Consider the following 56349-nt stretch of genomic DNA (forward strand, 5'->3'; position numbering starts at 1 on the left):
CGGCCTTCCCTGCGCCCTCTTGGTCTTGAGGGTGAGACATGAAGCAAAGCTCGGGCGAATTGCGCCGCGAGGCTGCGATGGCGTGTCTGCAACTTGAAATATGAGTTGAAGAATGACGATGTGGAGCGGCGAGCTTCAATCCATCCCCGTCACCCCCGCGCAACGGCAGAGCCGTTGTCGCTGGAGGTGCTCGCTTCTTCGACGAGCCTCGAAGGATCGACCACTAGCCCTTGCGCTGATTCAGATACCGAAGCGCCAGCTTGACGAAATTGTGCACCACCATCGACGTCTCGTCCGCTCTGAACACCAGAAACACGTCGGCCGTGGGCGGTGAGGGCCTGATCGGACGGAATACGATGTCGGCTGTCGTGAAACGCGTAATCGACTGCGGCACGAGCGCCACGCCAAAACCGGCGGCAATCAAGCTCGGGATCGACTGGGCGTCGACGACCTGTTGGGACACTTTCGGCAGGAAGCCGGCATCGACACAGCAGGTCTGCACGTACCGTGCGAAGTCGGAGCTGTTGGGATCGAGGACGACGTGATCCTCGGATGCAAGATCACCGAGGGCGATGCGCCTGCGGCGCGCCAACCGATGAGTGTGCGGCATTGCGAGAACGACCTCTTCTCGCCATGCAAGCTGGCTGGTCAGGTCGCGCTCGGCGGGAATGCCGCGAATGAGACAGATGTTGGTGGTGCGGCCGAGAAGTGCCGCGATCTGCAGAGCAGGTGCCTGCTCATGCACCGTCATCTTGACCTGTGGAGCGACCTCCCGGTACGCCGCGAGCAGCTCAGCGAGGCGGCCGCGCAGAATGGAGCCGGTCGCTCCGACATCGAGCGTTCCGATCAGGCCGGCCCCAATCGAGCGAACCTCGTCTTCCGCGACCTTGACCTGCTGCAGGATGGCGCGTCCTCGCGTGAGCATGGCTTCACCGGCCTGGGTCAACTCGACCCTGCGGCTGGTCCTGTAGAGCAGTTGGGTCCCGAGCTCTGCCTCCAGGGTCTGGATATGCTGACTGAGCGGCGGCTGCGAGATGTTCAGCCGCCGGGCGGCGAGTGTGAAGCTGCGCTCTTCGGCAACCGCGATGAAGTACCGGAGCTGGCGGAGATCCATAGCGAAAACCTATCAATCGTGTCGTTCTATATATTGGACTTGATGTCGCACCTGGTCAACGAATGGCCGATGGAGCATGCCGGCGTCCTGCCGCGACCAAAGGCTCCGTACGCGGCGACCTCGCCGCCAACAAGAATGGCGAAGGCTGCGGCCGACCAAGCCAGATGGAAGCCCGGCGAGCGAGGAAAGCCATGCCCAGGATATTCAAGTCACTCTTCTTCCAGGTCGTCCTCGCGCTCGCTGCCGGCATCGCGCTCGGCGTCGCCTATCCGGACGTCGCGTTGCAGATGAAGCCGCTGGGTGACGGCTTCATCAAGCTCATCAAGATGCTGGTGCCCGTGATCGTGTTCTGCGTCGTCGTGCACGGAATTGCAGCGGCCGGTGACCTCACGAAGGTCGGAAGGGTCGGAATTCGTTCGCTCGTCTATTTCGAGATCATCACCACCATCGCCTTGGTGTTCGGCATCGCGCTCGCCTACTATTTCCAGCCCGGTGCCGGGATGAACATCGACCCGAGCACATTGGACGCCAAGGCGATCGGCGGGTTCAGCCAGACGGCGGCTCAGGTCTCCGGCGGAGGCGTCTCCGAATTCCTGATGAAACTCATTCCCACGACGCTCGTCGGAGCTTTCAGCTCCGGCGACGTCCTGCAGGTCCTCATCGTCTCGATCATGTTCGGGTGCGCCGTTTCATTGTGCGGCGAGCGCGCGAGGCCAGTCGTCGATTTCATCGAGCGGATGAACGAGATCATCTTCAAGATGATGAACTTCGTCGTCCGGCTCGCACCGATCGGCGTATTCGGTGCGATCGCTTTCACCGTCGGGAAGTACGGCATCGGTTCGCTCAAGCAGCTCGGGGGCCTGGTTGCCCTGTTCTATATGGCGGTGATTCTGTTCGTGGTCGTCGTGCTCGGCGCGATCATGCGGCTTTCCGGCTTCAGCCTGTTCAAGTTGCTGGCCTATCTGCGCGAAGAGCTGTTGATCGTTCTCGGGACGGCCGCGGGCGATAGCGTGCTTCCTCAAACCATGCGGAAGCTCGAGCAGCTTGGGATCAAGCGATCGACCGTCGGTCTGGTGATCCCCACCGGGTACTCGTTCAATCTGGACGCGTTCTCCATCTACCTGACCCTGGCGGCCGTCTTCATTGCGCAGGCGACGAATACGCCGCTTGCCACGGGCGATCTCCTGGCTATTCTCGGCGTCGCATTATTGACCTCGAAAGGTGCTCATGGCGTGCCGGGTTCGGCCATCGTCGTCCTCGCCGCGACACTGGCGGCCATTCCGGCCATCCCGGCGATCGGACTGGTGCTCATCTTGTCGGTGGACTGGTTCATCGGCATCGCCCGCGCGCTCGGCAACTATGTTGGTAACTGCGTTGCTGCGGTCGTCGTCGCCTCCTGGGAGGGAGACCTCGATCACGCCAAGGCGCACCGCATCCTGAATGGCGAGATCAATCCTTCGGGAGAAGATCTGCGGGCCGACCCAGTCGGTGCGGACGCTCCCGTCGCGAGTCTGCAGACCCCTTGAACGTGGAGGCATTTGGACTTGGCGATGGTGACACTCTCGATCGAACCTTTGACGAAGCGGGCGTTCGCGCCGTTCGGAGACGTCGTCGAAACGGAAGGGATGACGCCCCTGTCGATCAACCAGGGATATGCCGAGCGCTACAACGGGCTCGCCAATATCGATATCGCTGCGGAAGGCGGACGGATCAATATCAGCTGGTTTGTCGCCTCAGTACGGCCCGCGCCGATCGCCATCCGCCTGATGGAGCGCCATCCGCTCGGAAGCCAGATGTTCATGCCCTTGAACGGAGCGAGCTGGCTGGCCGTCGTTTGCGCGGACCCGCTCGTGGTCTCGAGCTATCGGGTGTTCGTTGCAAATGGACGCCAGGGGGTTAACTATGCCCGGAACTGCTGGCACCATCCGCTGCTGGTTCTCGAGGACGCGAGCTCGTTCCTCGTTGTCGACCGGGCGGGGGGCGGCGATAATCTCGAAGAATACTGGCTGAGCCAGGAGATGCAGCTCGATCTCGGGTCGATCGCGTCGCACCGGTAAATTTCACGAGGCTTGATGATGTCGTCGCAAACCTATCACATCCCGCAGGGCGGCCTGCCGCCGCAGACGGACCTTCTGAGCGGTCGGGCGGTCTTTACCAACGCATATGCCGTCATCCCCAGCGGCGTGCAACGCGATATCGTCGTCAGCCATCTGCCGCACTGGGACAACACGCGCGTCTGGGTCCTGGCGCGACCGCTGTCCGGCTTTGCCGAGACGTTCTCCCATTATCTTATGGAGATCGCGCCGGCCGGCGGAAGCGAAAAGCCCGAGCCGGAGAAGGATGCCCAGGGCGCGTTGTTCGTCGTGGGCGGCAAGCTGATTCTCAATTTGCCGAACGGAGAACATGAGCTGAGGCCCGGCAGCTTCGCCTATGTGCCCGCCGGCTGCGCCTGGACCATTCGCAACCGCGGCGAGGCTCCTGCGCAGGTTCACTGGATCCGCAAACTGTACCAGCGCGTGCCTGGGTTGGCCGTGCCCGAGGCGTTCGTGACCAACGAGGACGCGATCGACCGCGTCGCGATGCCCGGCACGCAAGGAAGATGGGCAACCACACGCTTCATCGATCCAGCCGACATGCGCCACGACATGCACCTCAATATCGTGACGTTCGAGCCGGGCGCCACGATTCCCTTTGCCGAGACGCATGTCATGGAACACGGGTTGTACGTCCTCGAGGGCAAGGCGGTTTATCGCCTCAATCGGGACTGGGTGGAGGTCGAGGCCGGAGACTACATGTGGCTACGCGCGTTCTGCCCGCAGGCGTGCTATGCGGGAGGCCCCGGCCGGTTCCGCTACCTCCTTTACAAGGACGTAAACCGGCACATGAATTTGCGACAGGGACCTCCGCTGATTTAACCTCGAGCGTTGAGGCTACTCCGTCTGCTCGACCGCGGCCGGCATCTTCGCCACCGACATCAGCGATCGGGCAATCTGATTGAGGAGCTGATCCGAGTTTTCCTCTTCGGCGAGCGACTTCGATAGCAGGCTGACCACGGCGCTGTGGCGAAGCTGCTGGGCGAGATTGCGCGCCGTCGTGTAGGCGGCGATCTCGTAATGCTCGACACGTTGCGCCGCTCCAATGAGGGCGAGGTCGGCGGCCGCATCCTCCTTGTCCTCGCCTTCCGCCATGATCTCCTGACCCTCCTCGACGAGACCCATCATTCCCTTGCAGGGCTTGGCGCGTGCGGACTTGCCGAGCATCTCGAAGCACTCGTTGATGCGCTCGACCTGGGCCTCGGTCTCTGCCAGATGCTGCTCGAACAGCTCGCGCAATTGATCGAAGCGGGCAGCTTCCGCCATTTTGGGCAGCGCCTTGGTCAGTTGCTTTTCCGCATGCAGGATGTCGCGGAGCTCATCGATCAGCAGATCGCCGAGACCGGCTTCGTCCATTGGCGGCGAACTCTCGGTAACGATGGCGGTGGCGGGGCCGGGCTCGCCGGCCTGGATCGCGGGCGAGTCCGTGAAGACCCAGTCGCCTCCCTCGTTCCAGGGCCCGCGTGTATCGATCTCGCCGTGATCACCGCTGCCGGTCGAATCGTTGAAGAACTGGTCGACCAGGCCTGGAGTCGGCGCGATACGGCCGATGCTGAGCGACGGCTTGCCCATGCTCTCGAGCGCCAGCCCGAACGCCTTCATGTGCGTGATCTCGCGGGTCATCAGGAATTGCAGCGCGTCCTTGGTGCCGGCGTCGTCGCAGAAATTGATGAGCCGCTCATAGACGATCTTCGCCCGCGCCTCCGCCGCGATATTGCTGCGCAGGTCCACGTCGAGCTCGCCGGTGATCTTCAGATAGTCCGCGGTCCAGGCATTGCCCTGCGAGTTGAAGAGGTTGACCCCGCCGCCGCCCGCGATCGCGATCAGGGGATCCGCCTCGGCGGCCTGACGATCGAACTTCGACGGCTTGAGGTGCATCCGCGCGAGCGTGCCGACGACTTCCAGATGGCTGAGCTCTTCGGTGCCGATGTCCATCAGGAGGTCCTTGCGGTCGGGATCCTCGCAGTTCAGGCCTTGTATCGAATATTGCATCGCGGCTGCGAGTTCGCCGTTGGCGCCTCCGAATTGCTCCAGAAGCATGTTGCCAAAACGGGGGTCCGGCTCATCGACGCGAACGGTGAACATCAGTTTCTTGACGTGGTGATACATGGGGGCTCTCGGTGTTCGGAGGACAGTAGAAGATGTGTCCCCAATAGGCGGTGCATTCGTTTGTTCCTATCGCGGAGCCGGTGCGATCGTTGCCGTCCGTCGGTGACGTCCGACGCGCCTTCGTCGGTACGCCGCGCTGCAGGAAGGCATCGGCGGCGACCCGGCGGTCATGTGAGCTGATTGAGTTTCTTCAGCGGATTGAGCTCACTCGGCCTGTCCTGCTTGGCCTGCTCGTCCTGTTCCTGGCGGTCGCGCTGCGCTTGCGCCTTGCCGTCATCGTGCAGATCCTGGTCGCCGATGATTTCGCCGATGGCTTGTCTGGTCTTGCCGGCGATCCGCCTCTGAAGATGCTTCGTCTTGCCCATGATCTGTCTCCGCACTCATGCCGTAAGTGCCGGTGAGACTCTCGTACGGGCGGATAGTTCCTGCGGCCGTCACCGGGCCTCGAGTTCAATGATCACGCCTTCGTTGCCTCGCAGCAGGATCGATGCTTCCGGCCATGTTTCCGAGGGCCGGTCGAGATGCGTCGACGTCAGCAGGCGACCGCGACCGAGCCATTGCCATTTCCGCGGCTCGCCGGCGATATTGAGCGCGACCAGAATTTGGCTCCGGCCGTCGGTCCGCCTGTAGGCGAGAACATCGTTCTGCGATCGCAACGGTTCATGGCCACCTTCGCGCAGGCAGGCATGTTCCCGCCGCAGCCTGATCAATGCGCGGAACAGCGCAAGCACCGACCGTTCGTTGCGTTGTTGCTCGGCGACGTTGGGCGTGCCGCCGGCCTCGAGCGGCAGCCACGGATCGCCACTGGTAAATCCTCCGCCGGCGCTGGCGTCCCAGCGCATCGGCGCGCGTTCGGGATCGCGGCAAAGGCCAAATCCCGGCACGAGCTTTTCGAAGGGATCGTGGACGCGGTCGGACGGAATGGGAACGCGTTTGCGGCCAATCTCGTCGCCCATGAAGAAGAACGGCGTTCCCCGTAGCGTCATCAGCAGCATCGCCAGCACGCGCATCTGCGCCTCGCCGATCTTGCTCGCGATCCGCTGCTTGTCGTGGCCGCCGACCACCCAGACCGGCCAGGCATGTTTAGGGATGGCGTTGAAATAGGCGTCGATCGTTCCCTGCAGCGACAGGGCGTCCCACTGCGAATCGTGCAGGGCAAAATTGAGCGGCAGATGCAGCCGTGGCCGGTCGTTACCGTAGAAGTGGCCGATGCGGTCGGTCTTGCCCTGGACCTCACCGCAGAGCATTCGCCCCGGATATTCGTCGATCACCTCCCGGATGAACTCGATGCACTCCATCGTCTCCGGCCGGTCGTCGGTGAACACGGGCGTCTGACGCTGCGGCGGCGGCTTGCCCCTGGCATCGGGATTGGCAGGATTGTCGCGCAAGAGCACGTCCTTGATCAGGACCGCGCTGGCATCGACGCGGAAGCCGTCGACGCCGCGGTCGAGCCAGAAACGCATGGCGTCGGCGATCGCGGCCCTCACGTCCGGATTGCGCCAGTTGAGGTCGGGCTGCTCGACCAGGAAGGAATGATAGTAATATTGCCGCCGCGCCGCGCACCATTCCCAGCCGCTGCCGCCGAAGCGGCTCAGCCAATTGTTGGGTGGGCCGCCATTATGGGCAGGATCAGCCCAGATGTACCAATCGGCCTTGGCGCTGTTGCGCGAGCTGGAACTCTCGACGAACCACGCATGATTGTCCGCGGTGTGATTGGGGACGAGGTCGAGGACCAGATGGATATCCGAGGCGTGCAGCGCTTCGAGCAGTTGGTCGAACTCCTCCAGGCTGCCGAAGGCGGGATCGATGGAGCAATAGTCGGAGATGTCGTAGCCGAGGTCGCGGAACGGACTCTTGTAGATCGGCGTCAGCCACACGGCGTCGACGCCGAGCCATTTCAGGTAGTCGATGCGCGACATCAGGCCGGCGAGGTCGCCCCTGCCGTCGCCGTTCGAGTCCTGGAAGGAGATCAGTGCGATCTCGTAGATGACGGCGGATCGCCACCACGCAGCTTCATCACTGAACCCGCCCATTGCCGTGCTTCACCTCGCTATGCCTTGGCGTGTGCCGTGATCTGCCTTGCTGCTTTCCGGACGCTCTCGATGCCCTTGGGAAAGCCGCTGCGGTTGGGATACAGCTTGCGGCGTGCATCGCGCGGCGGGCGTCGTGGCTTGGTGTCCTGCGCGGCTCGGTAGTCGAGCATGGCTATGCCGCCGACCATCAATAGCGCCAATGCGATATTGCCCTTCTTGGGATTGTCCGACGTCAGTCCCGAGAGCAGCGCGGCGGCGTCGAGGCCGTCGCCGCCCACGCGGGCCCACAGGCCGGCGTTCTTCTCGACCGACAGCGTCATGACCCCGGCCGCGATCTCGCGGACGCCGAAGGCGCGGACCATGGTCTCGTGGCCTTCCATGCCGAGCGTTTTCGTGACGCGGCGGGGCGCGAACAACTCGACGACGCCGAGACCGATGCCGAACCAGCCGAGCGCGCGGGCGAGCTGATCCACCGGGCGCTTCAGGCTCGGGCCGCCCTCGACGATCTTCGGATCGCCCTCGGTGCGGACGATGTTGGAGAAATGAAACATGGCTTGCTCCTTCAGGGCCTGAGTACGACCTTGACGCAGGAGTCCCGCTTGTCGCGAAACACCTGGTACATCTCCGGTCCCTGCTCGAGCGGGACGGTGTGGGTGATGACGAAGGACGGGTCGATTTCGCCCTCTTCGATGCGGCGGAGCAGGTCGTCAGTCCAGCGATTGACGTGAGTCTGGCCGGTTCGCATCGTCAGGCCCTTGTTCATGAAGGCGCCCATGGGCAGCATGTCGGAGAGGCCGCTATAGACGCCCGGCACGGAGATCACGCCGCCGGGTCGGCAGACATAGATCATCTCGCGCAGCACGTGGGGCCGGTCGCTCTCCGCCATCACCATCTGCTTGGCGCGGTCGAGCAGCGTGTCGGGCAGGGAAGCCATCACGTGCGATTCCATGCCGACGCAATCGATGCACTTTTCAGGGCCCCTGCCGTCGGTGAGCTCCTTGAGCCGTTCGAGGACGCTCTCGGTCTCGAAATTGATCGTGGTGGCGCCGCCGGCTTCCGCCATGCTGAGGCGCTCGGGCAGGCAGTCGATCGCGATCACCTGGTTGGCGCCGAGCAGGATGGCGCTGCGGATCGCCATCTGTCCCACGGGACCACAGCCCCAGATCGCGACCGTGTCGGTCGGCTCGATGTCGCATTGCACGGCAGCCTGCCAGCCGGTCGGGAAGATGTCGCTGAGGAACAGCAACTGCTCGTCGGGGATGCCGGCGGGTACCTTGATGTGGGTGGCGTCGGCATAGGGCACGCGGAGGTATTCGGCCTGCCCGCCGGGATAGCCGCCGGTCAGATGGGTGTAGCCGAACAGGCCGGCGGTCGTGTGTCCGAAAGCCTTGTCCGCGAGATGGCGCTTGCGGTTGGTTGTTTCGCACACGGAAAAATTGCCGCGCTTGCACTGGTCGCATTCGCCGCAAATGATCGTGAAGGGCACGACGATGCGGTCGCCCTTCTTCAGCTTGCCGTCGACGCCCGAGCCGACCTCCACCACTTCACCCATGGTCTCGTGGCCCATGATGTCGCCGGGCATCATACCCGGGATGAAGTTGTGGAACAGGTGCAGGTCGGATCCGCAAATGGCACAGCTCGTGACCTTGATGATGGCGTCGCGCGAGTCCTGGATCTCCGGATCGGTGACGGTGTCGCACCTGATATCCTCCTTGCCGTGCCAAACCAGCGCCTTCATCATCCGTCCTCCGGGCTGAACCAGTTGGCATTCAAGTCCAGCAAGGAACGATGGTTGCTATCGTCGCGCGCAAATCTTCGCGCCGTACCGGCGCGCGCAATTTGGAACGAGAGTGCGGGGCAGCGATTGGACGTGATCGACAGTCAAGCGAGGACACGCTCATGCCCGCCAATCAACTCGCCGTCGTTACCGGCGCCTCCACCGGTATCGGCCTGGAACTCGCCAGGTGCTGTGCCCAGGCCGGTTTCAATCTCGTCATCGCGGCAGACGAGCCCGAGATCGAGAGAGTGGCGGTGGATCTGCGCAGGCTCGGCGGCAGCGTGGAGCCGGTCGAGGCCGATCTGGCCACGACCGAAGGCGTCGACAGTCTCTGCGCCGCGATCGGCGATCGGCCGATCGACGCGCTGCTTGCCAATGCCGGCGTCGGACTGGGAAAGGCCTTCCTCGATCAGGATTTTGCCAGGGTGAGGCACCTCGTCGACACCAACATCACCGGCACGCTCTATCTGATCCATCGTGTCGGCAATGAGATGCTCCGGCGCAATGCCGGGCGCATCCTGATCACGGGCTCGATCGCCGGCTTCACGCCGGGCAGCTTTCAGGCGGCCTACAATGCTTCGAAGGCCTTCCTCGATTCATTCTCGTTCGCGCTGCGCGAGGAGCTGCGTGACAGCGGCGTCACCGTCACCTGCCTGATGCCCGGCGCCACCGACACCGAGTTCTTCCGCCGCGCCGGGATGATGGACACCAAGGTCGGTAGCGAGAAGAAGGACGGCGCCTACGATGTCGCCAAGGCGGGCTTCGATGCGATGCTGCGCGGGGACTCCGATATCGTCACCGGGCTGAAGAACAAGATCCAGGCCACGGTTGCCAACGTCACCCCGAACGAGCTGCTGGCAAAGCAGCATCGCAAGATGGCGGAGCCAGGCACGGCAAAATCGTAGCGCTGGCCGCAGGCGCGATGGGCCTCAGCCCGCGAGAAACCCTCCGTCCACCGCGACGACTGTTCCGGTCGCGTATCGCGAGGCCGGCATGCAGAGGAAAGCAACCGCGCCGGCGATATCCTCCGGCTGTCCCCAACGCTTGAACGCGGTGCGGTCGGCAATGCGCTGATAGTGGGCGCGATCGGTGCGGCCCGCGGCGTTGATCGCCGTCTCGATGTAGCCGGGCGCAACGGCGTTGACGCGGATATCGTCCTCGGCCCACTTCAGGGCCAGTGCCTTGGTCAGCATCACGACGCCGCCCTTGCTGGCGCAATAGGCGGGAATTCGCGGCAATGCCAGCGTGGCATTCATCGAGGCGATGTTGACGATCGAACCCCTCGTCTGCGCGAGCAGCGGATGAAATGCCATGCAGGTGCGGAACGTGCCGGTGAGGTTGACGTCGAGGACTTTCATGAAGGTCTCGATCTCGAACTCCTTGTCGCGCGCGAGAATTCCGGCGCAATTGACAAGGGCGTCGACGCGCCTGTGTTGCCGGGCGAAGGCCGCGACGGCGTCGTCGTCGGTGACGTCAAGCGTCGCGAGCGTGAGCCCGGCGCGTGGCTTCAGCAGGGTGCGGGCCAGATCGGCGTCGTTCGCGCCTGTTGCGGTGACCGTCGCGCCGAGATCGCAAAACTGATTGCTGATTGCGGCGCCAATGTCCCCGGCGCCGCCGATCACGACAGCATGAAAGCCGGGTGCAAGGGAAAACTTCGAGTTCATTGGATGTCTCATTTCAGGGACTTCGGAGGCGGAGCCGTCGATTCGCGGACCACCAGTGAGAAATCGATCTCGCGATGCATGATGGTTTGCTCGCCGGCAAGGCTCCGCACCAGATATTCGCCGGCGCGCTGCCAGGTCTCACCGGTGGGAACGTGGATCGTGGTGAGGCTCGGGCGCAAATGGCGGCTCCAGTCGAGGTCGTCGAAGCCGACCACCGACAGATCGCGCGGCACGGAGAACCCGTCGCGTTCCGCCTCGAGCAACACGCCGTAGGCAATGACGTCGTTGCCGCACACGACGGCCGTTGGCCGGTCCTTGAGGTTGAGGAGATAGCGCGCCGCCTCGCGCGCATCGTCCAGCGTATAGGGCACCTCGACGTGCCATTGCGGCGGAAGCTCGAGGCCGTTCTCGGCAAGCGCGCGGCGAAATCCGGCGACGCGGGCGCTGGCGCGGTCGTTGTTGCGCTGGAGCGCCGAGACGATTCCGATGCGGCGGTGACCGAGCTCGATGACGTGGGCGGCGGCGCGGTGGGCTGCGGCTTCGTTATCCGTTCCGACGCAAGGGTAGGGCCTGTCGGGCTGGTAAATCCCGACGTTGATGAACGGCACTTCGTTGTCGGCAAGCAGCTTGCGCAATCCGTCGTGATGGCAATCTCCGCGCAGCACGAGGCCGTCGACGCCGCGGCTGATCAGATTGCGCGCCTGCTGCAATTCGACGTCGAGATCATATCCGCTCGTGGTGAGGAACAGCATGTATCCGACTGACGATAGATATTGCTGGAGCGAGGCGATGCCGCGCGCGAACATCGTGTTGTCAATCGTTGGCACGATCGCGCCGAGCGTGCGCGAACGACGCGACGACAGGATGCGTGCGGGCGCGTGCGGGATGTAGCCGAGCGCGTCGATGGCTTGTTCGATCCGCGCGCGCAGGGAAGGGCTCACCGCGTCCGGATTGTTGAGGGCGCGCGAGACCGAGGCGGTTGAAACGCCGGCGCGAGCCGCAACGGCGCGGATGCCCTGTTTGACGGAGTTGGCGTTGGTCAATCTCATTAATGTAACGTTACATCCTGCGGGCCGCGCCGCGTGGTTGTGACAATAGCTCCAAACTGCAGCAGATTGCACGATGTGTCCACCGACTTGACACGGCTGATCGGAGGTCTATTTTGTAACCGTTTTCAAGCTGTGCTCGAAAATGTTCAAAATGGTCCGCCGGCTTAAGGCGGCCAGCCGGGAGGAGAGTTCGATGAAGGCCAGGATGCTCGCGACCCACGTCGCGTTGCCGGTTCTCGCGATTGCCGCTGCCGGCGCGCAGGCGCATGCCGCCGATTTCGACTGGATGAAGTTCAAGGGCAAGACCGTCACCTTTCTCGCCAACAATAATCCGGTCGCGCAGGCGCTGCTGACCTACAAGGCCGATTTCGAGAAGCTGACCGGCATGACCCTGAAGGTCGACGGCTATCAGGAACAGCAGATGCGCCAGCGTCTGGTCACCGTCATGAATGCGAACAGCGACGAGGTCGACGTGTTCATGACGCTGCCATCGCGCGAGGGCGAGCAGTTCGCCGCCGCCGGCTGGTACGGCGACCTCACCGCGATGGCCAAGAACGAGGTCGCCAAAGAGTACGATCCGGCGGGGCTAAGTCAGGCGCTGCTGAAGGCCGCGACTTTCGGCGGCAAGCTCACCAGCATGCCGATGAACATCGAGGGTCCGATCTTCTATTACCGCACCGACATCTTCAAGAAGTGCGGTATCGAGGCGCCGAAGACCATCAAGGAGGTCGAGGCCGCCGCCGCCAAGATCAAGACCTGCGACAGCGCGGTGACGCCGTTCGTGTCTCGCGGCCTCAAGCCCGCGATCGCCTACACCTTCAGCAACATGCTGCACAATATCGGTGGGACGTATATCGCGAGCGGCAAGTCGAACCTTTGCTCGGCCAAGGGCAAGGAAGCGCTCGACACCTATAGCCGGTTGCTGCGCGATTTCGGTCCGCCCGGCGTCGTCAATTACAGCTTCCAGCAGATTTCCGCGCTGTACCGCAGCGGCCGCGCGGCAATGGCATTCGAATCCTCGAATGAGCTGCGCACGGTGATGGAAGGCGGCGCCCGGCTGAAGGACACCGGCCTGCTGCCGTTCCCGGCAGGCGAGGCCGGCCAGGTGCCGACCACGATCGGGTGGGGCATGGCGGTATCCTCGCACAGCAAGCAGCCGGAGGCGGCCTGGTATTTCGTGCAATGGGCGACCAGCCCCGAGGTCCAGAAGAGGATGGCACTGCAGGGCATTGCCCCGCCGCGTCCGTCCGTCGCCAAAGACCCCGAATATCGCAAGTGGATCGACGAAGAGCCGGTCCGCAAGGAATGGCAGGCCGCGCTCGACGTGCTCGCCACCAAGGGCTCGTCCGAGGTCGGCTATCCCATCGTTGCCAATCCGGAATCGCGCGAGTTCATCGGCCAGGCGGTGCAGGATTTGATCCTGAAGCAGAAGCCGATCGAGCAGGCCTGCGCGGATGCCGACAAGGCGCTTGATGCGCTGATCGCACAGAAGTAACGCCTCGAGGCCGGCAGGCTTGCTGCCTGCCGGCACCTCCTCACTCCTCAAGGAAACGCACGCATGTCTGATGCGGCTGCGACACTCGCGCAGGACCGGCAGAAGCTGGAAATGTCGGCGCTCTCCGCGCCGGCCGTGATCTTCACGGTCGCGATGATCGCGTTTCCCGTCGTCTATACGATCTGGCTCGGCTTCCAGAACTTCTCCTCGACCGGCAAGCAGTCCTTCGCCGGCCTCGCCAACTATTCGAAGCTGGTCTCCGACTACGAGTTCTGGCACGGGCTGTGGGTGACGATAGCCCTCTATGTGTTGTCGCTGGTGCTGCAGCTCGTCTTCGGCGTTTGGCTCGCGCTGGTGCTGTTTCATGCCAAGCGCCTGCCGGGGATCGTGCGCTCGCTGTTCATCTCGCCCTTCATGATGCCGCCGGTGGTGGCAGGCATGATGTGGCTGGTGATTCTCGATCCCTCGCTGGGGGCGGCCAACTACGTCCTGCAAGCGTTCGGCCTGCCGCCATCGGATTGGCTGGCGTCGCCGACATGGGTCATTCCAACGTTTGCTCTGATCGACAGCTGGCAGTGGACGCCCTACGTCGCCTTGATCGTGCTGGGCGGGTTGCAATCGCTGCCGCCGAGCGTCTACGAGGCTGCGCAGATCGACGGGGCGTCCCCGTTCAAGACGTTCCAGCGCATCACGCTGCCGCTGCTGCTGCCGACCATCGTCACCGCGGCCATTCTGCGCAGCGTCGACCTCCTGCGCTTCTTCGACATCATCTACATCACCACTCAGGGCGGTCCCGGCAACGCCTCGAACACGCTCAACATCTACGGCTTTCGGGTCGGCTTCGAGTTCTTCAACATCGGCTATGCCAGCGCCCTGATGCTGACGCTGACGGCGATCGTGTTCGGCGCGGTGCTCGCCTTCAACCGCCTGCGCGGCGCGGTGGTCTGGTGAAGCCATGACAGATGCCGCCAACACCGACCGCTGGATCCGCTGGCTCAATACGGTGCAGCTCGTGCTGGCCGGGATCATCATCATGGCGCCGACGGTCTGGATGGTGCTGTCCTCGTTCAAGCCGTCTTTCGAGGTCACCGCCTATCCGCCGACGCTGATCTTCACGCCGACATTGGAAAATTATGTCGAGTTGACCAAGACCACGCCGTTCCTGAGCTACGCGCTCAACAGCCTCATCGTCACCGTCGGCTCGACCGCGCTCGGTCTGCTATTTGGGATCCCCGCCGCCTTTGCCGTTTCCTGGACCCGGATTTCGTGGCCGGCAATTCTGACGCTGGCGGCGCGCATGGCGCCGGGCACGCTATTCCTGCTGCCATGGTACGTCATGTTCCGGCAGGTGGGCATGATCGGCTCCTACACCGCGCTGATCCTCAGTCATGCCGTGATCACGTTGCCGATCGTGATCTGGGTGCTGTTGCCGTCCTTCGACGGCATTCCGCGCAGCGTGTTCGAGGCGGCGCAGGTGGATGGATGCAGTGTTACGCGCATCCTCTGGCGCATCGCGCTGCCGCTGGTGGCATCCGGCGTCGCGGTGTCGGCGATTCTCGCCTTCGTGTTCTCGTGGAACTACTTCCTGTTTGCGCTGGTGCTCTCCAATGGCGACACCAAGACGCTGATCGCGGCGGCCTTCAACTTCATCGGCGAAGGCTCGACGCAATGGGGCGCCCTGATGGCCGCGGCGACGCTGATCGCCTTGCCGCCGCTGGTGCTGGCGGCCCTGGTTCAGCGTTGGCTCGTCTCCGGACTGACGCTCGGCGCGGTGAAAGGCTAGTTATCTGATGAATGTATCACCCCGTCCCAATTCGATCATGCAGGCCGCGGTCTTCCACGGCAATGACCGCATCACCATCGAGCGTGTGGCGATGCCCGACCTCGGCACCGGCGAGGTGCTCGTGCGGGTCTCGCGCACCGCATTGTGCGGCTCGGACTTCAAGCTCTGGCACAAGGGCGCCGAGTTCACCGCGGGCCATGAGATCTTCGGCGTGGTCGAGCAGCCCGGTCATCGCCTGCACGGCAGCCGCTGCGCGGTCTACATCCCCCTGCACTGCGACCGCTGCGCGGCCTGCAAGCGCGGCGACACCCAGATGTGCCTGGAAGTCTCCAGCCTGATCGGCTGGAACAGGCCGGGCGGCTATGCCGAATACGTCCCCGTTCCGGAAAACTGCCTGCTGCCGGTGCCTGACGATATCGAGGACAGCCTCGCGCCGTTGCTGCTCGACACCATCGGCACGTCGGGCCACGCGGTGCGCTTCGTCAGCCGCGTCGTGCCGCCGGGCGAGGCCGGTCCGGTGCTGGTCATGGGGGCAGGGCCTGTCGGCCTCGGCGTCGTGCTGGCGCTCCGCGCGCTCGGCTACGATGACGTCCACGTCGCCGATCCCAACGCCGCGCGCCTCGGGATCGCGCAATCCTTCGGTGCGAAGGCGCACCCCGTCGGCGATACGTCGAAGCGCTTCGCCCTGATCATGGAATGCTCCGGCGCGCATGCGGCCCGCAATCTCGGCATCGAGCTGGTCCTGCCGCGCGGCGCCCTGGTGCTGGTCGGGGAGAACGCCGCACCCTGGACCATCGAGGAAGGCAAGGTGTTCCGCCGCAAGGATTTCTACATGATCCGGACCTTTTACTTCCCGGTTTCCGATTTCGAGCCGAATGTCGAGCTGCTGCGCAAGTACAAGGACGAATACCGCGTCCTCGTCGACGGAGAATTCGGCCTGTCGGCGCTGCCCGAAAATTTCGCCCGCTTCGCCAAGGGCGAACTGATCAAGCCCGTGCTGGCGCTGGACTGAGCGATCATGGCCTCGATCTCGATCCGCAACCTCGTCAAGCGCTATGGCAATTTCACCGTGATCCCGGATCTCAATCTTGAGATCGCGGACCATGAATTCGTCGTCTTCGTCGGCCCGTCCGGCTGCGGCAAATCCACCTTGCTGCGCATCATCGCCGGCCTCGAGCCGATTTCTTCCGGAGAGCTCTATATCGGCGACAAGCGCGTCAACGGTGTGCAGGCCGCGCAGCGCGATATTGCAATGGTGTTCCAGGACTACGCGCTCTATCCGCACATGAAGGTCTACGACAACATGTCCTTTGCGCTGGAGCTGCGCGGCGTGTCGAAGGCCGAGATCGACGCGCGCGTGAAGCGCGCCGCGGCGCTTCTGCACATCGAGCCCTACCTCGACCGCAAGCCGAAGGAGCTGTCAGGCGGACAGCGCCAGCGGGTCGCCATGGGGCGCGCCATCGTACGCAATCCCAAGGCGTTCCTGTTCGACGAGCCGCTGTCCAATCTTGACGCAAAGCTGCGCGGGCAGGTGCGGGCCGAGATCAAGGCGCTGTCGCAGGAGCTGAAGACCACCATGGTCTTCGTCACCCACGATCAGATCGAGGCCATGACCATGGCCGACAGGATCGTCGTGCTCCAGAGCGGCACGATCCAGCAATACGACACGCCGGAGACGGTCTACGAGCGCCCGGCCAACCAGTTCGTTGCCGGCTTCATCGGCTCGCCTGCGATGAATTTCTTTCCGGTCGAATGGCGCGATGGGCGTGCGGTCCTCTCGCAGGGCGGAACGGTGGTGCCGCTGGATGGCGAGATCACAGCCCGCCTGGGCAAGGCCGGCAATGCCGTGCTGGGCATTCGTCCGGAGCATTTCGCCGTCGCCGCGGATGGAGCCGATGGCATCGCCATTAATGTCAAGCTGGTCGAGCCGCTCGGCTCGGATACGCTGATCCATTTCGATCTCGCCGGCGTCTCCGCGATCGCGCGGGTCGATCCGTCGCTGCGGCCGAAGGTCGGTGATCGCATCGGCTTGCGTCCGCAGCCGGGCAAGACGCATCTGTTCGATGCGGCCGACGGGCAGGTCTTACGATGAGCGCGCCGGCAAACATCGGCGATTTGTCGGCGCTGGCGGGCGTGGCGTCCAAAACCAGGCCCGTGCACGTGATCTGCCTGGGGCTATCCGCGCTCGACCAGGTCTGGCGCGTCGATCGTCTGTTCGCAGGGCGAAGCGAGAAGATCAAGGCGGCCGGCTACGGCACGCTTGGCGGCGGCATGGCCGCCAATGCGAGCGTCGCGATCGCAAAGCTCGGCGCGTCCGTGGCGTTCTGGGGGCGGGCAGGGAACGATGCCGCCGGCCATGAGATGAAATCGGCCTTCGCTGCCGAAGGCGTCGATGTCGAAAATTTCCGCCTGTTTCCCGATGGCCGCTCGTCCGTCTCCGGGATCATCGTCGACGGTTCCGGCGAGCGGCAGATCGTCAACTTCCGCGGACTCTATCCGGAAGCCGCGGATTGGCTGCCGCTCGAAGCCGTCGCCCGTGCATGCTCGGTGCTGGCCGATCCGCGCTGGGTCGAGGGCGCAGCGACACTGTTCCGCGAAGCGCGCGCGCGCGGCATTGCGACGGTGCTCGACGGCGACATGGCCGAGCCTGATGTCTTCGAGCGGCTGCTGCCGCTGACGGATCATGCGATCTTCTCCGAACCTGCGCTCACCGCCTTTGCCGGATCGGCCAAAGATGAATCTCTCGCAGCGCTCGCGCGTTTCGGCTGCCGTGTCATCGCCGTCACGCGCGGCGAGGGCGGCGTAAGCTGGTACGAGAACGGCGAGCTGCACCGGCAGTCGGCCTATGCCGTCGAGGTCGTCGACACCACGGGCGCCGGCGACGTCTTCCACGGCGCCTATGCGCTTGCGATCGGCGTCGGCCTCGATGTGCGCGCAGCCATGGCGTTTTCGGCGGCCACGGCTGCCATGAAATGTCGCCACCCCGGTGGCCGCAACGGAATCCCCGATATCAACGAGTGTCTAGCATTCATGAGGACGACGCCATGAGAACGATTGGAAAGAACCGCGGCCTGGCACGGCTTGCTGACGCGGATGGCCACTTTCGCATGGTCGCGCTGGACCAGCGGCCGCCGCTGTTCGACGCCATCGCGAAGGCAAAAGGCATCACGCGGGAGCAGGTCGAGTATTCCGACGTCACGGCGGCCAAGCGCCTTCTCGTCGAGAACCTCGCGCCGCATTGCAGCTCGATGCTGTTCGATCCGAATTTCGCGGTGCCGGCTGCGATCGATCTGTTGCCGCCGCGTTGCGGCCTGATCATGACTCTGGAGGAGCACCGCGTCGAGGAAACCGCGGGTGGCCGCAAGTCGCGCGCGATCACCAATTGGAGCGTGGAGAAGATCCGCGCGATGGGCGGCGACGCCGTCAAGGTGCTGGCCTGGTACCGGCCGGATGCAGATGCCGCGGTAAATGAGCATCAGAAGCGTTTCGTCCGCGAGATCGGCGAGGACTGCGCCCGCCATGATATTCCCTATGTGCTCGAGCTGCTGGTCTATCCGTTCCTCGGCAGTGCCAACCACACCGCGGACTATGTGGAATCGCCGGGCAAGCTGCCGAGCCTCGTCATCGACAGCGTGCGCGAGTTTGCCAAGCCGGAATATTGCGTCGACCTCCTCAAGCTGGAGAGCCCGCTTGCGGCGGGCGGCCTGCCGGCCCGCGACGGCAGCGCGGAGGCGAAGGCTGCGCAGAAGGAGTTCGATGCGATCGGCGACATCTGTCGCGAACGGAGCATCCCCTGGGTGCTGCTGTCGGGCGGCGCTGTCCCTGAGAAGTTCGAGCGCGTTCTCGACTACTCCTATGCCGCGGGGGCGAGCGGCTTCCTCGCTGGCCGCACCATCTGGCTCGACGCCGTTCTGAAGAACTTCCCGGACCGTGCGGCGGTGTCCGCGAGCCTGCGCAAGGACGGTCTCGGCGTGCTGGAACGGCTCAACAAGCTCACCACCGCCAAGGGCACGCCGTGGAAGGCGCGTTTCCCGGCATTCGCTGATATCAAGCAGGAAGGTGACTTCGCGCGCGCCTACTGAGATAGTGGCTCTGCGTGTTCATCCCATCGCAGGCTCGGCAACATGACTGACGGCTTCACTATCCGATCGATCGAGGCGTTCTGCTATCGCTATCCGCTGGCGACGCCGGTGGTGACATCGTTCGGCAAGATGCTCAACCGTCCCGCCGTCTTCGTTCGCGCCGTCGATGAAGACGGCGTCGAGGGATGGGGCGAAGCCTGGTCGAACTTTCCGGCGCCAGGCGCGGAGCATCGCGCCCGGCTCGTCAACGAGGTGCTGGCGCCGGGTCTTGTCGGGCGCAAGTTCGACGGTCCTGTCCAGGCCTTCGAGGTGCTGACGGGGGGAACCGAGGTGCTGGCGCTGCAGTGTGGCGAGCCCGGCCCGTTCGCGCAGGCGATTTCAGGCATCGACCTTGCGCTGTGGGATCTCGCAGCACGCCGTCAGAAGTTGCCGCTGTGGCAGCTCCTGGGCGGCCAATCGAACAAGATCAAGGTCTATGCCAGCGGCATCAATCCCGGCGGCGCCGCGCAGACGGCGGAAGCTGCGCTCAGGCGCGGCCATCGCGCGCTGAAGCTGAAGGTCGGCTTTGGCGCCGAGATCGATCTCGCCAACCTGGCCGCGCTGCGCGGCATCGTCGGCGCCGGCATGCTTGCGAGCGATGCCAATCAGGGCTGGTCGGTCGAGCAGGCCATGGAGATGCTGCCGCGGCTTGCCGAATTCGATCTGCGCTGGCTCGAGGAGCCGATCCGCGCCGATCGCCCGCGCGAGGAATGGCGCAGGCTGCACGCCCTGGCGAAGATGCCGATTGCAGCAGGCGAAAACATTTCGAACCTCGACGCATTCAACGAGGTTCTGGCCGACGACGTGCTCGGCGTGGTTCAACCCGACATCGCGAAATGGGGCGGCCTCAGCGTCTGTGCCGGGCTGGCTCGCGACATCCTGAAGGTGGGCAAGACGTTTTGCCCGCACTATCTCGGCGGCGGCATCGGTCTACTCGCGTCCGCGCACCTCCTTGCCGGCGTCGGAGGCGATGGCTGGCTGGAAGTCGATGCCAACGACAATCCGTTGCGCGATCTGCTTTGCGGCCCCATCCTCAATGTCAGGGACGGCGCGGTCGAATTGAACCACGAGCCGGGGCTCGGCATCGCGCCTGATCTGTCCAGTATCGAGCGCTATCGCGGCATCTAGCGCTGTGGAAGGCCTGTCAGCGACCGAAGATGCTGACGGCCGCAAGACGCAGAACACGCAGCTCGGTGCGATCGTCGCGCAAGCGCGGGCGGGGCGGTCGACAGCCCGGCGGTTGCTGCCTTCCTAGGCTGGATGCCGAGATGAAATGCAGAGCGCAGAACCATTAGTCGCGCTTATGTCGCGAATTTTTACTTCCAATTTTACATCGCAAGATCCCAGCCATAGCCTCACGCGCAACTGATCATATGTCGCGATCGATCAATGGCGATCGGAGCGAGCGTTCATTGTAGCCAACGAGGGTTGCCATGCTTGACAGGGACGAGGGGAAATCCACTGCCGGTCCGGCGGGGACGAGCGACAAATCGGCGAAAAAACTAAGCCGGCGCACGCTGTTGAAGGGGGCGGCCGCAATCGCGGGCGCGGCCGCAGGGTCGGACGCCATACGCGGATTTCCGACCATCTGGGCGCAGGAGATCAAGGACATCGAGCTGCGCCATGTCGGCGTGTCCTACTCGGTGGTGAAGGCGATCGGCGACCAGGCCGCCAAGGATCTCGGATTCAAGGTGACGATGCAGAACCTCGACACCTCCGCCGCGATCAACCGCTTCATAAGCCAGCCTAATACGGTCGACATCGCCGATCTCGAGGGCTGGCAGGCCAAGCTCGCCGCCAAGCGCAGCGTGATCCAGGGCATCGAAGTCAAGAAGATCAAGGAGTTCGACAACATCCTGCCGATCTTCACCAAGGGCGAGATCGACGGCCACAAGATCCCGCGCCAGGGCATCTCGCCCTATGAGGCCATGTACATCGCCAAGCCCGACTCGACCGACCTGAACGACGGCGTCACCGAATGGGCGACCTTCCTGCCGCAGGTCTACAACGCCGACTCCATCGGCTACAGGCCCGACCTCGTCGGCCATGAAGTGACCGAGTGGAAGGATCTGATCGACCCCAAGTTCAAGGGCAAGGCCGCAATCCTCGACGTGCCCGCGATCGGCATCATGGACGCTGCGCTCTGCTTCGAAAGCGCCGGGCTGATCAAGTACGGCAACAAGGGCAACATGACCAAGGAGGAGATCGACTTCACCTGCAACAAGCTGATCGAGCTGAAGAAGCAGGGCCAGTTCCGCGCGACCTGGACCACCTTCGATCAGTCGGTGCAGTTGATGGCGGCGGGCGAGGTGGTGATCCAGTCGATGTGGTCGCCGGCGGTCGCCGCGGTGCGCGTCAAGGAAATCCCCTGCGTCTACGCGCCCGTGAACGTCAAGAACGGCAAGGAAGGCTATCGCGGCTGGTGCAACGGCATGGGCCTGATGAAGCACCTCTCCGGCAAGAAGCTGGACGCGGCCTACGAATATCTCAACTGGTATCTGTCGGGTTGGCAGGGCGGCTTCGTCGGCCGCTACGGCTATTACAGCCCGGTGCCATCGACGGCGAAGAAATTCCTCACCGCGGCGGAATGGGACTTCTGGTACGACGGCAAGCCGGCGCCCGCCGTGATCAACGATCCCTACGGCGTGCCGATGGAAAAGGCCGGCACCAAGCGTGACGGCGGCTCGTTCCTCGATCGCGTCAAGAACATCTCGTGCTGGAACACGCTGATGGACGAGGCCGCCTACATGAACAAGCGCTGGAACGACTTCAAGGTGGCCTGAAATCTGCTTCCCTCACGTAGCTTAGCACCGGCGCGGCGACGCGCCGGTGCGAGAAGATCGACTTCGAGGCGTTTGCCGCTATGCAGCCAAATCCAGCTCAAACTTCGTCACGCGCCAATCTCGCCGGCTGGCTCTATGTATCGCCGCTCGTCCTGGTGCTCGTGCCGTTCTTCGTGGCGCCGATCCTGGTCGTGCTGGCTGCGAGCTTCTTCGCCACCGACGGCTTCGGTGGGCTGACACCGGGATTCACGCTGGCGAGCTATGCCGAAGTGTTGCACTCGGCGCTGACGCTGAAGCTGTATCTGGCGACCATCAAGTTCACGGTGCTGACCTGGATCTTCACGCTCGCCATCGGCTTCTTCGTTGCCTATTTCCTGGCGTTCCACGTCCGCAATCAGTTGTTTGCGATCGGCCTGTTTCTGCTCTGCACCGTGCCGTTCTGGACCTCGAACATCATCCGGATGATCTCCTGGATCCCGTTGCTCGGCAAGGAAGGTTTGATCAATCAGGTGCTGCTGGGAATGGGCGTGATCCGCCAGCCGCTCGAAGTGCTGCTGTTCTCCGACCTCGCCGTGGTCATCGCCTATGTCCACCAGCTCACGATCTTCATGATCGTGCCGATCTTCAATTCCATGGCACGGATCGACAAGAAGCTGATCGAGGCCGCAATCGACGCCGGTGCCAGCCGTTTCGACATCATGCGCTTGATCGTGGTGCCGATGTCCAAGAGCGGTATCGCGCTCGGCACCATCTTCGTGGTCTCGATCGTGATGGGCGACTTCTTCGTGGTCAAGGTGATGTCCGGCGGCGGCTCGGCCTCGGTGGTGAGCGCGTTCTATGAGGATGTCGGCGTGCTGCAATATCCGACCGCGGCTGCAAGTGCCGTGCTGCTGACGCTGGTGCTGGTCGCGCTCGTCTCGCTGATCCTGCGTACCGTCGACATCAGGCAGGAGATCGCGCGATGAGTGCCGTTCTTGCCGACACGCCAAAAACCGACGCGTCCCAGACGGTCGCGCCGGCCACCACCAAGGCGATCGCGCCGGACAAGGGCGGCCGGCCCTGGACGTTCTACGTGCTGGCGACGCTGTTTGTGCTCTACGTGCTCGCTCTCTACGGTCCAATGTTCTGCATCTACATCCTCTCGTTCCAGGATATCCGTGGCGGGCTCGTCTTTCCGATGAAGGGCCATTCGCTGCACTGGTTCGTCGATCTCTTCACCCAGGTGCGCACCGGCGACGTCAAGGGCTCGTTCGACCGCTCCATCAAGCTGGCGGTCATCGTCACCATCATCACCGTAGTGGTCTCGTTCCTCGCAGGGCTCGGCTTTCGCAGACGCTTCCGCGGTGACACGATCGTCTTTTACATGATGATCGGCAGCCTGGTTGCGCCGGGCCTCGTGCTCGGCCTCGGCACGGGCCTGCTGTTCCAGGCGCTCGGGCTGAACGCGAGCTGGTACACGTCCGCACTCGGCGCGCAGCTCTCCTGGACGTTGCCGTTCGGCGTGCTGGTGATGTTCGCGGTGATGTCGCGCTTCAATCACGTCTGGGAGGAGGCCGCCTACGATCTCGGCGCCAACCGCTGGCAGTCGATCCGGCTGGTGATGATCCCGGTGCTGGCGCCCGGCCTCGTCGCAGTCGCGCTGTTCGGTTTCACGCTGTCCTACGACGAGTTCGCCCGCAGTCTCCAGACCGCGGGCTCGCTGAATACGCTGCCGCTGGAAATCTGGAGCATGACCTTGAACGTCACCTCGCCATCGCTTTATGCGCTCGGCACGGTGACGACCGTCATCTCCTTCATCGTCATCGGTGCGAGCCTGGGCAGCATCGTGCTGATCCAGACCAAGCGCGGCGGCCAGGCAAAGGGTTGAGCTGGGGATGAAGAGAGATCGCGGCGATATCGAACTGGCAGGGGTCTGCAAGAGCTTTGACGGCGCGACCTACGTGGTCGATGGCGTCAACCTGAAGATCGCGGATGGCGCCTATTGCTGCTTCATCGGCCCCTCCGGCTGCGGCAAGACCACCATCCTGCGCATGATCGCCGGCCATGAGGATCCGACCGCGGGCGAGATCGTGATCGGTGGCCAGAATGTCGTCGGGCTGGCGCCGGTGCAGCGTCGTACCGCGATGATGTTCCAGTCCTACGCGCTGTTCCCGCACCTGACCGTGCGCGAGAACATCGCCTTTGCGCTGCGAGTGCGCGGCATGCCGAAGGCCGATCGCCTGCGTTCGGCCGACGCCATGATCGAGAAGGTGCGCCTGACGCAATTCGCCGACCGGCTGCCGGCGCAGCTCTCAGGTGGTCAGCAACAGCGCGTGGCGCTGGCGCGTGCCGCGATCACCGAGCCCCGCGTGCTCTTGCTCGACGAGCCGCTCTCTGCGCTCGACGAGCAGCTCCGGGTGCAGATGCGCCAGGAGTTGCGGCGGATGCAGCAGGAGCTCGGAATCACCTTCATCCATGTCACCCACACCCAGCTCGAGGCGATTGCCCTCGCCGATCTCGTCGTGGTGATGGAGCAGGGCAAGATCAAGCAGGCGGGGCCGGCGCGCGAGGTCTACGCGCATCCGCACGATCGCTATGTGGCCGAGTTCATGGGCGGCCAGAACGTGCTGTCGGGGCGGGTCGAGAAGGTCAACGGTGCGAGCTTTACGCTGGCGCAGGCCGCACCTGATGGCATCGAGGTGCCGCTTCAGGCGCGCTCGACCGTCAGCGTCGGCGACAAGGTCGATATCGCCGTGCGCCGCGACGACGTCGTGCTGGTCAGGTCCGGCAAGGAATTGCCGCCCGGCTGCACGACGTCGCTGCCGAGCCGCGTCCTGGCGATCGAATACCAGGGCTATTTCGTCAAGGTCATGCTCGATACCGTGCCGGACGACGGGTTCGTCGCCTATGTGCCGGAAAAGACCTTCTTCGCGGATCCCTTCACCGTCGGCGATGTCGTGATGGCCACTTGGGCCACGGGCAGCGCCCTTCCACTCGCCTAAGAGAGCCGTCGCGCACAGGAGCTTGATCGTGCAGATATCCTTCACACTCAACGGACGGCCTACCACAGTCGATGTCGAGCCGGCGACGCTCGTCACCGAGCTCCTGCGCGAGCAGCTCAACCTCACCGGTACCCATATCGGCTGTGACACCAGCCAGTGCGGCGCCTGCGTGGTCCATCTCGACGGCTTGCCTGTGAAAAGCTGCACGCTGCTGGCGCCGGCGCTCGTTGGTGCGACGTTGCTCACGATCGAAGGTCTCCAGGGCGCACCTGGCTCGAACCAGATGCATCCGATGCAGGAGGCCTTTCGCGAGCATCATGGCCTGCAATGCGGCTTCTGTACGCCCGGCATGCTGATGACGGCGGTCGCGCTCGCGGTCGGGAAGCCTGATCTGACCGAGGCCGATGTCCGTCACGGTCTCGAAGGCAACATCTGCCGATGCACCGGCTACCAGAACATCGTCGTCTCGGTGATGGCAGGCGCCGCCGCCATGAATGCCGCCAAGGGAGAGTGACCATGGGCAATGTGATTGGTATCGGCGCCGCACCGAAGCGCAAGGAAGACCAGCGCTTCCTCACCGGACGCGGAAACTACGTCTCCGACATCAAGCGCCCCGGCATGACGGCGGGCGTGTTCGTGCGCTCGCCGCATGGCCACGCGGTGCTGCGCGGCATCGACAAGAGCGCGGCGCTGGCCGCACCCGGCGTCGTCGCCGTGCTGACCGGGGAGGATGTCGCGACCGACAAGCTGGGCACGCTGCCTTGCGGCTGGGGCATCTCCGACGCCAAGGGCATTCCGATGAAGGAGCCGCCGTTCCCGATGCTTGCGCAGGACAAGGTGCGCTTTGTCGGAGACATGGTGGCCTTCGTCGTCGCGGAGACGCCGGAGCAGGCGAATGCCGCGGCCGAGCTATTGAAAGTCGACTACGGGGTGTTGCCGTCCGTGGTCGGCGTGCTCGAAGCGGTTCGGCCTGGCGCGCCGCAATTGTTCGAGGACGTGCCGAACAATATCTGCTGCGACTGGGAGCTCGGCGACAAGGCCGCGGTCGAGACGGCGTTCCGGAAGGCGGCACACGTCGCAAGGCTCAGTCTGGTCAACAATCGCCTGATCGGCAACCCTATGGAGCCGCGCGCGGCGATCGCCGAGTACGAACCCGGCACGGATCGCTTTACGCTGTGGACCACGAGCCAGTTTCCGCATGTCGTGCGGTTTCTGATGGGCGCGCTGGTCCTCAACATCCCGCAACACAAGCTGCGGGTGGTCGCCCCCGACGTTGGCGGCGGGTTCGGCGTCAAGCAGTTCCATTACGGCGAGGAATCAGTAATCACCTGGGCCGCCAAACGCGTCCATCGTCCGATCAAGTGGGTGGCAAGCCGTTCTGAAGGCTACGTCTCCGACCGCCACGGCCGCGATCACGTGACCGAAGCGGAGCTCGCACTTGACGAGACCGGAAAGTTTCTCGCATTCCGTGTCAATACGCTGGCCAATATGGGCGGCTATCTCTCGACCTTCGGGCCGAACATTCCGACCAATCTCTACGGTCCCTTGCTCGGCGGCGTCTACACCACGCCCGCCATCTACTGCAACGTGAAGGTCGTCTTCACCAACACAGTGCCTGTTGACGCCTATCGCGGCGCAGGCCGGCCCGAGGCCACCTTCGTGCTGGAGCGCATCGTCGATGTCGCAGCCAGCGAGATGGGCATTGACCGCGTCGAGATCCGCCGCCGCAACATGATCCCGAAGGAAGCCTATCCGTATCAGACGCCGGTGCTCGTGCAGTACGATTCCGGAGATCCGATGGGCTGTCTCGACGGCGCGCTGGTTGCGGCAGACGTGAAGAGTTTCGGGGTGCGCAAGGCGGCGTCGGCCAGCAAGGGAAAATTCCGCGGGCTCGGCTACTCGACTTATGTCGAGGCCTGCGGCCTTGCGCCATCGCGCTTTGCGGGCCGGTTGGGCGCGCGTGGCGGCCTCTACGAGAGCGCGACGGTGCGCGTGCATCCGACCGGCCAGGTCACGGTCATGATCGGCACCCACAACCACGGCCAGGGCCACGAGACCACGTTCGCGCAGATCGTGTCCGAGAAGCTCGGCGTGGCCTTTGAAAATGTCGACATCGTGTTCGGCGATACCGATCGCGTGCAGTTCGGCATGGGCACCTATGGCTCGCGCTCCCTGGTGGTCGGCGGCGCGGCGCTGTCGAAGGCGACGGACAAGGTGATCGCCAAGGGCAAGAAGATCGCCTCCCATCTGCTCGAGGCTGCCGAGGTCGATATCCAGTTCGAGGCGGGCAGGTTTTCCGTCACCGGCACGGACCGCATGAAGACGTTCGAGGAGATCGCGGGCGCCGCCTACGTGCCGCATGATTATCCGCTCGAAGTGCTGGAGCCGGGGCTGGAAGAGCAAGCCTATTACGATCCCGTCAACTTCACCTATCCCGGCGGCTGTCATATCGCCGAGGTCGAAGTCGATCCGGAGACCGGCACGGTGACGCTCGTCAATTACACGGCCGTCGACGATGTCGGCACGGTCATCAATCCCATGATCGTGGAGGGCCAGTTGCACGGCGGCATCGTGCAGGGCGTTGGCCAGGCGCTGTTCGAGAACGCGGTCTATGACGAGGGCTCCGGCCAATTGCTGTCGGGATCTCTGATGGACTACTGCATGCCGCGCGCCGACCACATGCCTATGATGAAGGTCGCAACCCATTCGACACTGTGCACGCACACGCCGATGGGCGTGAAGGGGTGCGGTGAGGTCGGCACCATCGGTTCGCCGGCCGCCGTCATCAATGCGGTGGTCGATGCGCTGTCGCATCTCGGCGTGACCCATGTCGACATGCCGGCGACGCCGAACCGGATCTGGCGCCTGCTGCAAAACGCGTCGCTGCCGGTCGCCGCGGAATAGGGAGAATATCAATGAGGTCATTTGCCTATCACCAGCCCCAGCAGCTTCCCGACGCCGCGAAGCTGCTGACCTCCATCGAGGACAGCAAGCTCGTCGCGGGCGGCATGACGCTGATCCCGACGCTGAAGCAGCGGCTGGCCAGTCCGCCTGCCTTGATCGACCTTTCGAAGCTCGGAAACCTGAAGGGTATCACCGACGACGGCGCCACCATCGTGGTCGGCGCGATGACACCGCATGCGGTGGTGGCAGCCTCGAAGCTGGTGCAGGCGAAGATCCCCGGTCTCGCGGCGCTCGCGTCCATGATCGGCGATCCCGCGGTGCGCAGCCGCGGCACGATCGGCGGCTCGGTCGCAAACAACGATCCGGCGGCCGACTATCCCGCCGCCGTGCTCGGTCTCGGTGCGACCATCGTCACGAGCACGCGCGAAATCGCGGCCGACAAGTTCTTCCGCGGCTTGTTCGAAACCGCGCTCGAACCCGGCGAGATCATCACGGCGCTCCGCTTCCCGGTGTCGACCAAGGCGGGGTACGCGAAGTTCAAGGCGCCGGCTTCGCGCTATGCGCTGGTCGGCGTGTTCGTCGCGAAGTTCGCTGACGAGGTTCGCGTGGCCGTGACCGGAGCGGGCTCCGGCGTGTTCCGTGTGCCACCGATGGAGGCGGCGCTCTCGGACAATTTCGACCCATCCGCGGTCGCCGCGATCAAGATCGACACCGACGGTCTCACCTCCGATATCCACGCCGAAGCCGACTACCGTGCGCATCTCGTCACGGTCATGGCCAAGCGCGCCGTCGACGCGGCGCTAAGCTAGCTCTTTAGGGTTGATGATGACTGATGGTTCCGGCCGAACGGCCTTCCCGCCGGCGCCGACTGGCCTCGGCGCGCTTTCTGCAACCGAGATAATGGCCGGCTACCGGCGCGGGGAATTCACTCCGCGTGACGTTGTTGACGACACGATTGCAGCCCTTCAGGCGGCGAACGAGACCTGCAACGCGGTGGTGACGCCGATGTACGAGCAGGCGAGGGCGGAGGCTGATCGACTTACCAGGGAGATGCGCGCGGGCGAAGTCAAAGGTCCGCTCGCAGGCGTGCCCGTCACGATCAAGGATCTGGTCTTCGTCGCGGGCGTGCCGGCCTATGCCGGCTCGCCGATGAACAAGAGCTTTGTGCCCGAGGTGGATGCCGCCGTCGTGTCGGCGCTGAAGGCATCGGATGCGATCATCACCTGCAAAACCACCACCTGCGAGTCCGGCTACAAATTAACGGCCGACAGTCCGGTCACCGGCACGACGCGCAATCCGTGGAATCCCGGTCGCACGAGCGGTGGGTCGAGCGGCGGCGCAGCGGCCGGCGTTGCCGCCGGCTGCGGCCCGATCGCGATAGGCACCGACGGCGTCGGCTCGATCCGTGTGCCTTCGTCGTTTTGCGGTGTGTTCGGGTTGAAGCCGACTTTCGGCCTCGTGCCGCGCTCGCCGGGCTTCTCGCCGCCGTCCTGGGCCTCGCTCGCGCATACCGGGCCGATCACGCGGACCGTCGCCGATGCCGCGCTGACGCTGGAGGTCATCGCGGGCTACGATCTGCGCGATGCCGCAAGCGTTCCCGTTTCCGCGCGTCGCTTCAATACGGACGCAGGGCGCTTGGAAGGGGTTCGTATCGCAGCCAGCGCCGATCTCGGCTACGCCGCCGTCAGCCCCGATGTCTGCGCGGCCTTTGGCAAGGCGCTCGGCGTTCTCGATTCCTGCGGCGCACAGGTCACCATGGACGGCCCGGGTCTCGATCCCGACATCCTGGAGCATACGTTGAAGCCGATCGCGTTCACCGAGCAGGCGGCCGCCGTCGCGACCAAGACCGCTGCCGATCTTGCAGGTTCGGAAGCCGACTATCGCGGTGTCGTCAGCGCTGGACGGAGCTACAGCGGCACGGATTATATCGAAGCGAGTTACCGCCGCGGTCAGGCGCGCAGTGCCTTCGTCAAACTGTTCGAGCGTGTGGATGCGCTGGTGACGCCCACAGTTGCCGTCACCGCGTTCGAGGCCGGGCAGATCGGCGTCGGCACGATCGACGGCCGCAAGGTCGATCCGCATCTCGGCTGGTCACCGTTTACGTGGCCGATCAATCTCGCCGGCCTTCCGGCGGCGACGCTGCCTTGCGGCTTCGATCGCGATGGCATGCCGATCGGGCTTCAGATCATCGCGCCCTGGCTCGACGAGCCCATGATTTTCCGCATCGCCGCCGCGTTCGAAGCGGCGCAGCCCTGGGCGAAGTTCTGGCCGCAGCTGGCGTTGCGCTAGGACAATTCGATCGGCCCGCGGCCGCTGAGTTCTTCGTTGAGGCGCAGATAGTGCGCGAGATAGTCGTGCAGGGCGGTGGCCGCTTTCGACGTGGCACCGCTCGATTTGTAGAGCAGCAACTCGATCTTTGGCAGCGGCGGCAGGCCCTCGTTCGGCCCGATCTCGCGCATCGCCGGCACCAGCGCGCTGCGTCCGAGCACGGTGACGGCCATACCCGCGAAGGCCGCGGCTTGTAGTCCGCCCACGCTTTCGCTGACACAGGCGATGCGCCAGCGCAAATTCCCGCGTTCCAGCGTATCGATCGCGTAGTCGCGATAGATGTTGCCCGGCGGCAAGAGCGCGAGCGGGATCGGCCGTTCCTGATGCGCGGCGGACTGCTCGCCGGTCATCCAGACCAGCTGCTCGCGCCGCACCACTTGGCCGCCGGTGAAATCGTTCATCCGGGTGACGAGCGCGATGTCGACATCGCCGCGCTTGACGAGGCCGACCAGCGGCGTCGACAGCGCGCAGTTGAGCTCGACCTGGACGCGCGGAAAGGATTTTCGGAACACGCTGAGGATCTGCGGCAGCATGAAGGCCGCGTAGAGGTCGGGCGTGCCGAGCACGACCTGTCCCTCGATCTCCTGCGACGCAAGCTGCGAAATCAGCTCGTCATGCAACCTCAGGATGGATTTGGCGTAGGTGAGGACGGTGGTGCCGTCCTCGGTCAGTGTCATCCTGCGGCCGCCCTGCAGGAAGAGCTGCTTGCCGGTCAGCACCTCCAGCCGCTGCAATTGCAGGGTGATGGCTGGTTGGGTCCGGCCGAGCCGCCGCGCCGTCTCGGTGATGCTGCCGGTCTCCACGACCGAGATCAAGGACCGAAGCATGCGGATGTCGAGACTGATAAGGTTCATTCGGCGCTCGTTTCGCCCGACTTCGATGCAATTTCCATGCTACAGTTTCGCGGGAAACGTGTTGCGCATCCGGCTCGAACCTCAGCGTCTGACGTGCCACCGACGCTTGATTAACCTGGATTTTCTCGGCTGAAGCCAGCTCAAACTTGCCCGTGACGGGTTGGAGCTTAGAGTTCAATTTTTTCAACTGGTTAGAAGGTCGCTTTGCGCAACCGGTACGCCGGGAGATCGCACGGCCGCCATTGTGAGCAGGCGTTGGGAGAAACATCTACGGCGGCACTTGCGTTCGCAGCACCGCCTCAATCTGTCGCGCTGCTCCAAGTAGCATTCGGTCTTGTCCGCGCGCGGCGATGATCTGGAGGGCGAATGGCAGTCCGCTCCGATCCGTTCCGCATGGAATCGAAATCGCCGGCAGGCGGGCATGATTGACGAAGGGCGTGAACGTCGCGTGGGCGCGCGGGCTTGCGACCTGTCCGCCGATCGTGTCCGGGCCGAGCTGCGTCAATGGCCACGCGACGCATGGAACGGTTGGCGTCAGCAGCAGGTCGAATGCGCCAAGGAACGCCGCAAATGCCCTGGCGATTGCAGCGCTTGCGACCAGCGCGCCGGCGACCTCTGCGCCCGACCACGACAGCCCCCGCTCGATCTGGTTGGCGATATCAGGATCGAACAGGCTCGGATTCCGGCGGAAGACATCGCCATAAAGCGCCGCGAGGCCGGCATGTTGAAGTGGCATGATGGCTTCTTCGGTCGCGACCGCAGGCCAGGCGGGATCACATTCGGCGATCCGTAGCCCAGCCGCGGCGAGACGCTGGACGGCCAGAGAGACGCCGTCGGCGACAGCCTGATCAACGGCGGCATCAAGTCCAAGGCGCGGCGAGAAGGCGATGCGCAAGCCCGAGAGCTCGCCGCTGTCGCGAGCGATCGTCGCGGAATCCGGATCGCGCGGATCGACGCCGGCCATCGTTTCGAACGCGAGCGCGATATCGGCAATTTCGGCTGCGATCGGTGCAATGACGGAAAGGCCGAAGAACGGCTCGGCGAAGCCGGGCCCATAGGGGATCGCGCCATAGGACGGCTTGAAGCCGGCGACGCCGACATGGGCCGGGGGCCGGCGGCTGGAGCCGCCGGCATCGGTGCCGATCGCGAGCGGCACGAGGCCGGCCGCGACGGCGACGGCGGGACCGCCCGATGAACCGCCGGGCGTCAGCGAGGGATCGAGAGGATGCCGGGTCGGGCCATATAGCGGCGAGGTCGTCACGCCCTTGCAGGCAAACTCGGACGTCGCTCCGATGCCGACGATGACGGCGCCGGCCCGGCGCAGCCGCTCGATCGCAATCGCATCCTGCGGCGCAATGAAATCGGCGAACAGGCGCGAGCCTTGCGTCACGCGCCAGCCGCCGGCCCAGATGTTGTCCTTGACCACGACGGGGACGCCGGCGAGCGCCATCGTCTCGCCGGCGCGCAGGCGCTCGTCGACAGCCGCGGCATCGGCCAGCGTGCGTGCAGGATCGGTTGCGACGACTGCGTTCAGCGCCTTGGCGGCCTCGATGCGCGCGAGCGCGGCCTTTGCGGTCTCGGCGGCGCTCGTCCGCCCGGCCGCGACATCGGCTGCGATCTCGCGGGCGCTATGTGCCGGCTTCGTCATGGCCTCCCCGGATCAGCGCCACTGTGCCGCAGAGAGCCAGGCACGCCAAGGCAAAGAAGGCCGCGCCAAGGCCGGCCACACCGTCCAGGATCGACACCAGCGCAGGCGCCGCCAGCAGGCCGGCATAGGAGGCGGTCAGCACCGCGCCCGCGGTGTCGCCGATCCGGTCCTGCGGGGCGAGGCGGGCGATCTCCGCGATGAAGACGCCGTTCCAGCCCGAGGCTGTCAGGCCGAACAGCGCTGCAACCGCAAACTGCCAGGTGCGACCGAGCGATGCGCCGTCGAGGCCGAGCAGCGCGGCGCAGAACGCCATGCCGAGCCCGATCACGACGAGGACGCCGCGTGAGGCGTCGAGCCGCATCGCGACATAGCCCCAGCCCAGACGGCCGAGGAGGCCGCCGGCTTGCGCGCAGGCGAGCGCCGTGCCGGCCTCGATATGGCTGAGCCCGAGCTCGCGGGTGCCGAGCGTGACGAACACGGTGTTCAGCGACACCTGCATCGCGCTGAACGGCATCGAGGCCAGCGCGAGCATCGCGATCCGCCGGTCCGCGGTCACCAGCGCCAGTCGCGCACGGAGGTCGAGTTTCGGCGGCGGTGCGGCCTTGGCGCCATAAGCCGGACGCAGTCGCTCGAACAGCAGGATTGCCAGCAGCGCGCACGCGCCGACCGACGCATAGCACCAGACAGGTCCCAGCGTGATGGCGATCGCGGGCAAGACCAGCGAGCCGCAGACGGCGCCGATCTGATTCCCGGTCTGGCGGACCGAGAACACGAAGGCGCGGCGCTCGGCGGTCACGAGCCGGGCCAGCAACGCCGCGCTGGCAGGGGTTTCCGGCCCGAAGGCGAGGCCCAGGCAGAGGCCGGCGGCGAGCAGCGCCGCCGTCGAACCGAGCGAGGCCAGCGCCATGCTGACGATGATGGCCGCTGCGCACAGGCTTGCCATCCGCAGCGAGCCCATGCGGGCGATGAAGCCGCCGCCCCAGAACGAAGCGGGGATGCCGACCGCGAACACTGCGCAGGAGAATAGCGAAAGCTGCCAGACCTCGATATGGGCGCGCGGCGCGATCACGCCGGGCGCGAACAGGGCAAGCGCCACCAGGGCCTGGAGCCATGTCATCGCTGCCAGGGCCGGCAGCAGCGCGGGCACTGGCCGAACGGCTGTGTTTGCGTCTACCATGGCGCTGCGTTCACGGGAGGAATTTGGTGGCAGGCGGCATTTCCATTCATGCGGTCGACGTGGCGAGCGGACGGCCCGCGCAGGGGCTGCGCGTCGAGATATGGCGGATCGATCCGGAGCAGCTGCGCCTCGCCGACGGACGGCTCGGCGGCAACGGCGCGCTCGATCATCCCATTGCGCAAGGCGAGGGCATCTCGGCAGGCGAGTACGAGGTGATGTTTCATCTCGGCGAGTTCTTCGGCGACAGCGACGGCTTCCTGACCGTGACGCCGTTTCGCTTTCGCATCAAGAACGTTGACGAGCATTTCCACCTGCCGCTGAAATTCACGCGCTGGGGCTATTCGCTGTTTCGGGGCGCCTGATCAGTTCGTCAGCCGCCGCGACAGGCCCGTCACGCGCTCCATGATCGCGACCAGCGCGACGGTCGCGATGATCAGCACGCCCGACAGCGCCGCGATGGTGACGTCGAGCTTGCCCTCGAGGTCCTGCCACATCCGGATCGGCAGCATGTCGGTTGCGGCATCGCGCAGGAACAGCGACACCGGCACGTTGTCGAAGGACGACATGAAGGCGATGAAGGCGCCTGCGATGATGCCCGGCCGGATCAGGGGCAGCACGATACGGCGGAACGTGTAGAGGCGGCTGGCGCCGAGCACTGCCGAGCTTTCGAGCAGGGTCGGCTCCAGTTGGGCGAGCGCCGCGACCGTGTTGCGTACGACATAGGGCACGCAGACCACGGTGTGGCCGATCACCAGCGTCAGCGGCGAGACCGGCAGGCCGACCAGCGAGAACAGCATCAGCGCGGCAAGGCCGAAGGCCAGCGCCGGCAGCACCAACGGCGACATGAAGAGGGAATCGAGCAGCCGTGCCGACAGCGTCCGCGACCGCGAGATCGCCAGCGCGGCCGTGACGCCGAGCACGACCGACAGGCTGGTTGCCCACAGCGCGACGATGAGGCTGTTCTTCGCCGCGAAGTGCAGCTGCCAGGCATTCCACAGCTCGACATACCATCGCAGCGAATAGCCGGGCGGGGGGAATCGCAGCGAGAATCCGCTGGTGAAGGAGACGATCAGCACCACGAGCGAGGGCGCGATGATGATGATCAGCGCGATCAGCGCGATCAGCGTCATCACGAGCTCGAAGCTGATCGCTTCCAGAGTGCGCTTGCGGCCGGCCATCACGCGCCTCCATAGCCGCGCGAGAGGCGGCCGAGCGTGGTGAAGACGGAGACGACCGCGAGCACGGCGAGCAGGAAGATGATCGAGATCGCGGACGCAAACGGCCAGTTCTGCAGTGTCGAGGCTTGCTGATACAGATACATCGGCATGAACAGCATCTGCCCGCCGCCGATCAGCGATTGCGTGATGAAGGCCGTGATGGCGGCCGCGTAGGTCAGCGTGCATCCGGCAATCACCCCGGGCAGCGACAGCGGCAGCACGACCCTGAAGAAAGTACGCCAGCTCCCGGCACCGAGCGAGCAGGAGGCGTCGTCGAGATTGGGATCGATCCGGCCGAGCGCGGTGATCAGCGGAAGCGTCATCAACGGCATCTGCACCTGCGCCAGCGCGATGACGACGCCGAACTGGGTGTAGAGCATTTTGAGCGGTGTATCGATCATGCCGAGCGACTGCAGCGTCGCATTGATGATGCCCTGGCGGCCCAGGATGACGATCCAGGCGAAGGTGCGGACCACGACGCTGGTCAGAAGCGGCAGCAGCACGATCAGGATGATGACGGTCTGGAGCTTTGGTCCGACCCGCTGGTAGAGCCACGCGACGGGAAAGCCGAGCACGAGGCACAAGGCCGTCACCTCGGCGCCGAGCAGCAGCGTCGAGCCGAGCACGCTGAGGCTGAAGGGGTCGGTGAGGAAGTGCAGGTATTGGCCGAGCCCCCAATGGAGCCCGGCCGTGTCGTTGTGCAGCGAGAGCCAGAGCAGTTGCAGCAGCGGCGCGACGAAGAACAGCAGGAAGAACAGCGCCAGCGGCGCTGCCAACCCCATTCCGTGGGATGTCACGTCGCGTGATGCCGGTGCTGCGCCCATCGCCGGATCCCCCGATATGCTAGATCTTGATCTCGCGGTTGAAGCGCTCGATCCAGGCCGAGCGCTGCTCGTTGATCTTCTTCCAGTCCTGGAACACGAATTTCTGCTTCAGCTCGGCGGTATCCTTGGCCAGCACGCGCGCGATCTCGCCGCCCATCGTCACCTTGGAATTGGTCGGCACGATCAGATAGGGCGGGTTCATCAGAATGGTCTGCACCTCCGGCGTCAGCGCAGCCTCGATCAGCTTGAAGGCAAGCTCGCGGTTCGGCGAGTTCTTGACGATGTGGATCGTGGTCTTGAAGGCGATGGCACCTTCCTTCGGCGCCACGAACTCGACCGGCACGCCGCGCGCTTTCAGGATCTGGATGGCGTTGAAGTTGCCGGGCGAGATGTCGATCTGGCCCTGCTGGAACAAGGTGGCGAGCGCACCGGGGTTGGCCGCGACCGCGGCGAGATTGGGCTTCAGCTCCTCCAGCGCCTTGAAGGCGGGATCGACATTGGCTTCCGAGCCGCCGCGCATCTTGGCGATCTCGACCAGCCAGCCGGTGCCGAGCGTGGAGTTGAGGTTGGTGATGCCGACGCGGCCCTTGAACTCGGGCTTCCAGAGATCGGCCCACGAGGTCGGTGGTGTCTTGACGGATTCCGGGTTGTAGGTGAGGCCGACCACCTGGAAGAACGGGGCGGGGCCCATCGGTTCCTGCGCCTCGGCGATCAGGTCCTTGTAATAGGTGCTCTTCTCGACCGGGTAGGGCTCGACGAGGTCCTGGCCGACCGCGACGAGGGCAGGACCCGGATCGTGCAGCATGACGTCGATCGGCGGATTGGCCTTGGCCGCGTTCACCTTCGCGATCTGGTCGACCGAAAGCATGGGGTCGAGCACCATCGCGGCATCGGCGTTGGCCTTCCGGAACGCCGGCACCAGCACGGCCTTGTGCGCTTCCTCCCAGCTCCCGGTGAAGGTCGCGAACACCAGCGGACGAGCTTGGGCAAAGCTCAGTCCGGGAAACGCCTTCATGGCGCCGAGTGTGAGTGCGGTCGTCATCAGGCTTCGGCGGTTCATGATCATGTCGAACTCCTTCTATACAAAGACTGGATTCAAAGTGTTGCAGGAAAGGCATTTGCGAGCGACGGGGCGAGCGGTGCGAGACGGACCGCAGCGCCGCTCTCCAGCGCACGCGTCTCGCCGATCCGCGCCTGGGAGACTTTTACGCCGGAGCCGTCGGCGGTGGTGACCTCGTGGACGACGGTGGCGCCGAGCGGCAGCGACATGCCGACGACGCCGGCAAAGCCGGCCTCGTCGCCGACGAATTGCAGATGTTCGGGGCGGATGCAGACGGTGACGCGGCCGCCTTCGGTGAGAGAGCCGGCCGCTGGCCGCGCGATGATCTCCGCGCCGGCGTCGAGGCGTACCTTGGCGGCGGTACGATCCGCCGACACGACGACGCCGGGCATGCGGTTGGTGGAGCCGACGAAGGTATTGACGAACAGGGTCTGTGGACGGTCGTAGACGTCGGATGGCGTGCCGAACTGCTCGAGCGTGCCGTGGCTGAGCACGGCGACGCGATCGGCCATCGACAGTGCTTCTTCCTGATCGTGCGTCACGATCAGGGTGGTGATGCCCGAGACGCGCTGCAGGCGCTTGATCTCGATCTGCATGTCGAGCCGCAGATTCTTGTCGAGCGCCGCAAACGGCTCGTCGAGCAGCAGGATCGACGGCTTGATCGCGAGCGCGCGGGCGAGCGCGACGCGCTGCTGCTGGCCGCCGGAGAGCTGCCGCGGCAGCCGCTCGGCCATCGCAGGCAATTGCACGAGCTCGAGCAGGCGCTGCGCCTCGCGCTGGCGCGTCGCCTTGTCGACGCCGCGCGCGGCGGGCCCGTAGGCGACATTCTCGATGACCGACAGATGCGGGAACAGCGCGTAGTTCTGGAATACGATGCCGACCGCGCGGCGGTTCGGTGGCAGCGTATCGACGATGTCGTCGCCGATGATGATGCGTCCCTGCGTCTGCGCGATGAAGCCGGCAATGATGCGCAGCAGCGTGGTCTTGCCGCAGCCGGACGGGCCGAGCAGGGCGATGATCTCGCCGCCCTTGATGTCGAGATTGATGTTCTCGACCGCGAGCGCGCCGCTCGGATAGCGGTGGGTGACCGCGTCCACGACGAGAGAACGTCCGCCTTGCGCTTCAGCCATGATGTTGCCTCCCGTTGCCCCAGAGGAGAAAGCAAGTCTCGTGCCCGGCGCAGTCGCTTTTTGCGGCGCGTTTTGGCATTGTAGTCCGATGACCTCGGTTCGATCGATTTGCGACCTCACCGCCACAGCCCTTGCGCGCGCCATTGCGAAGGGCGAGCTGTCCTCGCGTGACGCCGTCGAGGCGCATCTGGCGCGGATTGCACGCAAGGACGCGCAATTGGCGGCGTTCGTGACTGTTGATGCAGAAGGGGCCCGCCGTGCGGCGGACATCTGCGACGCGACGGCTGCGCCGACCGGCCCGCTGCATGGCGTGCCCGTCGCGATCAAGGACCTCACCGACACCGCGGGGCTTGCGACCACCTACGGATCGGTTCTGTTTCGCGATCACGTGCCGGCCGAGGACGATCTCGTGGTCGCGCGGCTGCGGCGCGCCGGCGCGATTATTCTCGGCAAGACCAACACGCCGGAATTCGGCTTCGGCGCGGTCTGCACCAATAAATTGTGCGGGCCGACGCGCAACCCGTTCCATCCTGTGCTGACCTCCGGCGGATCGTCCGGCGGCTCCGCCGTCGCCGTCGCAGCCGGTATGGTACCACTGGCGCATGGCACCGATTTTGGCGGCTCGGTGCGCACGCCTGCAAGCTTCTGCGACGTCGCCTCGATCCGTCCGACACCCGGCCGAATCCCGTCGCCGCGCCGTCCGCTCGGCTGGGACATGCTGGCCAGCCACGGCTTCCTCGCCCGCGATGTCGATGATCTCGAACTGGCGCTGTCGGTCTGCGCTGGTGGCGATGCGCAGGATCCGCTCTCGACTGGCGTCGCCGCGGACCATCGTCCCCTGGCTGGACGTTCCCGGATCGCAGTCACGCCTGATTTCGGTGTTGCGCCGGTTTCGCGCGACGTCCGCGCTCGTTTTGCCGATGCTTGCCAAGCGCTCGCGCGTGCTGGCGAGATCGTCTCGTCCTCGCCCGATTGCGGCGGGGCGATCGAAGCCTTCCGAACCCTTCGTGCCGCCCACATCGCCAACAGCTATGGTGAGCTGCTGAGAACGCGCCGCGGCGAGCTCACGCCCACCGTGATCTGGAATATCGAGGCGGGCGCCAAGCTCTCGGCGGAGGATTACCTCAACGCCGAGCGGCGGCGGACTGCGATCTACCGCAGCTTTCGCGAGTTGTTCGCGCGTGCCGATTTCCTGGTCGCGCCCGCGGCTTCGGTCTTCCCGTGGCCAAACGAGGTCAGCGATGTCACCGCGATCGATGGCGCGGCGCTGGAGACACCGATCGATTATCTCGCCGTCACCTTCATCGTGTCGCTGGTCGGTTTCGCGGTCCTGACCCTGCCGGTGCCGCGAGGGGAGAGCGAGCTGCCCTTCGGCATCCAGATCATCGCGCCGCCGGGGGGCGAGTCCCGCCTGTTTGCCTTCGGCCGTACCATCGAAAACGAACTGGGATTTTCGCATCGCCGGCCAAAGCTCCCCTAGCTGTCGCGATGCTCGAGCCGGGCGGCGAGCGCGCCGGCGAGTCCGATGGTGGGTTTTGCGGCGGGCCGGCGGTATGTGCCCGCCGTGGCCTTGCGCAGGCGCAAGGCCACCAACGCCTCGGCCTGCTTCACGGCGGCGACGACCTGGTCGACGATGGGAACGGGGATTCGATCGGCGACGCGTTCGGCAAGTCCCGAGAGCGGCGCCCCGGCAAAGATCAGCACGTCGGCCTCATCCTCGACGACGGCGCGCTGTGCGAGTTCGACCAGAAGGTCCTCCTTCTCCGTGCCGACCTCGGAGATCGCCTGGAACGGCGTGTCGAGCATGCGGATGCCGGCGCAGCGCTCGCGCAGCCCGTGGTCGCGGACGCATTCCTCGTACCAGGGCCCAAGCGCCTGCGCGAAAGTGACGATGGCGAAGCGCCGTCCGGCCATGCAGGCCGTCAGCATCGCGGCTTCCGCAAGGCCGATCACGGGAATGTCGAACGTCTCGCGTGCGGCGAACAGGCCGGGGTCGCCGAAGGCGGCGATGATCGCGGCATCGACCTTCCTGTGCTGCTCGGCCAGCATTTCCAGCGCGATCGCGCCCCCGATCTGCGCCTCGGTCCGCGTCGCGATATAGGGCACGCCGCGCGTCGCGGTGCAGGGGACGACCTCGGTGCCGGGCGCGGCGGCGCGCTGCCCGACATCGGTCATCAACTGGGTGACCCCCGCGCTGGTGTTGGGATTGAGCAGCAGCAGCTTCATGGTCACGCTGCCGTCAGCTTGGGTTTGGGAGCGAGCGTCTCGAGCAGCGCGGTGCCGGTCTGGCGGACATGGGCTCCGAGCAGGCGTCCTGCGGCTTCACTGTCGCGCGCTTCGAGGGCGGCGAGGATGCCGGCGTGCTCGTCGACCGAATTGCTCCAGCGCTTGTCGGCACCCAGTGCGAGATAGCGCGCGCGTTCGGCCCGGGAGATCAGCGTCTCGTGCGCTTCGCGCAGCGGCGTGTTGCGCGCCATGCGGACGATGGTGTTGTGGATCTCACCGTTGATGGCGAAGTACTCGTCGAGTTTGCCGTTGCGATGATGACCCTCCATGCGGGTCTGGAGCGTGCGCAGGCGGGCGAGGTCGCGATCGGTCGCGCGGACGGCGGCAAGCTCGGCGGCCAACCGCTCGATGCCGGCGAGGGCCTCGAACAATTCCGAGATGCTGTCAATTGCGATGTCGGCGATGCGCGGGCTGCGGTTCGGGCGGAGCTCGATCAATCCTTCGGCGGCAAGCACCTTCATCGCCTCGCGCAGCGGCGTGCGCGACACGCCGAGCTCTTTCGACAGCCTGGTCTCCTGCGTCTGCGATCCCGGCGGCAGCTCGCCGCGGATGATCATCGTCCGCATCCGCGCGGCAGCGCGCTCGTGCAGACCCATCCGCTTGAGTTTGGGCGACTTTCGACCCTTCGGGGTGTCCGACTTCTGCTGCACGCGCGCCTCGTTGCTTCGAGTTCATCCTAGCCGTTTCCGGCTCCTTGGCTTGCCGAAAATACCGACACATGTAGCTGAAAACAATGGCACAACGCGCAAATTGTATGCAGCATGCAAAAACCCTGTTGCGCCGCTGCGAAGCCCGACCGATGATCCTGCACGACGCGCGGATCTCGCGCCTTCGAAACGGAGTAAGCGATGCGGACGGGTTTGCGACTGGGCCTCGTGGTGATGGCGGCGATGTTCGGCGGAGGCGACCTGGCCATCGCGCAGACCGCGAAGATCAAGCTCGGCTTTGCCAAATGCGCGCATTGCCTGCCGATGTCGCTGATCCCGGGGCTGGCCAGGAATGTCGAGGTCGAGGCCACCGGCTTCAACTCCGGCAACGACGTGCTGACCGCCCTGGTGTCAAAGAGCATCGACGTCGCGCAGGTCACCTACCTCCATTACATCACCGCCCTCGACAAAGGCTTTGACGTCGTCGCCGTGTCCGGCCAGATCAACGGCGGCTCGGAATGCCTCTCCTCCGCGAAGCTGAACCTGCCGCCCGAAGACTGGGCCGTGTTCAAGGCGACCGCTCTCAAGGCGAAGAGCGGCGGTCAGCCGCTGAAGGTCGCGGCCTCGCGCGGCAACGCGCAGGACATCCACATGCGCGGCGCGTTCCTCAAGCAGGGCATCGACCCCAACAAGGACATCCAGTTCATCAACATTCCCAATCCCTCGGACCATCTGCCGGCCTTGCAGCGCGGTGAGGTCGACATGATCTGCTCGGTCGAGCCCTTCGCCTCGCAGATCAGGCTTGCGGGGGCCGGCAAGCACTTCGTGCTTCCTTACGATCAGGCCGCGGGAAATCTGACCAATTTGATCGTGACCCGTTCCGACGTGATCGCGAGCCAGCGCGCCGGCGTGCAGGCCGTCGTCAGCGCCGTGGTCGAGCTCGACAACAAGCTGATCGCCGACAAGGGACCGTGGATCGAGGTCATCAACAAGCTGACGGGCCTCGACAAGACGGTGGCGACGGAGGCGTTGAAAAATGCATCGCCCGATCCCGCCATCCATCGTTCGCAGACGCTCGCGATTGCCGCGATGATGCGCGATCTCAAATACATCTCGAAGGACGTCTCCGCGGAAGCCGAGAAGAACATGGACTATTCGTTCCTGGAAAAGGCCACCGCAAAGGTCAAGAATGACCTCGGTTACTGACGCCTCGCCGGCAAGGGGTGGGCTTCGGCTGACACGGGCGTTCCAGGGGCTCGAGCGCCTCGTCGTGCCTGGGTTGCTGATCGCGGGCTGGGAAGTCTTCGCGCGCAGCGGCATGCTTCCGCCCGCGCTGCTGCCGGCGCCGAGCGCGGTGCTGCATGCGCTCGGCGACTGGGTGTTCGGCTTCGACGAGACCACGCAGACCTATTCCGGCCATTGGCTGCGCGACGCGGTGGCCAGCGCCCTGCGCGTCTTCGGTGGCTTCGCACTGGCAAGCCTGCTCGGCATTCTCGCCGGTGTGGCGATCGGCTGGTCGCGCCTGTTCGAGAAGACGCTGGAGCCGACCCTGCAGATGCTGCGTCCGATCCCGCCGGTATCCTGGATCCCGCTCGCCATCATCTGGTTCGGCATCGCCGATAAACCGGCGATCTTCCTCGTTTTCCTCGGCGCCTTCTTTCCCGTGCTGATGAACAGCATCCACGGCGTCAAGACCGTGGACCACAATCTGGTTCGCGCCGGGGCGATGATGGGCGCCAACGGACGGCAGATGCTGACCGACATCGTGCTGCCGGCGGCGCTGCCCTCGATCTTCGCAGGTCTGCGCATCGCGGTCGGATCGGCCTGGATGCTGACGGTCACGGCCGAGATGGTCGCGGTGAAAAGCGGACTCGGTTACGTGCTGTGGGATTCCTATTACTTCCTGCGCTACGACATCGTGCTCGCGGCGATGATATCGATCGGGCTCCTTGGTTATCTCTCCGATCTCGGCCTCAAGGCGATCATGGCGCGCACGCTGCGCTGGCAGCAGACGACCACCGTGCAAGGCAGGGCGGGCTGATGGCGGCAATCGAGCTTCGCAACATCGTCAAGGTGTTTTCCGACAAGCGGCGCGGCCGTGACCTGCTCACGCTCGACAACATCGATCTCGACATCGAGGCCAATGATTTCGTCTGCCTGCTGGGCCCGTCCGGCTGCGGCAAGTCGACACTCCTGAACATCATCGCGGGCTTCGAGCAGGCGACCTCCGGCCGCACACTGGTCGATGGAGAGCAGGTGGAACGGCCCGGCTCGGATCGCGGCGTGGTGTTCCAGCAGCCGACCCTGATGCCGTGGCTGACGGCGATCGACAACATCGCCTTCCACCTCAAGCTCAAGGGCGTCGCCAAAGCCGAGCGCCACGAACGGGCCATGGAATTCATCGATCTCGTCGGCCTGCGCGGTTTCGAGCATCACCATCCTTCCGAGATGTCCGGAGGCATGAACCAGCGGGTCGGCATCGCCCGCGCGCTGCTGATGAACCCGAGCGTCATCCTGATGGACGAACCGTTCGCGGCGCTGGACGCCCAGACCAAGCTCGAAATGCAGGAGGAGCTTGTCGCGATCTGGCAGAAGCGCCGCTGCACCATCGTGTTCGTCACCCATAGCGTCGACGAGGCCCTGGTGCTCGGCAACAAGATCGTGGTGATGACCAAGCGGCCGGGCCGGATCCGCGAGGCCGTCAATTTCGACCTGCCGCGCCCGCGCGACATCACGAGCCCGGAATTCAACGACGCAAAGCGCCGCATCCTGTCCCTGATCCGGGAGGAGTCGACGCGCCTTGCGCAGGCGTCGTAAGGTAGAGACATGCGCAAGCGCCTCGGCATGATCACGCCGTCCTCCAACTCGGTGCTGGAGCCCGTCACCAATGCCATGCTGCATGACGTGGCCGATGTCACCGCGCATTTCTCGCGGTTTCGCGTCACGGAGATCGCGCTCGATGCTGCGGCGCTCAGTCAATTTGACGCCTTGGTGATGCTGCCGGCGGCGGATCTGCTGGCCGATGCCAGGGTCGACGCCATCGCCTGGAATGGCACCTCGGCGAGCTGGCTCGGGATCGGCCGCGACAGGAGCCTTTGCGAGGCGATCACGGCACGCACGGGCGCGCCGACGACGACGTCGACGCTCGCCTGCATCGAGGCGGCGCGCGCGCTCGGCGCCGGACGTGTCGGCCTCGTCTCACCCTATACGGATGACGTGCAGCGGCGCATCGCCGATGTCTGGGCGGAGGAGGGAATCACCCCGCATGCCGAGCGGCATCTTGGCCTGCGCGACAATTTCTCCTTCGGCGAGGTCACGCCTGCCACGATCGCGGACATGGTTCGCGCCGTGACGGCCGAGGGCGCCGACGCCGTCGTTATCCTCTGCACCAATCTCGACGGTGCTGCGCTTGCGGCCTCGCTGGAACGGGAGCTGGATATCGCCGTGCTCGACTCGGTCGCGGTCACGCTGTGGCGGACCCTCGGCCTTGCCGGCGGCGATGTCACGGCTCTTGCGCAGTGGGGCCGGATCTTCCAGACATCAGCGATCGTCAGGTAACGGAGGCTTCTGTGACGCAGCTCGATCTCGCCATTCGCGGCGGCACCATCGTGACGGCCAGCGACGAATTTCGCGCCGATATCGGCATTCGCGGCGGCCGTATCGTCGGCATCGCCGACAGCATCGAGGGCGCGGCGTGCGAGATCGACGCGACCGGCCTGCTGGCGCTGCCGGGCGGCATCGACAGCCATGTGCACATCTCCCAGCCGTCGGGTCCCGACGTGGTGATGGCGGACGATTTTGCCTCGGCGACGCGCGCGGCGGCGGCCGGCGGCAACACCATGGTGCTGCCCTTCGCGCTGCAGGAGAAAGGAACCTCGCTGCGAACCTGTGTCGAGAACTACCGCACGCTCGCCGAGGGCGAGTGCTACATCGACACGGCGTTCCATCTCATCATCTCCGATCCGACCGCGGTCGTGCTCGGGCAGGAGCTGCCGGCGCTGGTCAAGGACGGCTACACCTCGTTCAAGGTGTTCATGACCTATGACGACCTCGTGCTCAGCGACAAGCAGTTGCTCGAGGTGTTCGATGTCGCGCGCCGCGAGGAGGCGCTGGTCATGGTCCATTGCGAAGGCTACGACGCCATCCGCTTCCTCACCACCAGGCTGGAGCGTGAAGGCCATATCGCGCCCTATTATCACGGCGTGTCGCGGCCCCAGGCGGTCGAGCGCGAGGCGACGCATCGTGCCATCAGCCATGCCGAGGTGATCGGCGTTCCCATCATGATCGTCCACGTCTCCGGACGCGAGGCGATGGAGCAGGTGCGCTGGGCCCAGCAGCGCGGGTTGCCGGTGCATGCGGAGACCTGTCCGCAATACATCACGCTCACGGCCGACGACATGAAGGGCCTGAACATGGACATTTCAGGCGCGAAGTATGTCTGCTCGCCGCCGCCGCGGGATGCCGAGAGCCAGCAGGCGATCTGGGAAGGCATCACATCAGGCGTGTTCCAGACCTTCTCGTCCGACCACTGTCCGTTCCGCTACGACGACCCCAAGGGCAAGCTGACGCCGAATGCGCGCACCTCGTTCCGCTGGGTGCCGAACGGCATCCCCGGGGTCGAGACGCGGCTGCCGATCCTGTTCTCCGAGGGGGTGTCGAAGGGACGGATCAGCTTGCAGAAGTTCGTCGAGCTGACCGCGACCAACCATGCGCGGATCTATGGCCTCTATCCGCGCAAGGGCTCGATCGGAATCGGCTTCGATGCCGACATCGTGCTGTGGGATCCGAAGCTGAAGAAGCCGATCCGGCAGGCCGACCTGCACCACGGCGCGGACTATACGCCGTGGGAGGGGCTCGAGATCACGGGATGGCCGGTGACGACCATCGCCCGCGGGCGGGTCGTGTGTGACCAGGGGCGGATCGTCGGCGCGAAGGGTGCCGGCGAAGTACTCAGCCGGGGCAAGTCCAGTCTGATCTGATCTTGCGTGCGACCTGGCCGCGCGGCCAGGCCGTTGCTGTCTGCCGCTACCTGCCCGTGCTGCTCGCAACGATCGAGGAAGGCGATGTGACGAGCTTGCTCAGCCCAAGATAGACGAGGCCCGAGACCCCGATCCCGAACAGCCAGCTCAGGTCGGCGCCGCCGAGCAGGTTGATCGAGATCGGCCCCTGCAGCGCGCTGACGAGACCGTCCTGCACCAGCCATCCGGCGACGAGGCCGGCGAAGAACGCGATCATGCCGGCCCAGTTGATGTCGCCATAGGCGCTGGTCTGCGGCGAGCGGTAGAGCTCGGCGACGTCGATCCTGCCCTTGCGCTTGATGAAGAAGTCGGCGAGCACCACGCCGGCCCACGGGCTCATCCACAACAAGAGGCTGATCATCCAATGGTCGAACGCCTTCGCGAACGACGGCGCGAAGATGAAGTAGAGGGTGCCCAGATAGCCGGCGACGCCGACGATGATGGTGAGCCAGAAGCGCGAGAGTTTCAGCCCCGCACTCAGCGCCGCCAGCGTCGCCGAGTAGACGTTGAGGATGTTGGTGGCGATCGGGCCATGCAGCACCATCAGGAGAACGAGGATGCTGACGGGACCGCCGAACACCGCGCTGACCATCTTCGCGGGATCGGTGTCCAGCGTCGTCGAGGCGATGGTCGCGCCGAGAATGCCGAGCCAGACCGTCGGCACGAACATGCCGACATAGCTGTACCAGAACACGGCTTTCGACGGCGTCGAGCGCGGCACGAAGCGCGAATAGTCGGAGGCCCAGGTGACCCAGGAAATCCCCCAGCCGACGCCGATTGCAGTCATCAGCATCGTCAGCATCGCCAGATGCGCGCCGGGCGGCAGCGAGGTGGTCAGGCCCCAATTGACGACGCCGGGCCGCGTCCACGCGAGGACGCTCATCAGCACCATGATAGCGATGGTCGGCGGCACCGTGTACTTCTCGAAGGTGCGGATCGCATAGAAGCCGTAGATCCCGATCAGCACCTGCACCATCATCACCAGTGTGATGACGATCATCTCGACCAGCCAGGTGTCGGGAACACCGAACTGGCCGAGGATGCCCATCGAGACCTTGACCGGGAAGTAGGTGTTGACGCCGATCCAGCCCAGCGTCATCAGGAACATCAGGATGCTCGGCAGCCGGGCGCCGCGGACTCCGAACGCGGATCGGCTCAGCACCATCTGGTTGACGCCGGTCCTGTGCCCCATCACCGTGAATGTTGCGAAGATCGCGCAGCCGACGATGTTGCCGAGCACGATGACGGCGATGGTTTCCATCAGGCCGAGTTTCAGGATGATGCCGAGCGCGCCGAGCGCCCAGTTGACCGGCGCGATGTTGGCGCCGGCCCAGATCCACATCTGCTGCGGCCCCGTCGAGTCCCGGTCCGCATCCGGGATTGGCTCGATGCTATGAAGATCGGCGCGAAGTTCGGAATCCGTCATGACATCCCCCAATAGGAAGTACACTTCGCATTCTCGCAGCATAAATCGTGCCATTGCACGACCGGGCAGCGGTACGATGATAAATTGAGCAGTCGATCTCAAGCGGGCAGCAAGTGCCGCTCAATCGAATAGGGCAGCAGAACTGTCGCGACTCGGGTTGCCGGCCACGATGCGTTGCATCATTTCGATGAAGAGCGCCTGTTCCCGTTCGCTCAGATCACCGAGCGTGGCACGATGCGCCCGTCGTGCCGCACCTTCGATCTTGACCAGCAGGGCGGCGCCAGCCGGTGTCAATCGGCACAATCGCGCCCGCCGGTCGTCCTTGTTGACCGCACGCTCGACCAGGTGTCGCGCGGCGAGCCGCTTCAAGGCGCCGGTCGTCGTGGTGCGATCGAGGGCAATATCGGCCGCCAAAGTGGTCTGATCGGCGGTTTCGCGCACCGCCAGCGCCGATAGCAGGCTGTATTGCAGCGGCGTGACCTCGAAGGCACCGCAGGCGTCCTGAAACAGCGCGACGTGAATCTGATGCAGTCGCCGGATCAGATAGCCGGGACGTTGCGACAATGGCCAAGGGCGGTGCTTGCTCCCGCCGCGACGCTTCTGCGCTTGCCGCAATGCACGCTCTCCCAAACCAAAACTCCGTCGCGCTTAGCTCGATTCGAGTGCGCCCGCCACCGCCTGATCATGGCACGATGCTTGCTTTTGTCAAAATACGAAGCATGCTTCGCAATTTGAGCGTCGGGGTCGACCGCTCGTGCCGAATAGAGGAGAGCCGCATGTCCGTCACTGCCAGCTTTGACCTTCTGCTGCGAGGCGGCCGCGTGATCTGTCCGGCCTCGGGCGTGGACGGCATCAGGGACGTCGCCATCCGCAACGGCAAGATCGCGGCGGTCACATCCGACATCCTGCCGACCAGCTCGAAGGAGGTCGTCGACGTCAGCGGCAAGCTCGTGTTGCCCGGACTGATCGACACCCACGCGCATGTCTATCAATATGTCTCCGGCCGCTTCGGCATGAACCCCGACATGGTCGGCGTGCAGTCGGGCGTGACGACGCTGGTCGACCAGGGCGGCCCGTCCTGCATGACGTTGCCCGGCTTTCGTCACTTCAGCGCGGAGCCGTCGATCTCGCGCGTCTATGCGTTCCTTTCCGCCTATCTCGTCGGCGGCCTCGAGGGGCATTTCTATCCGCAGCTTTATAGCCCCGATGGCGTCGACATCGATGCGACCGTGAAAGCGGCGACGGCCAATCTCGACATCGTGCGCGGTATCAAGGCCCACGCCGAGATCGGCGGCTTCGCGCGCTGGGGCATTCGCGTCATCGAGATGGCGGCGGAGATCGGCAAGCGGGCGGACCTGCCGGTCTACGTGCATTTCGGCCAGCTCTGGGGCCTGCCCGAGAGCGGCGCCAATGGCGAGGATGCCGACACCATCCTCACCCGCGTGATCCCGCTGCTGCGCGAGGGCGACATCCTCGCCCATCCCTTCACGCGCCATCCCGGCGGTTTCGTCAACCGCGAAGGCGAGGTGCATCCGGTGATCCGGGCCGCGCTCGACCGCGGCCTGAAAGTCGATGTCGGCCATGGCAGCCATTTCTCCTATCGGCTTGCCAAGAAGGCGATCGCCGCCGGAATCGTTCCGACGACGCTCGGCGCCGACATCCATGGCTACAACACCCATGTGCCGGCTCCGGCCGGGACGCCCGACCAGCACGAGGACGAGGAGAACCATCCCTTCGCGGGCCAGGCCAAGTTCAGTCTGGTCCAGGCGATGAGCTCGATGATGGCGCTCGGCCTGTCGCTGGAGCAGGTGGTCCCGATGGTCACCTCCAATCCCGCCAGGATGCTCGGCCGCAGCGGGGAGATCGGCGCGCTCAAGGTCGGCATGGACGCCGACGTGTCCGTGCTCAACGAGAGGAACGGCCGCTTCGTCCTCAAGGACAACGAGAAGAACGAGGTGATCGCCGAACGTCTGCTTCAGCCGGCGTTCTGCCTGCGCGCCGGTAGCCGCTTTGACGCGGTTGCGCCGATCCTGCCACAGGCCGTCGCGGCGTAAGTCTCGCGGTGAAGGAGAAAGCCGGCGTGCGCAACGAGCGAGAATTCCCCTCTGGCAAGTTCGGGCAGGGCGTGGGGGCGCGGCTGCCGCGCAAGGAAGACGACCGCCTGATGCGCGGCCGCGGCCAGTTCGTCGCCGACATCCGCCTCGCAGGTCTTCAGGACGTCGCCTTCGTGCGCAGCCCGCTGGCGCATGCGCGAATCCGGGGCATTCGTGTGCCCGAACGCTATCGCGGCAGCGTCTTTACGGCCGCCGACCTCGTCGGCATCAAGCCGATCCGCGCCGTCTCGGGATTGCCGGGTTTCAAGATCTCCGAGCAGCCGGTGCTCGCGACCGGAAAGGTGCGCCAGGTCGGCGAGCTCGTTGCGATGTGTGTCGCTCCGACGCGCGCCGAGGCCGAGGATATCGCCGCATCGGTGATCCTCGATCTGGAAGAGCTGCCCGCCGTCTACGACATGCTGAAGGCGCGCGAGCCGGGCTCGGCCCTGGTGCACGAGCATTGGGGCGACAACGTCTTTCTGGAGACCAATTACGAGGTCGACATCTCCGCCGCGCTCGATGCGCCGATCAAGGTGACGCGCGAGATCTCGACCGCGCGACAATGCATGTCGCCGCTGGAAGGCCGCGGCGTCGTTGCGACCTTCGACCCGCGGCTCGACCAGCTCACGCTGCATTCGGCGGCGCAGATGCCGCACATCACGCGCAGCGGCCTTGCCGAATGTCTCGGCCTGGAGGAAGGGCAGATCCGCGTCATCTCGCCCGATGTCGGCGGCGGCTTTGGCCACAAGGGCATTCTGCTGCCCGAAGAGGTCTGCCTGTCCTGGCTGACGATGCAACGCGGCCATCCGGTGCGCTGGACCGAGGACCGCCGCGAACACCTCGTCGCCAGCTCCAACTGCCGCGAGCATCATTACAGGATCACGCTCTACGCCGATCGCGACGGGACGTTGCGCGGCATCGATTGCGAGGCGACCGTGGATTCCGGCGCCTACTCGTCCTATCCGTTTTCGGCGTGTCTGGAAGCTGCGCAGGTCGCAAGCATCCTGCCCGGTCCGTACAAGATGCCGGCTTATCGCTGCCGCACCTTCTCGGTCGCCACCAACAAATGCCCGATCCTGCCGTATCGCGGTGTGGCGCGCACCGGCGTCTGTTTTGCCCTGGAGTTGATGCTCGACCTCGTGGCGGCGGAGGCCGGCTTGGAGCCCGGCGAGGTGCGGCTGCGCAACCTGGTCCAGCCGGAGCAGATGCCGTTCGACAACATCACGAAAAAACATTTCGACAGCGGCGATTATCCGCAGGCGATGCGGCGTGCGCTGGCCGCGATCGACGTCGAATCCATTCGCGCGAAGCAGGCGCAGGGCGAGGCCGACGGCCGCCGGATCGGCGTCGGCGTCTCCATCTATTGCGAGCAGGCCGCGCACGGCACTTCGGTCTATTCCGGCTGGGGCATCCCGATGGTGCCCGGCCATGAACAGGCTTCCGCACGCTTGACGCCGGACGGCGGCCTCGAATTGCGCGTCGGCGTGCATTCGCACGGGCAGGGCATGGAGACGACGCTTGCCCAGGTCGCGCATGAGATGCTTGGCATCGACGTTGCAAGAATCCGCATCATTCTCGGCGATACCGCGATGACGCCCTATTCGACGGGCACCTGGGGCTCGCGCTCGATGGTGATGGCCGGCGGCGCGGTGGCGACGGCCTGCCGCGAGCTCGGCGAACGCGCCAGGCGCATCGGCGCAAAGCTGTTGCAGCACGATCCGGCCTCGGTGGTGTTGCAGAACGGCGAGGTGCGCGGCGTCAATGGCAGCGTTAGCCTGAGGGCGATCGCCCACACCTGGTATCGCCGCCCGCAGGATCTTCCTGTTGATGTCGATCCCGGTGGGCTGGAGGTGACGCAAGGCTACAAGCCCGTGCGGGACAGCGGAACCTTCAGCTATGCCGCGCATGCGGTCGTCGTCGCCGTCGACCCTGATATCGGCGAAGTCGAGATCCTCGACTATGTGATCGTCGAGGACGGCGGCGTGCTGGTCAACCCGCTCGTCGTCGACGGCCAGATCTATGGCGGTCTCGCTCAGGGCATCGGCACCGCACTGTACGAGGAAATGCCGTTCGACGCGTCGGGCCAGCCGCTGGCGACGACGCTTGCCGACTATCTGCTTCCCGGCGCGACCGAGGTTCCTGCAGCCCGCCTCGATCACATGGAGACGCCGTCGCCCTATACGCAGTTCGGCGTCAAGGGCATCGGCGAAGGCGGGGCGATCGCGCCGCCGGCCGCGATTGCCAATGCCGTCAACGATGCGCTCCGCCCGCTCGGCGTCGAGCTGATGCAGTCGCCGATCACGCCGCATCGCGTCGTCACGGCCGTGCTGGCCGCGCGCGCTGCAGAACGGAGCGCGGCATGAAACCGGCGCCCTTCGCCTACGAACGCCCACGAGATCTCGACACGGCGCTGTCGATGCTCGCCGCGACCGGCGGGGCGGCAAAAATCATCGCCGGCGGTCAGTCGCTCGGCCCGATGCTCAATCTACGGCTGGTGCAGCCGGAGCTGGTGGTCGACATCTCCGGCCTTGCCGAACTCAAGCAGGCCGAGCTCTCCGGTGGGGAGCTCGTGCTCGGGGCCCTGGTGACGCATGCCGATATCGAGGACGGCCGCACGTCCGACGTGACACGCGGCGCCATGCGCGGTGTTGCTGCGAACATCGCCTATCGCGCGGTGCGCAATCGCGGCACGGTCGGCGGCTCGCTGAGCCACGCCGATCCCGCCGCCGACTGGATTTCGGCACTGGCTGCCCTGGGCGCGCGGGTAGGGCTGCGCAGCCTTGCCGGGGCGCGCGCGATGGCCATCGAAGCGTTCGTCGTCGGTGCGTTGGAATCGGCTCTCCACACCGGCGAGATCGTCGAAGCGATCCATGTGCCGGCGCGGGCGGCCTCCGCGCATTGGGGTTATGCCAAGAGCTGCCGCAAGACCGGCGAGTTCGCCCATGCCATCGGCGCGGCGCTGGTCGATCCGGCCGCCGCCTCCGCCCGCATCGTGATCGGGGCGATCGACGCGGCGCCGATCGTCGTGACCGACGCGGCCGAGCTGTTCGGCGGGCGCATTGCCGCGGACTACAAGCAGCGTTTCGACATCCGCGTTGCCGACGCTCTTCTCGTCAAGGCCGGTATCGACGACGCCGCGCAGCGCCACATCCATCTCAGCGTGTTGAAGCGCGCCGTGCAGGAGGCCGCGGCATGACCACGATCGCGCTCAATGTCAATCGGCGCGCGGTGGAGCTGCCGGCCGAGCCGCGTACCAGCCTCGCCGATTTCGTGCGCGACAAGCTCGACCTGACCGGTACGCATCTCGGCTGCGAGCACGGCGTCTGCGGCGCCTGCACCGTGCTGCTCGACGGCGTGCCGGCGCGCTCCTGCATCACCTATGCGGTGGCCTGCGAAGGCGCCGATATCACCACGATCGAAGGACTTGACGAGGACGAGGTTACGACCGAGCTGCGCGCCGCCTTTAGCCGCGAGCATGCGCTGCAATGCGGCTATTGCACGCCGGGAATGCTGGTCTCCGCGCGCGACCTGGTACTGCGCTTGCCGGATGCCGACGAACGACGGATTCGCGTCGGCCTCAGCGGCAACCTCTGCCGCTGCACCGGCTATGTCGGCATCGTGCGGGCGGTGCAGTCCGTCATCGAAGCCCGGCGCGCGCGCAACATTGCGCCGCAGGCCGATGGGGGCCGGACCATCCTCGGTCCCGCCGGTTCCGGGCGCGCCGCGCCCAGCCGAACCGAGCCGTCGCGGCAGCCGACCCGCCAGGCGTTGGCACCGACATCGGATAATGCCGCTCGGGGCATCATTCCCGACTTCACCCCGGCGACTGTTCTTGATCAACACTTCACGCTGTCGCACGCGCCGGAAAGAGTGTTCGCGATGTTCGATGAGATCGAAGGCATCGCAGCCTGCCTTCCCGGCGTGACGTTGACGGCACGACCCACGCCGGAGCGTGCCGAAGGTGCCATCCGCGTCAGGCTCGGGCCGATCGCGGCGGCCTTCGAGGGAGCTGCGCGCGTCGAGCGCGACCCGGCGACGCTCACGGGGAGAATCGTCGGCATCGGCAGCGACCAGCGCAGCCATTCGGCGACGCAAGGCGAGATCCGTTATCGGCTGCTGCCGCTCGACGGCGGCGCGGCGACCCGCGTCGAATTGTCGATCGGCTACACGCTCACGGGACTACTGGCGCAGGTCGGCCGTCCCGGCCTGGTGAGGGATCTCGCCCGGCGCCTGGTTGCGGAGTTCGCCAACAATCTCGACCGCAACATGTCGGGCGTGCCCTCCGGGACGGCGACCCCGGCCGAACTGAGCGGCTGGTCGATCGTCTCTGACGTCCTGCGCGCCCGCATCGCGCGCCTGTTCGGTCGCAAAGCCGAGCCGGGATGACGGATCGGTGCGTCGAATACCGGCAGAGTGACGAAGTTTGGACTGCAAGGCATCAACAGCGTGGGATTTGGAGAGATAACATGACACGAGCATTCGGATTGGTTGGGACAATCGCGCTGGCGACGGCGTTGTTCGGCGGCGCCGCACAGGCGCAGACCATCAAGATCGGCGTCAACGAGCCGCTCACCGGCGCGTTCGCGGCCTCCGGCACCTATGTCGTCAACGGTGCCAGGATCGCCGCCGACGAGATCAACGCCAAGGGCGGCGTGCTCGGCAAGAAGATCGAGCTCGTGATCGAGGACAACAAGAGCAACCCGACGGAAGCCGCTGCCGTCGCCGAAAAGCTCATCACCAGCGACAAGGTGCCGGTGCTGATGGGCGCCTGGGGCTCGAGCCTCACGCTTGCGGTGATGCCGAAGCTGATGGAATACGAGACACCGATGGTGGTCGAGACCTCGTCCTCGGGCAAGATCACGACAACGGGCAATCCCTTCATCTTCCGCATCTCGCCGCCCTCTGCGGTCGAGGCCGCGGCCTTCAAGGGCATCGTCGACAAGCTCGCCCTGAAGAAGGTCGACTTCCTTGTGATCAACAACGACTGGGGCCGCGGCACGGCCGAAGACTTCAGCAAGATGGTGAAGGAGAAGGGGATCGCCGTCGGCCTTGTCGAAACCATGGATCAGGGCGCGCAGGACATGAGCGCGCAGCTCTCCAAGATCAAGAGCTCGGACTCCGAAACGGTCATCGTCACCACCGCGGTCGATCAGCTCACCCTGATCTTCAAGCAGGCTGCTGCGCTGGGCTTGAAGAAGCGCATCATCACCACAGGCGGCTCGCAGAATCCGGACCAGATCATCGCCCAGGCGGGAGCTGCAGCCAACGGGACCATGCATCTGACCACGTTCCTGCCGTGGTTCCCCGACAAGACGCCGAACCCGGAAGCGACCAATTATTTCGTCTCCGAATGGAAGAAGCGCGGTTTCGACTTCGCCGGCTGCACCGAGAGCTTTCGCGGCTATGACGGCATCCGCACCGTGGCCGCTGCGATCGAGAAGGCGGGCAAGGCCGAGCCGGCGGCGATCAAGGCAGCGTTCTGGGACATCAAGGTGAAGGGGCTCAACGGCGATATCGTGTTCCGCAAGTCCGGGCCCGAAGGCAAGGAGAGCGGGCAAAGCCAGCCGAACGTCTATCTCATCGAGATCAACGACGGCAAGATCGAGATGAAGACGCTCTAGCTTCGCTTCTTCCGGGGCGAGGGCGGCGTATCGCGGCCCTCGCCGGCATCCAGATCATTCGGGAACGGCCTTGAACGAATTTCTCCAGCATCTCGTCAACATGCTCGTGCTTGGCGGCACCTATGCGCTGCTCGGCATCGGTTTGACGCTGATCTTCGGCATCATGAACGTCGTGAACTTCACGCACGGCGTGCTGTACACGTTCGGGGCCTACGTCATGTTCATCGTGGTGCAGCAGCTCGGCCTGAACTTCTTCCTCGCATTGCCGGTGGCCGTGCTGGCCGGATGGCTGCTCGGCGCAGCGATCGAACTCACCCTGCTGCGCCCGCTGCGCGGCTCCGACATCGACACCACGATGCTGGTCATGATCGGCGCCTGGATCGCGATGCAGTCGGGCACGCTGTGGATCTGGGGCGGCGTCGCCAAGTCGGTGGCCACGCCATTCCCCGAGGCGCCCCTGGTGCTCGGGCCGGTGTCGGTGTCCTGGTTGCGCCTCTTCGTTCTCGCCGCCGCAGCGCTGTTGATCGTGGTGACCTACCTCCTCATCAACAAGACCAGCCTCGGCCGCGCGATGCGGGCGACGTTCCAGGATCACGACACGGCCTCGCTGATGGGCGTCAACGTCGATATGATCTACACATCGACGTTCGCGGTCGGCTCGAGCCTTGCCGCCGCCGCGGGCGCTCTGCTCGGGCCGGTCTATGTGATCTTCCCGCAAATGGGTGATCTCGCTGCGGTCAAGGCCTTTGCCATCGTCATCCTGGGTGGCCTCGGCAACATCACGGGCGCGGTGATCGGCGGCTTCATCCTAGCATTGGCCGAGGAGCTCGGGGCCGGATACGTTTCGTCGGGCTATCGCGACGCCATGGGCTTTCTGATCATCATCGCGGTCCTGATCTTCCGGCCGACCGGCCTGTTCGCGCGCGCGGAGCGCGTGGGATGAAGGCAGTCATCACCCTTCTTTCGGTCGCAGCGCTCGCCTCGGTGCCACTCTGGCTGCGCGACCCCTATCTCCTGAATGCGCTGATCACGACCGGTATCTTTGTCATCGGCGCGATGAGCCTCAACCTGCTGCTCGGCTTCACCGGCCAGCTCAGCCTCGGTCATATCGCGT

At 65.1% G+C, this 56349-nt stretch carries 53 protein-coding genes (1 of these 53 only partly in view); 34 read left to right on the forward strand and 19 right to left on the reverse strand.

Annotated elements, in window-relative coordinates; all coding sequences use genetic code 11:
- Positions 1 to 223 precede the first annotated feature (223 nt).
- Positions 224 to 1114, reverse strand: a complete 891-nt coding sequence (locus tag ACFDR6_RS35685; protein WP_375861272.1) for a LysR substrate-binding domain-containing protein — start codon at positions 1112 to 1114, stop codon at positions 224 to 226.
- Between the two features lie 191 nt (positions 1115 to 1305).
- Here ACFDR6_RS35685 and ACFDR6_RS35690 point away from each other — a divergent pair, with 191 nt between their 5' ends.
- The 3 genes from ACFDR6_RS35690 to ACFDR6_RS35700 are packed head-to-tail and all read left to right on the forward strand — an operon-like array spanning position 1306 to position 4029.
- Positions 1306 to 2640 (forward strand): C4-dicarboxylate transporter DctA, encoded by a 1335-nt coding sequence (locus tag ACFDR6_RS35690; protein ID WP_212092967.1) that lies wholly within the window; start codon positions 1306 to 1308, stop codon positions 2638 to 2640.
- Positions 2641 to 2664: 24 nt separating this feature from the next.
- Entirely contained in the window at positions 2665 to 3171 is a 507-nt protein-coding gene (locus ACFDR6_RS35695) for an ureidoglycolate lyase (RefSeq protein ID WP_375861328.1), read from the forward strand.
- 18 nt (positions 3172 to 3189) lie between these two features.
- Complete coding sequence (locus tag ACFDR6_RS35700; protein WP_375861330.1) at positions 3190 to 4029, forward strand: bifunctional allantoicase/(S)-ureidoglycine aminohydrolase; 840 nt, start codon at positions 3190 to 3192, stop codon at positions 4027 to 4029.
- Positions 4030 to 4044: 15 nt separating this feature from the next.
- On the opposite strand, the gene ACFDR6_RS35705 is transcribed toward ACFDR6_RS35700, so the two are convergent.
- The 5 genes from ACFDR6_RS35705 to ACFDR6_RS35725 all read right to left on the reverse strand — a co-directional run bounded on the left by ACFDR6_RS35705 (position 4045) and on the right by ACFDR6_RS35725 (position 9087).
- Positions 4045 to 5316 carry a DUF892 family protein gene (locus ACFDR6_RS35705; RefSeq protein ID WP_375861274.1) on the reverse strand — a complete coding sequence of 424 codons (1272 nt, stop codon included), beginning with the start codon at positions 5314 to 5316 and terminating at the stop codon, positions 4045 to 4047.
- A 167-nt stretch (positions 5317 to 5483) separates the two neighbouring features.
- Positions 5484 to 5681 carry a CsbD family protein gene (locus ACFDR6_RS35710; RefSeq protein ID WP_375861275.1) on the reverse strand — a complete coding sequence of 66 codons (198 nt, stop codon included), beginning with the start codon at positions 5679 to 5681 and terminating at the stop codon, positions 5484 to 5486.
- 69 nt (positions 5682 to 5750) lie between these two features.
- A complete protein-coding gene (locus ACFDR6_RS35715) occupies positions 5751 to 7349 on the reverse strand; it encodes an alpha-amylase family glycosyl hydrolase (RefSeq protein WP_375861276.1) in 1599 nt (532 codons plus the stop codon).
- 17 nt (positions 7350 to 7366) lie between these two features.
- Positions 7367 to 7900 carry a hypothetical protein gene (locus ACFDR6_RS35720; protein ID WP_375861277.1) on the reverse strand — a complete coding sequence of 178 codons (534 nt, stop codon included), beginning with the start codon at positions 7898 to 7900 and terminating at the stop codon, positions 7367 to 7369.
- An 11-nt stretch (positions 7901 to 7911) separates the two neighbouring features.
- A complete protein-coding gene (locus ACFDR6_RS35725) occupies positions 7912 to 9087 on the reverse strand; it encodes a zinc-dependent alcohol dehydrogenase (RefSeq protein WP_375861278.1) in 1176 nt (391 codons plus the stop codon).
- 161 nt (positions 9088 to 9248) lie between these two features.
- On the opposite strand from ACFDR6_RS35725, the gene ACFDR6_RS35730 reads away from it, so the two are divergent.
- On the forward strand, positions 9249 to 10031 hold the full coding sequence (locus ACFDR6_RS35730) for an SDR family NAD(P)-dependent oxidoreductase (RefSeq protein ID WP_375861279.1): 783 nt from the start codon (positions 9249 to 9251) through the stop codon (positions 10029 to 10031).
- Positions 10032 to 10055: 24 nt separating this feature from the next.
- Here the strand turns inward: ACFDR6_RS35730 and ACFDR6_RS35735 are convergent, their stop codons facing one another.
- Positions 10056 to 10790 carry an SDR family NAD(P)-dependent oxidoreductase gene (locus ACFDR6_RS35735; RefSeq protein ID WP_375861280.1) on the reverse strand — a complete coding sequence of 245 codons (735 nt, stop codon included), beginning with the start codon at positions 10788 to 10790 and terminating at the stop codon, positions 10056 to 10058.
- Positions 10791 to 10798: 8 nt separating this feature from the next.
- Complete coding sequence (locus ACFDR6_RS35740) at positions 10799 to 11839, reverse strand: LacI family DNA-binding transcriptional regulator (RefSeq protein ID WP_212092958.1); 1041 nt, start codon at positions 11837 to 11839, stop codon at positions 10799 to 10801.
- Positions 11840 to 12032: 193 nt separating this feature from the next.
- On the opposite strand from ACFDR6_RS35740, the gene ACFDR6_RS35745 reads away from it, so the two are divergent.
- From ACFDR6_RS35745 to ACFDR6_RS35820, 16 genes are all read left to right on the forward strand, one after another.
- Positions 12033 to 13334: an ABC transporter substrate-binding protein gene (locus ACFDR6_RS35745; protein ID WP_212092957.1), complete on the forward strand. Its 1302-nt coding sequence runs from the start codon at positions 12033 to 12035 to the stop codon at positions 13332 to 13334.
- Positions 13335 to 13397: 63 nt separating this feature from the next.
- The gene (locus tag ACFDR6_RS35750; protein WP_375861282.1) at positions 13398 to 14285 is read left to right on the forward strand and encodes a carbohydrate ABC transporter permease; all 888 of its coding nucleotides are present in this window, start codon (positions 13398 to 13400) and stop codon (positions 14283 to 14285) included.
- Positions 14286 to 14289: 4 nt separating this feature from the next.
- The gene (locus ACFDR6_RS35755) at positions 14290 to 15117 is read left to right on the forward strand and encodes a carbohydrate ABC transporter permease (RefSeq protein ID WP_212092955.1); all 828 of its coding nucleotides are present in this window, start codon (positions 14290 to 14292) and stop codon (positions 15115 to 15117) included.
- Positions 15118 to 15124: 7 nt separating this feature from the next.
- Entirely contained in the window at positions 15125 to 16129 is a 1005-nt protein-coding gene (locus tag ACFDR6_RS35760) for a zinc-dependent alcohol dehydrogenase family protein (protein WP_375861283.1), read from the forward strand.
- A 6-nt stretch (positions 16130 to 16135) separates the two neighbouring features.
- Positions 16136 to 17209 carry an ABC transporter ATP-binding protein gene (locus ACFDR6_RS35765; protein WP_375861284.1) on the forward strand — a complete coding sequence of 358 codons (1074 nt, stop codon included), beginning with the start codon at positions 16136 to 16138 and terminating at the stop codon, positions 17207 to 17209.
- On the forward strand, positions 17206 to 18165 hold the full coding sequence (locus ACFDR6_RS35770; RefSeq protein WP_375861285.1) for a sugar kinase: 960 nt from the start codon (positions 17206 to 17208) through the stop codon (positions 18163 to 18165). Before ACFDR6_RS35765 ends, ACFDR6_RS35770 begins: the two co-directional genes overlap by 4 nt.
- Positions 18162 to 19199, forward strand: a complete 1038-nt coding sequence (locus ACFDR6_RS35775) for a tagatose 1,6-diphosphate aldolase (RefSeq protein ID WP_375861286.1) — start codon at positions 18162 to 18164, stop codon at positions 19197 to 19199. Before ACFDR6_RS35770 ends, ACFDR6_RS35775 begins: the two co-directional genes overlap by 4 nt.
- Before the next feature lie 42 nt (positions 19200 to 19241).
- Positions 19242 to 20366 carry a mandelate racemase/muconate lactonizing enzyme family protein gene (locus ACFDR6_RS35780; protein ID WP_375861287.1) on the forward strand — a complete coding sequence of 375 codons (1125 nt, stop codon included), beginning with the start codon at positions 19242 to 19244 and terminating at the stop codon, positions 20364 to 20366.
- 305 nt (positions 20367 to 20671) lie between these two features.
- Positions 20672 to 22021 carry an ABC transporter substrate-binding protein gene (locus ACFDR6_RS35785; RefSeq protein ID WP_375861288.1) on the forward strand — a complete coding sequence of 450 codons (1350 nt, stop codon included), beginning with the start codon at positions 20672 to 20674 and terminating at the stop codon, positions 22019 to 22021.
- Positions 22022 to 22101: 80 nt separating this feature from the next.
- Positions 22102 to 22986: an ABC transporter permease gene (locus ACFDR6_RS35790; RefSeq protein WP_375861290.1), complete on the forward strand. Its 885-nt coding sequence runs from the start codon at positions 22102 to 22104 to the stop codon at positions 22984 to 22986.
- Complete coding sequence (locus ACFDR6_RS35795; protein ID WP_375861291.1) at positions 22983 to 23888, forward strand: ABC transporter permease; 906 nt, start codon at positions 22983 to 22985, stop codon at positions 23886 to 23888. Before ACFDR6_RS35790 ends, ACFDR6_RS35795 begins: the two co-directional genes overlap by 4 nt.
- A 7-nt stretch (positions 23889 to 23895) precedes the next feature.
- Positions 23896 to 25002 carry an ABC transporter ATP-binding protein gene (locus ACFDR6_RS35800; RefSeq protein WP_375861292.1) on the forward strand — a complete coding sequence of 369 codons (1107 nt, stop codon included), beginning with the start codon at positions 23896 to 23898 and terminating at the stop codon, positions 25000 to 25002.
- A 28-nt stretch (positions 25003 to 25030) separates the two neighbouring features.
- Positions 25031 to 25516, forward strand: coding sequence for a (2Fe-2S)-binding protein (locus ACFDR6_RS35805; protein ID WP_375861293.1), 486 nt, complete (start codon positions 25031 to 25033; stop codon positions 25514 to 25516).
- Positions 25517 to 25518: 2 nt separating this feature from the next.
- Positions 25519 to 27906 carry a xanthine dehydrogenase family protein molybdopterin-binding subunit gene (locus tag ACFDR6_RS35810; protein WP_375861294.1) on the forward strand — a complete coding sequence of 796 codons (2388 nt, stop codon included), beginning with the start codon at positions 25519 to 25521 and terminating at the stop codon, positions 27904 to 27906.
- Between the two features lie 11 nt (positions 27907 to 27917).
- A complete protein-coding gene (locus ACFDR6_RS35815; RefSeq protein WP_375861295.1) occupies positions 27918 to 28715 on the forward strand; it encodes an FAD binding domain-containing protein in 798 nt (265 codons plus the stop codon).
- A gap of 16 nt (positions 28716 to 28731) precedes the next feature.
- Positions 28732 to 30195, forward strand: coding sequence for an amidase (locus ACFDR6_RS35820; RefSeq protein WP_375861297.1), 1464 nt, complete (start codon positions 28732 to 28734; stop codon positions 30193 to 30195).
- Here ACFDR6_RS35820 and ACFDR6_RS35825 read toward each other — a convergent pair.
- From ACFDR6_RS35825 to ACFDR6_RS35835, 3 genes are all read right to left on the reverse strand, one after another.
- Positions 30192 to 31088 (reverse strand): LysR substrate-binding domain-containing protein, encoded by an 897-nt coding sequence (locus tag ACFDR6_RS35825; RefSeq protein WP_212092941.1) that lies wholly within the window; start codon positions 31086 to 31088, stop codon positions 30192 to 30194. The two genes, ACFDR6_RS35820 and ACFDR6_RS35825, sit on opposite strands and share 4 nt — an antisense overlap.
- 268 nt (positions 31089 to 31356) lie before the next feature.
- Positions 31357 to 32736: an amidase gene (locus ACFDR6_RS35830; RefSeq protein ID WP_375861299.1), complete on the reverse strand. Its 1380-nt coding sequence runs from the start codon at positions 32734 to 32736 to the stop codon at positions 31357 to 31359.
- Positions 32717 to 33913, reverse strand: a complete 1197-nt coding sequence (locus ACFDR6_RS35835; RefSeq protein WP_375861300.1) for an MFS transporter — start codon at positions 33911 to 33913, stop codon at positions 32717 to 32719. Before ACFDR6_RS35835 ends, ACFDR6_RS35830 begins: the two co-directional genes overlap by 20 nt.
- Positions 33914 to 33939: 26 nt before the next feature.
- Here ACFDR6_RS35835 and ACFDR6_RS35840 point away from each other — a divergent pair, with 26 nt between their 5' ends.
- Positions 33940 to 34275, forward strand: a complete 336-nt coding sequence (locus ACFDR6_RS35840; RefSeq protein WP_317240160.1) for a hydroxyisourate hydrolase — start codon at positions 33940 to 33942, stop codon at positions 34273 to 34275.
- Here the strand turns inward: ACFDR6_RS35840 and ACFDR6_RS35845 are convergent, their stop codons facing one another.
- Genes ACFDR6_RS35845 through ACFDR6_RS35860 form a run of 4 tightly spaced genes read right to left on the reverse strand, consistent with a single transcriptional unit; the run spans position 34276 to position 38144 of the window.
- On the reverse strand, positions 34276 to 35091 hold the full coding sequence (locus tag ACFDR6_RS35845) for an ABC transporter permease (protein WP_317240159.1): 816 nt from the start codon (positions 35089 to 35091) through the stop codon (positions 34276 to 34278).
- Positions 35091 to 35954, reverse strand: coding sequence for an ABC transporter permease (locus ACFDR6_RS35850; RefSeq protein WP_375861301.1), 864 nt, complete (start codon positions 35952 to 35954; stop codon positions 35091 to 35093). The genes ACFDR6_RS35845 and ACFDR6_RS35850 overlap by 1 nt, the downstream gene beginning before the upstream one ends.
- A 19-nt stretch (positions 35955 to 35973) precedes the next feature.
- Positions 35974 to 37020: an ABC transporter substrate-binding protein gene (locus tag ACFDR6_RS35855; RefSeq protein WP_212092935.1), complete on the reverse strand. Its 1047-nt coding sequence runs from the start codon at positions 37018 to 37020 to the stop codon at positions 35974 to 35976.
- Positions 37021 to 37049: 29 nt separating this feature from the next.
- The gene (locus ACFDR6_RS35860) at positions 37050 to 38144 is read right to left on the reverse strand and encodes an ABC transporter ATP-binding protein (RefSeq protein WP_317240157.1); all 1095 of its coding nucleotides are present in this window, start codon (positions 38142 to 38144) and stop codon (positions 37050 to 37052) included.
- 88 nt (positions 38145 to 38232) lie between these two features.
- Here ACFDR6_RS35860 and ACFDR6_RS35865 point away from each other — a divergent pair, with 88 nt between their 5' ends.
- Positions 38233 to 39624, forward strand: a complete 1392-nt coding sequence (locus ACFDR6_RS35865; RefSeq protein WP_375861303.1) for an amidase — start codon at positions 38233 to 38235, stop codon at positions 39622 to 39624.
- On the opposite strand, the gene ACFDR6_RS35870 is transcribed toward ACFDR6_RS35865, so the two are convergent.
- Both ACFDR6_RS35870 and ACFDR6_RS35875 read right to left on the reverse strand, forming a co-directional pair.
- Entirely contained in the window at positions 39621 to 40370 is a 750-nt protein-coding gene (locus ACFDR6_RS35870) for an aspartate/glutamate racemase family protein (protein WP_212092971.1), read from the reverse strand. The two genes, ACFDR6_RS35865 and ACFDR6_RS35870, sit on opposite strands and share 4 nt — an antisense overlap.
- 2 nt (positions 40371 to 40372) lie before the next feature.
- Complete coding sequence (locus ACFDR6_RS35875) at positions 40373 to 41080, reverse strand: GntR family transcriptional regulator (protein ID WP_375861304.1); 708 nt, start codon at positions 41078 to 41080, stop codon at positions 40373 to 40375.
- A gap of 198 nt (positions 41081 to 41278) precedes the next feature.
- Here ACFDR6_RS35875 and ACFDR6_RS35880 point away from each other — a divergent pair, with 198 nt between their 5' ends.
- Genes ACFDR6_RS35880 through hydA form a run of 5 tightly spaced genes read left to right on the forward strand, consistent with a single transcriptional unit; the run spans position 41279 to position 46056 of the window.
- Positions 41279 to 42283, forward strand: coding sequence for an ABC transporter substrate-binding protein (locus tag ACFDR6_RS35880; protein WP_375861306.1), 1005 nt, complete (start codon positions 41279 to 41281; stop codon positions 42281 to 42283).
- Entirely contained in the window at positions 42267 to 43118 is an 852-nt protein-coding gene (locus tag ACFDR6_RS35885) for an ABC transporter permease (protein ID WP_212092930.1), read from the forward strand. The genes ACFDR6_RS35880 and ACFDR6_RS35885 overlap by 17 nt, the downstream gene beginning before the upstream one ends.
- The gene (locus ACFDR6_RS35890) at positions 43118 to 43894 is read left to right on the forward strand and encodes an ABC transporter ATP-binding protein (protein WP_317240152.1); all 777 of its coding nucleotides are present in this window, start codon (positions 43118 to 43120) and stop codon (positions 43892 to 43894) included. The genes ACFDR6_RS35885 and ACFDR6_RS35890 overlap by 1 nt, the downstream gene beginning before the upstream one ends.
- A 9-nt stretch (positions 43895 to 43903) precedes the next feature.
- Positions 43904 to 44635: a maleate cis-trans isomerase family protein gene (locus ACFDR6_RS35895; protein ID WP_375861307.1), complete on the forward strand. Its 732-nt coding sequence runs from the start codon at positions 43904 to 43906 to the stop codon at positions 44633 to 44635.
- An 11-nt stretch (positions 44636 to 44646) separates the two neighbouring features.
- Positions 44647 to 46056: a dihydropyrimidinase gene (gene hydA / locus ACFDR6_RS35900; RefSeq protein ID WP_375861308.1), complete on the forward strand. Its 1410-nt coding sequence runs from the start codon at positions 44647 to 44649 to the stop codon at positions 46054 to 46056.
- A gap of 46 nt (positions 46057 to 46102) precedes the next feature.
- Here the strand turns inward: hydA and ACFDR6_RS35905 are convergent, their stop codons facing one another.
- Entirely contained in the window at positions 46103 to 47521 is a 1419-nt protein-coding gene (locus tag ACFDR6_RS35905) for a cytosine permease (RefSeq protein WP_375861309.1), read from the reverse strand.
- 120 nt (positions 47522 to 47641) lie between these two features.
- On the reverse strand, positions 47642 to 48136 hold the full coding sequence (locus ACFDR6_RS35910; protein WP_317240148.1) for a MarR family winged helix-turn-helix transcriptional regulator: 495 nt from the start codon (positions 48134 to 48136) through the stop codon (positions 47642 to 47644).
- A gap of 161 nt (positions 48137 to 48297) precedes the next feature.
- Here ACFDR6_RS35910 and ACFDR6_RS35915 point away from each other — a divergent pair, with 161 nt between their 5' ends.
- From ACFDR6_RS35915 to ACFDR6_RS35945, 7 genes are all read left to right on the forward strand, one after another.
- Entirely contained in the window at positions 48298 to 49575 is a 1278-nt protein-coding gene (locus tag ACFDR6_RS35915) for an amidohydrolase/deacetylase family metallohydrolase (RefSeq protein ID WP_375861311.1), read from the forward strand.
- A gap of 8 nt (positions 49576 to 49583) precedes the next feature.
- On the forward strand, positions 49584 to 51977 hold the full coding sequence (locus ACFDR6_RS35920; protein ID WP_375861313.1) for a xanthine dehydrogenase family protein molybdopterin-binding subunit: 2394 nt from the start codon (positions 49584 to 49586) through the stop codon (positions 51975 to 51977).
- Entirely contained in the window at positions 51974 to 52810 is an 837-nt protein-coding gene (locus tag ACFDR6_RS35925; RefSeq protein WP_375861314.1) for an FAD binding domain-containing protein, read from the forward strand. Before ACFDR6_RS35920 ends, ACFDR6_RS35925 begins: the two co-directional genes overlap by 4 nt.
- On the forward strand, positions 52807 to 54000 hold the full coding sequence (locus ACFDR6_RS35930) for a xanthine dehydrogenase family Fe-S subunit (protein WP_375861316.1): 1194 nt from the start codon (positions 52807 to 52809) through the stop codon (positions 53998 to 54000). The genes ACFDR6_RS35925 and ACFDR6_RS35930 overlap by 4 nt, the downstream gene beginning before the upstream one ends.
- Positions 54001 to 54080: 80 nt before the next feature.
- Positions 54081 to 55235: an ABC transporter substrate-binding protein gene (locus ACFDR6_RS35935; RefSeq protein ID WP_212092921.1), complete on the forward strand. Its 1155-nt coding sequence runs from the start codon at positions 54081 to 54083 to the stop codon at positions 55233 to 55235.
- 70 nt (positions 55236 to 55305) lie between these two features.
- Positions 55306 to 56178 carry a branched-chain amino acid ABC transporter permease gene (locus ACFDR6_RS35940; protein WP_317240142.1) on the forward strand — a complete coding sequence of 291 codons (873 nt, stop codon included), beginning with the start codon at positions 55306 to 55308 and terminating at the stop codon, positions 56176 to 56178.
- On the forward strand, positions 56175 to 56349 hold the beginning of the coding sequence (locus ACFDR6_RS35945) for a branched-chain amino acid ABC transporter permease (protein ID WP_375861318.1). The gene runs 872 nt beyond the window's last position; only the first 175 of its 1047 coding nucleotides appear in the window; its start codon is at positions 56175 to 56177; its stop codon lies off the right edge, out of view. The genes ACFDR6_RS35940 and ACFDR6_RS35945 overlap by 4 nt, the downstream gene beginning before the upstream one ends.

The organism is Bradyrhizobium tunisiense (assembly GCF_042263385.1).
Lineage (GTDB): Bacteria > Pseudomonadota > Alphaproteobacteria > Rhizobiales > Xanthobacteraceae > Bradyrhizobium > Bradyrhizobium tunisiense.

Excerpts from the sequence above, each read along its gene's own strand:
- ACFDR6_RS35730 (WP_375861279.1), top strand. The coding sequence starts at position 9,249 with ATGCCCGCCAATCAACTCGCCGTCGTTACCGGCGCCTCCACCGGTATC.
- ACFDR6_RS35830 (WP_375861299.1), bottom strand. The coding sequence starts at position 32,736 with ATGACGAAGCCGGCACATAGCGCCCGCGAGATCGCAGCCGATGTCGCG.
- ACFDR6_RS35870 (WP_212092971.1), bottom strand. The coding sequence starts at position 40,370 with ATGAAGCTGCTGCTGCTCAATCCCAACACCAGCGCGGGGGTCACCCAG.
- ACFDR6_RS35765 (WP_375861284.1), top strand. The coding sequence starts at position 16,136 with ATGGCCTCGATCTCGATCCGCAACCTCGTCAAGCGCTATGGCAATTTC.
- ACFDR6_RS35790 (WP_375861290.1), top strand. The coding sequence starts at position 22,102 with ATGCAGCCAAATCCAGCTCAAACTTCGTCACGCGCCAATCTCGCCGGC.
- ACFDR6_RS35825 (WP_212092941.1), bottom strand. The coding sequence starts at position 31,088 with ATGAACCTTATCAGTCTCGACATCCGCATGCTTCGGTCCTTGATCTCG.
- ACFDR6_RS35810 (WP_375861294.1), top strand. The coding sequence starts at position 25,519 with ATGGGCAATGTGATTGGTATCGGCGCCGCACCGAAGCGCAAGGAAGAC.
- ACFDR6_RS35720 (WP_375861277.1), bottom strand. The coding sequence starts at position 7,900 with ATGTTTCATTTCTCCAACATCGTCCGCACCGAGGGCGATCCGAAGATC.
- ACFDR6_RS35690 (WP_212092967.1), top strand. The coding sequence starts at position 1,306 with ATGCCCAGGATATTCAAGTCACTCTTCTTCCAGGTCGTCCTCGCGCTC.
- ACFDR6_RS35815 (WP_375861295.1), top strand. The coding sequence starts at position 27,918 with ATGAGGTCATTTGCCTATCACCAGCCCCAGCAGCTTCCCGACGCCGCG.
- ACFDR6_RS35710 (WP_375861275.1), bottom strand. The coding sequence starts at position 5,681 with ATGGGCAAGACGAAGCATCTTCAGAGGCGGATCGCCGGCAAGACCAGA.
- ACFDR6_RS35770 (WP_375861285.1), top strand. The coding sequence starts at position 17,206 with ATGAGCGCGCCGGCAAACATCGGCGATTTGTCGGCGCTGGCGGGCGTG.
- ACFDR6_RS35760 (WP_375861283.1), top strand. The coding sequence starts at position 15,125 with ATGAATGTATCACCCCGTCCCAATTCGATCATGCAGGCCGCGGTCTTC.
- ACFDR6_RS35890 (WP_317240152.1), top strand. The coding sequence starts at position 43,118 with ATGGCGGCAATCGAGCTTCGCAACATCGTCAAGGTGTTTTCCGACAAG.
- ACFDR6_RS35865 (WP_375861303.1), top strand. The coding sequence starts at position 38,233 with ATGACCTCGGTTCGATCGATTTGCGACCTCACCGCCACAGCCCTTGCG.
- ACFDR6_RS35725 (WP_375861278.1), bottom strand. The coding sequence starts at position 9,087 with ATGAAGGCGCTGGTTTGGCACGGCAAGGAGGATATCAGGTGCGACACC.
- ACFDR6_RS35925 (WP_375861314.1), top strand. The coding sequence starts at position 51,974 with ATGAAACCGGCGCCCTTCGCCTACGAACGCCCACGAGATCTCGACACG.
- ACFDR6_RS35800 (WP_375861292.1), top strand. The coding sequence starts at position 23,896 with ATGAAGAGAGATCGCGGCGATATCGAACTGGCAGGGGTCTGCAAGAGC.
- ACFDR6_RS35860 (WP_317240157.1), bottom strand. The coding sequence starts at position 38,144 with ATGGCTGAAGCGCAAGGCGGACGTTCTCTCGTCGTGGACGCGGTCACC.
- ACFDR6_RS35855 (WP_212092935.1), bottom strand. The coding sequence starts at position 37,020 with ATGATCATGAACCGCCGAAGCCTGATGACGACCGCACTCACACTCGGC.
- ACFDR6_RS35820 (WP_375861297.1), top strand. The coding sequence starts at position 28,732 with ATGACTGATGGTTCCGGCCGAACGGCCTTCCCGCCGGCGCCGACTGGC.
- ACFDR6_RS35775 (WP_375861286.1), top strand. The coding sequence starts at position 18,162 with ATGAGAACGATTGGAAAGAACCGCGGCCTGGCACGGCTTGCTGACGCG.
- ACFDR6_RS35930 (WP_375861316.1), top strand. The coding sequence starts at position 52,807 with ATGACCACGATCGCGCTCAATGTCAATCGGCGCGCGGTGGAGCTGCCG.
- ACFDR6_RS35885 (WP_212092930.1), top strand. The coding sequence starts at position 42,267 with ATGACCTCGGTTACTGACGCCTCGCCGGCAAGGGGTGGGCTTCGGCTG.
- ACFDR6_RS35705 (WP_375861274.1), bottom strand. The coding sequence starts at position 5,316 with ATGTATCACCACGTCAAGAAACTGATGTTCACCGTTCGCGTCGATGAG.
- ACFDR6_RS35850 (WP_375861301.1), bottom strand. The coding sequence starts at position 35,954 with ATGGGCGCAGCACCGGCATCACGCGACGTGACATCCCACGGAATGGGG.
- ACFDR6_RS35915 (WP_375861311.1), top strand. The coding sequence starts at position 48,298 with ATGTCCGTCACTGCCAGCTTTGACCTTCTGCTGCGAGGCGGCCGCGTG.
- ACFDR6_RS35755 (WP_212092955.1), top strand. The coding sequence starts at position 14,290 with ATGACAGATGCCGCCAACACCGACCGCTGGATCCGCTGGCTCAATACG.
- ACFDR6_RS35695 (WP_375861328.1), top strand. The coding sequence starts at position 2,665 with ATGGTGACACTCTCGATCGAACCTTTGACGAAGCGGGCGTTCGCGCCG.
- ACFDR6_RS35700 (WP_375861330.1), top strand. The coding sequence starts at position 3,190 with ATGTCGTCGCAAACCTATCACATCCCGCAGGGCGGCCTGCCGCCGCAG.
- ACFDR6_RS35740 (WP_212092958.1), bottom strand. The coding sequence starts at position 11,839 with ATGAGATTGACCAACGCCAACTCCGTCAAACAGGGCATCCGCGCCGTT.
- ACFDR6_RS35845 (WP_317240159.1), bottom strand. The coding sequence starts at position 35,091 with ATGGCCGGCCGCAAGCGCACTCTGGAAGCGATCAGCTTCGAGCTCGTG.
- ACFDR6_RS35895 (WP_375861307.1), top strand. The coding sequence starts at position 43,904 with ATGCGCAAGCGCCTCGGCATGATCACGCCGTCCTCCAACTCGGTGCTG.
- ACFDR6_RS35835 (WP_375861300.1), bottom strand. The coding sequence starts at position 33,913 with ATGGTAGACGCAAACACAGCCGTTCGGCCAGTGCCCGCGCTGCTGCCG.
- ACFDR6_RS35795 (WP_375861291.1), top strand. The coding sequence starts at position 22,983 with ATGAGTGCCGTTCTTGCCGACACGCCAAAAACCGACGCGTCCCAGACG.
- ACFDR6_RS35745 (WP_212092957.1), top strand. The coding sequence starts at position 12,033 with ATGAAGGCCAGGATGCTCGCGACCCACGTCGCGTTGCCGGTTCTCGCG.
- ACFDR6_RS35780 (WP_375861287.1), top strand. The coding sequence starts at position 19,242 with ATGACTGACGGCTTCACTATCCGATCGATCGAGGCGTTCTGCTATCGC.
- ACFDR6_RS35685 (WP_375861272.1), bottom strand. The coding sequence starts at position 1,114 with ATGGATCTCCGCCAGCTCCGGTACTTCATCGCGGTTGCCGAAGAGCGC.
- ACFDR6_RS35880 (WP_375861306.1), top strand. The coding sequence starts at position 41,279 with ATGCGGACGGGTTTGCGACTGGGCCTCGTGGTGATGGCGGCGATGTTC.
- ACFDR6_RS35715 (WP_375861276.1), bottom strand. The coding sequence starts at position 7,349 with ATGGGCGGGTTCAGTGATGAAGCTGCGTGGTGGCGATCCGCCGTCATC.
- ACFDR6_RS35750 (WP_375861282.1), top strand. The coding sequence starts at position 13,398 with ATGTCTGATGCGGCTGCGACACTCGCGCAGGACCGGCAGAAGCTGGAA.
- ACFDR6_RS35735 (WP_375861280.1), bottom strand. The coding sequence starts at position 10,790 with ATGAACTCGAAGTTTTCCCTTGCACCCGGCTTTCATGCTGTCGTGATC.
- ACFDR6_RS35905 (WP_375861309.1), bottom strand. The coding sequence starts at position 47,521 with ATGACGGATTCCGAACTTCGCGCCGATCTTCATAGCATCGAGCCAATC.
- ACFDR6_RS35785 (WP_375861288.1), top strand. The coding sequence starts at position 20,672 with ATGCTTGACAGGGACGAGGGGAAATCCACTGCCGGTCCGGCGGGGACG.
- ACFDR6_RS35935 (WP_212092921.1), top strand. The coding sequence starts at position 54,081 with ATGACACGAGCATTCGGATTGGTTGGGACAATCGCGCTGGCGACGGCG.